This is a genomic window from Amycolatopsis panacis (assembly GCF_003600245.1).
Lineage (GTDB): Bacteria > Actinomycetota > Actinomycetes > Mycobacteriales > Pseudonocardiaceae > Amycolatopsis > Amycolatopsis sulphurea.
Genome location: NZ_QZFV01000010.1, coordinates 115,343 through 160,744, shown reverse-complemented (window position 1 = coordinate 160,744; position 45,402 = coordinate 115,343). Strand labels below are relative to the sequence as shown.

At 68.7% G+C, this 45,402-nt stretch carries 39 protein-coding genes and 2 tRNA genes (1 of these 41 running past the window's edge); 11 read left to right on the top strand and 30 right to left on the bottom strand.

Annotated features, from left to right (window positions below; all coding sequences use genetic code 11):
* Nucleotides 1-181 precede the first annotated feature (181 nt).
* The 4 genes from D5S19_RS01175 to D5S19_RS01160 all read right to left on the bottom strand — a co-directional run bounded on the left by D5S19_RS01175 (nucleotide 182) and on the right by D5S19_RS01160 (nucleotide 5,755).
* Complete coding sequence (locus D5S19_RS01175) at nucleotides 182-964, bottom strand: SAM-dependent methyltransferase (protein WP_233573646.1); 783 nt, start codon at nucleotides 962-964, stop codon at nucleotides 182-184.
* 152 nt (nucleotides 965-1,116) lie between these two features.
* Nucleotides 1,117-2,019: a sialidase family protein gene (locus D5S19_RS01170; protein WP_233573645.1), complete on the bottom strand. Its 903-nt coding sequence runs from the start codon at nucleotides 2,017-2,019 to the stop codon at nucleotides 1,117-1,119.
* A gap of 1,442 nt (nucleotides 2,020-3,461) precedes the next feature.
* On the bottom strand, nucleotides 3,462-3,623 hold the full coding sequence (locus tag D5S19_RS31860; RefSeq protein WP_158605454.1) for a hypothetical protein: 162 nt from the start codon (nucleotides 3,621-3,623) through the stop codon (nucleotides 3,462-3,464).
* A gap of 596 nt (nucleotides 3,624-4,219) precedes the next feature.
* A complete protein-coding gene (locus tag D5S19_RS01160) occupies nucleotides 4,220-5,755 on the bottom strand; it encodes a PP2C family protein-serine/threonine phosphatase (protein ID WP_120021458.1) in 1,536 nt (511 codons plus the stop codon).
* 155 nt (nucleotides 5,756-5,910) lie between these two features.
* On the opposite strand from D5S19_RS01160, the gene D5S19_RS01155 reads away from it, so the two are divergent.
* The gene (locus tag D5S19_RS01155; RefSeq protein ID WP_120021468.1) at nucleotides 5,911-10,653 is read left to right on the top strand and encodes a HAMP domain-containing protein; all 4,743 of its coding nucleotides are present in this window, start codon (nucleotides 5,911-5,913) and stop codon (nucleotides 10,651-10,653) included.
* Here the strand turns inward: D5S19_RS01155 and D5S19_RS01150 are convergent.
* Nucleotides 10,605-10,678, bottom strand: a tRNA-Gly gene (locus tag D5S19_RS01150). The genes D5S19_RS01155 and D5S19_RS01150 overlap by 49 nt on opposite strands.
* A gap of 85 nt (nucleotides 10,679-10,763) precedes the next feature.
* Between D5S19_RS01150 and D5S19_RS01145 the strand changes: the two genes are divergently transcribed.
* Nucleotides 10,764-10,837, top strand: a tRNA-Pro gene (locus D5S19_RS01145).
* Nucleotides 10,838-10,958: 121 nt separating this feature from the next.
* Here the strand turns inward: D5S19_RS01145 and D5S19_RS01140 are convergent.
* The 3 genes from D5S19_RS01140 to D5S19_RS01130 form a co-directional block, all read right to left on the bottom strand.
* Nucleotides 10,959-12,413 carry a tyrosine-type recombinase/integrase gene (locus tag D5S19_RS01140; RefSeq protein ID WP_120021457.1) on the bottom strand — a complete coding sequence of 485 codons (1,455 nt, stop codon included), beginning with the start codon at nucleotides 12,411-12,413 and terminating at the stop codon, nucleotides 10,959-10,961.
* Nucleotides 12,414-12,415: 2 nt separating this feature from the next.
* Complete coding sequence (locus tag D5S19_RS01135) at nucleotides 12,416-12,652, bottom strand: excisionase family DNA-binding protein (protein ID WP_233573644.1); 237 nt, start codon at nucleotides 12,650-12,652, stop codon at nucleotides 12,416-12,418.
* Between the two features lie 418 nt (nucleotides 12,653-13,070).
* Complete coding sequence (locus D5S19_RS01130) at nucleotides 13,071-13,433, bottom strand: hypothetical protein (RefSeq protein ID WP_147397303.1); 363 nt, start codon at nucleotides 13,431-13,433, stop codon at nucleotides 13,071-13,073.
* 527 nt (nucleotides 13,434-13,960) lie between these two features.
* On the opposite strand from D5S19_RS01130, the gene D5S19_RS01125 reads away from it, so the two are divergent.
* From D5S19_RS01125 to D5S19_RS01115, 3 genes are read left to right on the top strand one after another with little or no spacing between them, the layout of a single operon-like run.
* Complete coding sequence (locus D5S19_RS01125; protein ID WP_120021454.1) at nucleotides 13,961-14,377, top strand: hypothetical protein; 417 nt, start codon at nucleotides 13,961-13,963, stop codon at nucleotides 14,375-14,377.
* Nucleotides 14,370-15,257 (top strand): exonuclease/endonuclease/phosphatase family protein, encoded by an 888-nt coding sequence (locus D5S19_RS01120; RefSeq protein WP_120021453.1) that lies wholly within the window; start codon nucleotides 14,370-14,372, stop codon nucleotides 15,255-15,257. Before D5S19_RS01125 ends, D5S19_RS01120 begins: the two co-directional genes overlap by 8 nt.
* Nucleotides 15,258-15,262: 5 nt before the next feature.
* Nucleotides 15,263-15,910 (top strand): hypothetical protein, encoded by a 648-nt coding sequence (locus D5S19_RS01115; protein ID WP_147397302.1) that lies wholly within the window; start codon nucleotides 15,263-15,265, stop codon nucleotides 15,908-15,910.
* Nucleotides 15,911-15,917: 7 nt separating this feature from the next.
* Here the strand turns inward: D5S19_RS01115 and D5S19_RS01110 are convergent, their stop codons facing one another.
* Nucleotides 15,918-16,277, bottom strand: coding sequence for a hypothetical protein (locus tag D5S19_RS01110; RefSeq protein ID WP_120021451.1), 360 nt, complete (start codon nucleotides 16,275-16,277; stop codon nucleotides 15,918-15,920).
* Nucleotides 16,278-16,554: 277 nt separating this feature from the next.
* Between D5S19_RS01110 and D5S19_RS01105 the strand changes: the two genes are divergently transcribed.
* Nucleotides 16,555-17,325, top strand: a complete 771-nt coding sequence (locus D5S19_RS01105) for a DUF5710 domain-containing protein (protein ID WP_199730246.1) — start codon at nucleotides 16,555-16,557, stop codon at nucleotides 17,323-17,325.
* Nucleotides 17,326-17,416: 91 nt separating this feature from the next.
* On the opposite strand, the gene D5S19_RS01100 is transcribed toward D5S19_RS01105, so the two are convergent.
* From D5S19_RS01100 to D5S19_RS01080, 5 genes are all read right to left on the bottom strand, one after another.
* Nucleotides 17,417-18,370, bottom strand: coding sequence for a SpoIIE family protein phosphatase (locus D5S19_RS01100; protein WP_120021450.1), 954 nt, complete (start codon nucleotides 18,368-18,370; stop codon nucleotides 17,417-17,419).
* Nucleotides 18,371-18,388: 18 nt separating this feature from the next.
* Complete coding sequence (locus D5S19_RS01095) at nucleotides 18,389-18,943, bottom strand: hypothetical protein (protein WP_120021449.1); 555 nt, start codon at nucleotides 18,941-18,943, stop codon at nucleotides 18,389-18,391.
* A 29-nt stretch (nucleotides 18,944-18,972) separates the two neighbouring features.
* Nucleotides 18,973-19,443 carry a protein kilB gene (locus tag D5S19_RS01090; RefSeq protein WP_120021448.1) on the bottom strand — a complete coding sequence of 157 codons (471 nt, stop codon included), beginning with the start codon at nucleotides 19,441-19,443 and terminating at the stop codon, nucleotides 18,973-18,975.
* Nucleotides 19,440-19,670: a hypothetical protein gene (locus D5S19_RS01085; protein WP_120021447.1), complete on the bottom strand. Its 231-nt coding sequence runs from the start codon at nucleotides 19,668-19,670 to the stop codon at nucleotides 19,440-19,442. The genes D5S19_RS01090 and D5S19_RS01085 overlap by 4 nt, the downstream gene beginning before the upstream one ends.
* 372 nt (nucleotides 19,671-20,042) lie before the next feature.
* Complete coding sequence (locus tag D5S19_RS01080) at nucleotides 20,043-20,264, bottom strand: hypothetical protein (protein ID WP_120021446.1); 222 nt, start codon at nucleotides 20,262-20,264, stop codon at nucleotides 20,043-20,045.
* A gap of 376 nt (nucleotides 20,265-20,640) precedes the next feature.
* Between D5S19_RS01080 and D5S19_RS01075 the strand changes: the two genes are divergently transcribed.
* The gene (locus D5S19_RS01075; RefSeq protein WP_120021445.1) at nucleotides 20,641-21,060 is read left to right on the top strand and encodes a hypothetical protein; all 420 of its coding nucleotides are present in this window, start codon (nucleotides 20,641-20,643) and stop codon (nucleotides 21,058-21,060) included.
* A 6-nt stretch (nucleotides 21,061-21,066) separates the two neighbouring features.
* On the opposite strand, the gene mobF is transcribed toward D5S19_RS01075, so the two are convergent.
* The 11 genes from mobF to D5S19_RS01020 all read right to left on the bottom strand — a co-directional run bounded on the left by mobF (nucleotide 21,067) and on the right by D5S19_RS01020 (nucleotide 35,125).
* Nucleotides 21,067-25,620 (bottom strand): MobF family relaxase, encoded by a 4,554-nt coding sequence (mobF, locus tag D5S19_RS01070; RefSeq protein ID WP_120021444.1) that lies wholly within the window; start codon nucleotides 25,618-25,620, stop codon nucleotides 21,067-21,069.
* Nucleotides 25,621-25,861: 241 nt separating this feature from the next.
* Nucleotides 25,862-26,902, bottom strand: a complete 1,041-nt coding sequence (locus D5S19_RS01065) for a hypothetical protein (protein ID WP_120021443.1) — start codon at nucleotides 26,900-26,902, stop codon at nucleotides 25,862-25,864.
* Nucleotides 26,899-28,323, bottom strand: coding sequence for a hypothetical protein (locus tag D5S19_RS01060; protein ID WP_147397301.1), 1,425 nt, complete (start codon nucleotides 28,321-28,323; stop codon nucleotides 26,899-26,901). The genes D5S19_RS01065 and D5S19_RS01060 overlap by 4 nt, the downstream gene beginning before the upstream one ends.
* Nucleotides 28,320-30,527 (bottom strand): hypothetical protein, encoded by a 2,208-nt coding sequence (locus D5S19_RS01055; RefSeq protein WP_120021441.1) that lies wholly within the window; start codon nucleotides 30,525-30,527, stop codon nucleotides 28,320-28,322. Before D5S19_RS01055 ends, D5S19_RS01060 begins: the two co-directional genes overlap by 4 nt.
* Entirely contained in the window at nucleotides 30,527-31,279 is a 753-nt protein-coding gene (locus tag D5S19_RS01050) for a hypothetical protein (RefSeq protein WP_120021440.1), read from the bottom strand. The genes D5S19_RS01055 and D5S19_RS01050 overlap by 1 nt, the downstream gene beginning before the upstream one ends.
* Nucleotides 31,276-31,539, bottom strand: coding sequence for a hypothetical protein (locus tag D5S19_RS01045; protein WP_120021439.1), 264 nt, complete (start codon nucleotides 31,537-31,539; stop codon nucleotides 31,276-31,278). The genes D5S19_RS01050 and D5S19_RS01045 overlap by 4 nt, the downstream gene beginning before the upstream one ends.
* Nucleotides 31,536-31,994, bottom strand: a complete 459-nt coding sequence (locus D5S19_RS01040; protein ID WP_120021438.1) for a hypothetical protein — start codon at nucleotides 31,992-31,994, stop codon at nucleotides 31,536-31,538. Before D5S19_RS01040 ends, D5S19_RS01045 begins: the two co-directional genes overlap by 4 nt.
* A 92-nt stretch (nucleotides 31,995-32,086) precedes the next feature.
* Nucleotides 32,087-32,458 carry a hypothetical protein gene (locus D5S19_RS01035; protein ID WP_147397300.1) on the bottom strand — a complete coding sequence of 124 codons (372 nt, stop codon included), beginning with the start codon at nucleotides 32,456-32,458 and terminating at the stop codon, nucleotides 32,087-32,089.
* A 41-nt stretch (nucleotides 32,459-32,499) separates the two neighbouring features.
* Entirely contained in the window at nucleotides 32,500-32,883 is a 384-nt protein-coding gene (locus D5S19_RS01030) for an SsgA family sporulation/cell division regulator (protein ID WP_120021436.1), read from the bottom strand.
* Complete coding sequence (locus D5S19_RS01025; RefSeq protein ID WP_147397299.1) at nucleotides 32,883-34,469, bottom strand: type IV secretory system conjugative DNA transfer family protein; 1,587 nt, start codon at nucleotides 34,467-34,469, stop codon at nucleotides 32,883-32,885. Before D5S19_RS01025 ends, D5S19_RS01030 begins: the two co-directional genes overlap by 1 nt.
* 401 nt (nucleotides 34,470-34,870) lie before the next feature.
* Complete coding sequence (locus D5S19_RS01020) at nucleotides 34,871-35,125, bottom strand: helix-turn-helix transcriptional regulator (protein ID WP_233573643.1); 255 nt, start codon at nucleotides 35,123-35,125, stop codon at nucleotides 34,871-34,873.
* A 345-nt stretch (nucleotides 35,126-35,470) separates the two neighbouring features.
* On the opposite strand from D5S19_RS01020, the gene D5S19_RS01015 reads away from it, so the two are divergent.
* Complete coding sequence (locus D5S19_RS01015; protein ID WP_120021434.1) at nucleotides 35,471-36,139, top strand: GntR family transcriptional regulator; 669 nt, start codon at nucleotides 35,471-35,473, stop codon at nucleotides 36,137-36,139.
* Between the two features lie 69 nt (nucleotides 36,140-36,208).
* Here D5S19_RS01015 and D5S19_RS01010 read toward each other — a convergent pair whose 3' ends face one another.
* From D5S19_RS01010 to D5S19_RS01000, 3 genes are all read right to left on the bottom strand, one after another.
* Entirely contained in the window at nucleotides 36,209-37,048 is an 840-nt protein-coding gene (locus tag D5S19_RS01010) for a hypothetical protein (RefSeq protein ID WP_120021433.1), read from the bottom strand.
* A 326-nt stretch (nucleotides 37,049-37,374) separates the two neighbouring features.
* Nucleotides 37,375-37,872, bottom strand: a complete 498-nt coding sequence (locus D5S19_RS01005; RefSeq protein WP_120021432.1) for a DUF1059 domain-containing protein — start codon at nucleotides 37,870-37,872, stop codon at nucleotides 37,375-37,377.
* Nucleotides 37,869-39,281, bottom strand: a complete 1,413-nt coding sequence (locus D5S19_RS01000) for an FAD-binding oxidoreductase (protein WP_120021431.1) — start codon at nucleotides 39,279-39,281, stop codon at nucleotides 37,869-37,871. The genes D5S19_RS01005 and D5S19_RS01000 overlap by 4 nt, the downstream gene beginning before the upstream one ends.
* A 357-nt stretch (nucleotides 39,282-39,638) precedes the next feature.
* Here D5S19_RS01000 and D5S19_RS00995 point away from each other — a divergent pair, with 357 nt between their 5' ends.
* On the top strand, nucleotides 39,639-40,094 hold the full coding sequence (locus D5S19_RS00995) for a MarR family winged helix-turn-helix transcriptional regulator (RefSeq protein WP_158605453.1): 456 nt from the start codon (nucleotides 39,639-39,641) through the stop codon (nucleotides 40,092-40,094).
* Between the two features lie 133 nt (nucleotides 40,095-40,227).
* On the opposite strand, the gene D5S19_RS00990 is transcribed toward D5S19_RS00995, so the two are convergent.
* Nucleotides 40,228-41,217: a Dyp-type peroxidase gene (locus tag D5S19_RS00990; RefSeq protein ID WP_158605452.1), complete on the bottom strand. Its 990-nt coding sequence runs from the start codon at nucleotides 41,215-41,217 to the stop codon at nucleotides 40,228-40,230.
* A 629-nt stretch (nucleotides 41,218-41,846) separates the two neighbouring features.
* On the opposite strand from D5S19_RS00990, the gene D5S19_RS32725 reads away from it, so the two are divergent.
* Together D5S19_RS32725 and D5S19_RS00980 are read left to right on the top strand one after the other, a co-directional pair.
* Nucleotides 41,847-42,305: an IS30 family transposase gene (locus tag D5S19_RS32725; RefSeq protein WP_233573642.1), complete on the top strand. Its 459-nt coding sequence runs from the start codon at nucleotides 41,847-41,849 to the stop codon at nucleotides 42,303-42,305.
* A 66-nt stretch (nucleotides 42,306-42,371) separates the two neighbouring features.
* Nucleotides 42,372-43,202 carry a transposase family protein gene (locus tag D5S19_RS00980; RefSeq protein ID WP_120021428.1) on the top strand — a complete coding sequence of 277 codons (831 nt, stop codon included), beginning with the start codon at nucleotides 42,372-42,374 and terminating at the stop codon, nucleotides 43,200-43,202.
* Nucleotides 43,203-43,568: 366 nt separating this feature from the next.
* Here the strand turns inward: D5S19_RS00980 and D5S19_RS33470 are convergent, their stop codons facing one another.
* Nucleotides 43,569-45,402: the final stretch of a TreTu family toxin gene (locus D5S19_RS33470; RefSeq protein WP_158605451.1), read on the bottom strand. Its footprint extends 5,321 nt past the window's final position; 1,834 of the gene's 7,155 nt are visible here — the last part of the coding sequence; its start codon lies beyond the right edge, outside the window — the gene reads right to left on this strand; it ends in the stop codon at nucleotides 43,569-43,571.

Here is a 45,402-nt window from a genome sequence, read left to right as displayed (position 1 = left end):
CAGTACTCGGCGTGCCGAACGTCCGCGGCGCCACGCTGTTCCGCGCGACCTGTACCGCCTGAGCCTGCCTGTCCAGCTGTGAAGGGTCCCTTCACGGACCTCCACACCGACTTTGCCGACACCCTGGACTCTCGGGCTGTGAAGGGTCCCTTCACAGCCTTTGGTTCAGTCCGGGCGGCGGTCAGCGTTTGGCGGCTACTCCGCCGAGGCTCAGGAGATGCTGGTGGCTCACCGGAAGCAGCCGCGGACCGCACGGCCACCACTCGTGCAGCGGGACGACGCCGGGTTCGATCAGTTCAAGCCCGGTGAACAGGGAGACGATCCCGGCCCGGTCCCGGCGGGTACTGCCCAGCCCGGCCTCGCCTAGCACCCGGTCCAGATCGCGGGCCAGCGCCACGCAAGCTTTGTCCGGAGGCAGGCGATCATGCGTGATCAGCACGAACGACCCGGGCGCCAGCTGGTCGACGTAGCTGCGCACGACGTACTGCGCGTGCTCCAGGCACGGCACGTGGTGCAGTACGTCGCACAGCAGCAGCGCCACCGGCCGTTCGAAGTCGAGGTGCCGGTAGACGATCGGATCCCCCAGCGTGGCACCGGGATCGGTGAGATCCGGCCCGGTCACATGCACGCATTCGTTCTCCTCCAGCACGGCTCGCCCGTGCACCTGCACGACCGGGTCGTGGTCCACGTAGACCACCTGCGCGCCGGGGAGCAGTCGTTGCGCGACCTGGTGCGTGTTGTCCGTGGTCGGCATCCCGCACCCGAGATCCAGGAACTGGTCCACGCCCTCGCTGCGGATCAGGTGCCGCAGCACGCGCAGCTGCCACCGACGCCGTTCCTGGGCCACTTCGCGGGCGTACGGGGCGACGGTCAGCAGCCGTTGCAGCAGCGCGCGGTCACAGCCGTAGTGGTCGTGGCCGCCGAGCAGCGCATCGGCGAACCGGGCGAGACTGGGCCGGTCCATGTCCCACAACGTCGCGGGACCGGACCTCAGGTTCGCCCGGATCATCCTGAAACTGCCCCCTACCCAAGGCCGCTCCGTGCCACCGTCAGCAACGGACAGTGTTCAGGTTACGACAGTGCGTTCCTGGGTGAGACCCCAGTCCCCCATGCGGCTCAACCGAGGGCCAACGGGTGCCAGGTACGCCCACCGTCAGTGGTGCGGTACAGCCGGGCACCCGATTCGGCGTCCGGCAGGCCTTCCACGAGTACGCCGATCCGGTTGTCCGGGAAGGCCAGGTCAGCCACCCCGTACCCGTGCTCGCTCAGCACTGTGGTGCTCCAGGTGCGGCCGCCGTCGGTGGTGTGGTGAAGGAATTCCGCGGCACCGCCTTCGGCCGCGACCGTCGCCGATTCCGCGGTGGCCGCGCCGAAGGACAGGGTGATCCCGGTGTTCGGCGCCGCCGCGGTCCCGCTGAAGATCCCGCCGAACCGCCGTGCACGCCACAGCTCACGCATCATGTGCCCCGGCTGCGGTACCGCCGGTCCGCTGTTGCACAAGGCGGTCACCTGCCCGTCCTGCACCCCGCCCAGACTCGCGTTCTCTCCCGCGGGGCATGGCGAAGGCGCAGTGGCGAACGCGACGCCGTCGTGGGAAGTCCAGTACCGCTCGGCGCGGTGATCCGCGTCGAGGACGATCTGCAGCCCGCCGCGCACCGACAGATCGCCCCCAGTGTTCTCGCCTTCGATGCGGAGCCCCGGCGCCGGGGTCAGCACCGGCGCACCAGCCGCCCCCGCGTACACGTTCGCCGCCCCACCGTCGCCGGTGACGAGCGCGAAACTCCGTCCCGCGAACTCGACGACCTTCGCCACGTACCGCTTCGCCGCCGCCCCCGCGAGCCCCACCGCGTACCAATGCTTGCCCTGGTCTCGAGTCGCCCGGATCTCCGTTCCGTCGGTGACGTACAGATGCTGATCATCCGCCGCGACAATGCGTACGCGATTGTGGTTGTCCGGATACGGCACCGGCGGCGCCTGCAGAAACCGCCAGTGCGTACCGCCGTCGTCGGTCGCCTTCAACTGCGGGCACCATCCTCCACCGCACCGCGCGTATCCGAGCACGAAGCCACGCTCCGGACCAACCCACCCCGTCGACGACGGCGCGAACCCCTCCGCAGCCGAAACACCCGGCGGAGCAACGGAAATCGCCGCAACCACGGCCAGGACCGCAGCAGCACACCGAAAGGCTCTCTTCATGCCGCGGGGACGTTCCGGCCGCCCCCAGGTTGCCCCGGCACGGACAGGAGAAGACAACCGGCGGACCGAAGATCACCCGACCGGCCCAGCCTTATCACGCACGACGCACTCGGTGAGTTCCGCGTGTTCGGCGAGTTCGGGTGGCGAGTCGACCTTCGCCCGCTTCGGCCCCGCGCCTTTGCCCGCGACACGTGGCTGCAATGCCCGCGTAGCTGCGAATTCCCTTGACTGCCAGGCCTCACACGGCGAAACGGACCCTCGACAAACAGCCCCTTACGAGGAACCAACTCCCGACCCACGCACGGCGAGGTGGCCGTCACCTCGGAACCACTGCGTGGTGAGCGAACCCCACCCACCGCGCCCATCGTGACGATCGGACCTCGCCTCCGACGCACACAGCCAGGCCAAGACACGTCCCCGGCCTCATCGTCGTGCCCTGTGCCGTCATCTCCGTCGACGTTGTCGACCTATATCGGGTAGAAAATTGCCGTACATGTACGGCAATTTTGCGGAGAGAATGGCGATGGCGCGGATCCGCATCGGGGATCGCTGCCCGTGGTGCCGCCGGGGTGAGGTGTACCGAGCAAGCGGCCGCTTCGGCGTGTTCCTCGGATGCTCGGCCTGGCTGCCGGACGGCTCCGGGTGCAATGCCGCCTGGCGGTCCAACGGCTCCCGCCTGCCACCTCACGCGCGACGGCGATCACGCTCGTCCCAAGGCTTCCCGTCCCGCGGCATCCGGTCCCGCGGCATCCGGTCCCGCGGCTTCCCGTCCCGCGGCTTCCCGTCCCGCAGCTTCCCGGGTCGCGACTTCCGGCCACCCACAGTGCCGGGGCGCAACGTCGCATCCCCAGGCGTCCCGGCTCGCACCTTCCGGGTTCGTCGTCGACCGCCCGGGTGCTCCTGGCGCGGACTCCTGATCTTGACCAGCCTGGGCTGCGGAGGTTTCCTGCTCCTGATGCTCATCGCGCTGCTCAGCAGGCTGTGGTGAAGCTCCACACCGCAGGCAGCGTCAGAACTTCGCCGGGCACCGTCACCGGCTCAGCGAGACACCATCGTGCGACGACGGCCGGCTTCCCGACCGGCACCGGACATCACGCCCTCCGACGACCACCCGGCACCCCTGAAACCCCGGCTGCCGCGCCTGAAACCCCGGGCACCACCGCGCGTGCAACGGTCCGTGACGCACCGTCCGGCGAGCACCGGGCCGCACCACCCCCGGCGAGCACCGAACCGTCCTCGGCACCCGCCCGCAACCACGCCGCCCCTCACCGCTCCCCGCGCGGCTCCGCCACCGGGACCGGCCCCGGCTCCTCGCCTGGCTTGTCCCGCGGCTGCTCCGGCTCGACGGATTCCGGCGGCGTCTTTCCATCCCCGCGCTCGAACTGTTCCCGGCATTGGCGGCCATACCGCCGTGCGTTCGCGGTCATCTGGTCCCCTCCCAGCACCCACAAGGGTGCCGCGCCGCGGCGCACGACGCCAGCCCGTTGTCCGTCGTCAGCCGACCGGGTGGTCCACCGTGCCGGAAACGACCCCATCGACCACGCAGGACACCATCGTCCGGCACAACGGCAACATCGCAGCAACAACCCTGCGACAGCAGCGCCGCGACGCCATCGGCACGGCAACAACAACGGTGACAACGACAAAAGGGACAACGACAAAAGCACCGGCAGCCCCCACCACCCAGGGCCCCGGCAAAGTCGGTGTGGAGGGCCCTGCGCAGCTGCGGAGGGCTGTGAAGGGCCCCTTCACGGACTCTGAGTCCGTCAGGGGCACCCTCACGGACCCGAAACCGGTCGGGCAGCCACGGCTCTCTCTGCTGATCACGGGTCCGCGACCAACTTTGCCGGGACCCTGCCCCCACCACCATCCGCCCGGCCGAACCACCTTCCGGACGCCCCGGAGGTACCCGCTCACCCACCGGATCAATCACCGCGTCTTCACCGCATCAAAAAGCGCGTCAATCACTGCGTCATTCGGGGCCATCAATCACCGCATCAAGCAGTGCGCCAAGCACAACGCGTCATTCAGCGCGCGGAGCCGCCTCGATCGCCAGTACGGCGATGTCGTCGTGGCCGGAATTGCCGAGCCATTCCCGCACCGCCTCGCGCAGCCGGGCCACCACCTCATGCGCGGGCAGCCCCACGCAGGATTCGAGCACCGTGAACAGCCGTTCGTCACCGAAGAGCTCGGTCGACTCGGTGCGGTTGCGGGCTTCGGTGACGCCGTCGGTGTAGAGCAGGCAGATGTCGCCCTCGTCCAGGTGCGTGGTCGCTTCGGCGAACCTCGCCTGCGCCGAGATGCCGACGAGCGTGCCGGGCACGCTGACCTCCTCGACCCCGCCCCCGCGGCGCAGGACGAGCGGCGCCGGGTGCCCGCCGGAGGCGAGCGTGACGTCGAGCCCGGACTCCACGGCGGCGACCGAGCCGAGCACCAACGTGGCGAACCGGTTGCTGCCGCCGGCGATGAGCAGCTCGTTCAGCAGCCGCAGCAGGGTACGGCCGTCGCGCTCGACGAGATGCAGTGCGGCCAGGGAATGCCGGACCCGGCCGGTGAGCGCGGCCGCTTCGGCGCCCTTGCCGCAAATGTCGCCGACCACCACGAACGCGCTTCCGTCCTCGCGACGCAGCACGTCGTAGAAGTCGCCGCCGACGCCCAGCACCCCAGCCGCGGGCTCGTACCACAGGTCGAAGTTCGCGCCCTCCACCTGAGCCGGCGGGGACGGGCGTAGCGTGGATTCGAGCCCACGGGTCGCTTCCTCCTGCAACGCGAACCGGTGCGCATTGGCGAGCGCGGTGCCCGCCGCCTCCGCGAAGCCCTCGATCGCCCGCGGCTGCGCCGAGCCGAACACCGGCTCACTCCGGCGGCCGATCAGTATCGCGCCGGGCACGTCGTGGCCGCCGAACGAGGTGACCGACACCTCGCTGTGCGCCTGGAACTGCTCCGCGACCACCGACGGCAGCGCGTCGATCTCGCTGCCGGGTACCGCTCGGACCTCGGGACGCGACGTCGCCGCGAAGGCACCGGCCAGTACCGGCGCGGCCTGCGCGGGCACCCGCCGGATCCGGCCGTGCCCGGGTGGGCCGGCTCCGCTGCTCCACCACTCCCAGCGGCCCCGGGTCGTGGGCAGCAGCACGAACACCCAGTCCCCGAGCGCGGGCGCGGCCAGCTCGGCGATCAGCCGCGCGGTGCCGTGCCTGCCCCGAGCCGCGGCGAGTTTCGGTCCGGCCTCGGCGAGGAAATCCTCCGGACGGCGGCGGCCACCGCCCTCGTGCAGCGTCCATGCCTGCCAGCCACCGGGCAGCGCGCCGATCCGGGCCGGGCGCAGCACGCCCCCGGTACCAACCTTTCCCGTGGTCTCGGTCACGTTCACGAACTCCGGGGCGGCCCCCGCGGCCAGTCGTTCGCCGGCCGTGTTCGCCCAGCGCAAGGCCCCCGCCGGGTCCCGCACGAACACCGGGTCACGGACGGCGTCCAGCGCCGCACGCCAGAATCCGGCGTGCTCGGGCAGTTCGGCGCCGGGTGGCAGGGCCGACGCCGGAGCGGGCCGTGACACCATGCACGAACCTCCTGCCTCCGGGTCGACCTCGCGGTCCTCGTCCTTCAAGGTTGGCACAGCGTGCGCGGGCGGACTGGGTCGAAGTGTAGGGCGAACCGTGGCACGCTGGGTCGACGACCATGGCTGGCACACGCGTGGTGGGAAGGTCGGCAGACATGACAAGCAGTTCGCGGCGGACGCCAGAGCAGGCCGGCGGCGCCGGGGCGGACGGGGTCCCGCCGGGCGAGGAAGCCGCACTGGAACGGCTGCTGGCCGCGGTGCACGACCTCGCGGACGGCAATTTCCGGCGCCGCTTCGTCGCGCACGGCGACGGCCTCACCGCCCGGCTCGCGTCCGCGTTCAACGACATCGCCGAGCGCAACCAGCGGCTGGTCACCGAGCTGATGCGGGTGCGCGGCGCGGTGGGCCGGGAGGGCCGGCTCACCGAACGGGTGCGCGCCGAGATCGGCCCCGGCGGCTGGGCCACCGCGGTGGAGACGATCAACGGCCTGGTGGAGGACGTCAGCCGGCCGGTGGTGGAGCTGGACCGGGTGCTCGGCGCGGTGGCCGAGGGCGATCTGTCCCAGCCGATGGCGCTGCAGCTGGACGGCCGTCCGCTGCGCGGGCAGTACGCGGAGCTGGCGAAGACGGTGAACGGCCTGCTCGCGCAGCTGTCCCGGTTCGCCGCGGAGGTCATCCGGCTCTCCCGCGAGATCGCCGGCGAGGGCAGGCTGGGTGGGAAGGCCGAGGTGCCCGGCGTCACCGGCACCTGGCGCGACCTGACCGATTCGGTCAACTTCCTCGCCGACAACCTCACCGAGCAGGTCCGCAACATCGCCCAGGTGACCACGGCGGTGGCCCGCGGTGACCTCACACAGAAGATCAACGTGGACGCCCGGGGCGAGATCCTGGAGCTGAAGAACACCATCAACACGATGGTCGACCAGCTGTCCTCGTTCGCCGACGAGGTCACCCGGGTCTCCCGCGAGGTCGGCAGCGAAGGACGCCTGGGCGGCCAGGCCCGCGTCCCCGGCGTCGCCGGGACCTGGCGCGACCTCACCGATTCGGTGAACCTGATGGCGGACAACCTCACCGACCAGGTGCGCAACATCGCCCAGGTGGCCACCGCGGTGGCCGCGGGTGATCTGACGAAGAAGATCGACGTGGACGCGCGCGGGGAGATCCTGCAACTGAAGACCACGTTGAACACGATGGTCGACCAGCTGTCGGCCTTCGCCGACGAAGTCACCCGCGTCGCCCGCGAAGTCGGCAACGAAGGACGGCTCGGCGGCCAGGCCGAAGTGTCCGGCGCGGCCGGAACCTGGCGCGGGCTCACCGATTCCGTGAACCAGATGGCGGACAACCTCACCGGCCAGGTGCGCAACATCGCCCAGGTGACCACCGCGGTCGCGAAGGGCGATCTGACCCAGAAGATCACCGTCGACGCCCGCGGCGAAATCCTCGAACTCAAGACCACCATGAACACGATGGTCGACCAGCTGTCGGCCTTCGCCGACGAAGTCACCCGCGTCGCCCGCGAAGTCGGCACAGAGGGTCAGCTGGGCGGGCAGGCGACCGTCCCGGGCGTCGCCGGGACCTGGCGCGACCTCACCGGCTCCGTGAACTTCATGGCGAACAACCTCACCGCGCAGGTCCGCAACATCGCGCAGGTGGCTACCGCGGTCGCGCGCGGCGACCTGACGAAGAAGATCGCCGTCGACGCCCGCGGCGAAATCCTCGAACTCAAGACGACGCTGAACACGATGGTCGACCAGCTCTCCGCCTTCGCCGACGAAGTCACCCGCGTCGCCCGCGAAGTCGGCACGGAGGGGAAGCTGGGCGGCCAGGCCACCGTGCCCGGCGTGGCGGGGACCTGGAAGGACCTCACCGACAACGTCAACCTGATGGGCAGCAACCTCACTGGTCAGGTGCGCAACATCGCCCAGGTCACCTCTGCGGTCGCGAAGGGCGATCTGACCCAGAAGATCACCGTCGACGCCCGCGGCGAAATCCTCGAACTCAAGAACACCCTCAACATCATGGTCGACCAGCTGTCGGCCTTCGCCGACGAAGTCACCCGGGTCTCCCGCGAGGTCGGCACCGAAGGCCGTCTCGGCGGCCAGGCCCGCGTCCCCGGCGTCGCCGGGACCTGGAAAGACCTCACGGACAACGTCAATGTCATGGCCGACAACCTCACGGTGCAGGTGCGCAGCATCGCCACGATGGCGAGCGCGGTGGCCAACGGCGACCTGTCGAAGAAGATCTCCATCGACGCGCAGGGCGAGGTCGCCGCGCTCGCGGAGACGCTGAACGGGATGGTCGAAACGCTGCGCGCGTTCGCCGACGAGGTCACCCGGGTGTCCCGCGAGGTCGGCACCGAGGGCATCCTCGGCGGCCAGGCCCGCGTCCCCGGCGTCGCCGGGACCTGGAAGGACCTGACCGAGAACGTCAACTTCATGGCGCACAACCTGACCAGCCAGGTGCGCAACATCTCGCAGGTCACCACGGCGGTCGCGCGCGGCGACCTGTCCCGCAAGATCGACGTGGACGCCCGCGGCGAGGTCCTGGAGCTCAAGACCACCATGAACACGATGGTCGACCAGCTCTCCGCGTTCGCCGCGGAGGTCACCCGGGTGGCCCGCGAGGTGGGCACCGAGGGGAAGCTGGGCGGACAGGCCGAGGTCGAGGGCGTGTCCGGCACCTGGAAGCGGCTCACCGAGAGCGTGAACCAGCTGGCCGGCAACCTGACCACCCAGGTGCGGGCGATCGGCGTGGTCGCCACCGCGGTCACCGCGGGCGATCTGACCCGGCACATCACCGTGGACGCGTCCGGCGAGCTGGCCGAGCTCAAGGACAACATCAACCAGATGATCGCGAATCTCAAGGAGACCACCTCGGCCAACCGCGAACAGGACTGGCTCAAGACCAACCTGGCCCGGTTGTCCGGCCGGATGCAGGGGCACCGCGATCTGTCCTCGGTGGCCACGCTGATCCTGTCCGAGCTGGCCCCGCTGGTGAGCGCGCAGCAGGGCGCGTTCTTCATCGCGCACGAGGACGAGGGGGGCGAGGGCGGCCCGTCGCTGGACTGCATCGGCACCTACGGGCTCGCGCAGGCCCGGACCGGTCTGCGCTTCCGGCTCGGCGAATCGCTGATCGGGCAGGCCGCGGTGGACCGTCGCACGATCCTGGTCACCGAGGCCCCGCCGGACTACACGCTGGTCTCCTCCGGGATCGGCTCGGCGCCGCCGGTGCACGTGATCGTGCTGCCCGTGCTGTTCCAGGGCGAGGTGCTCGGCGTGCTGGAACTGGCTTCGGTGAACGGGTTCTCCCCCGTGCACCTGGATCTGCTGGAGCAGCTGCGGCACACGATCGGCGTGAACGTGAACACGATCCTGTCGAACTCGCGCACCGAGGCGCTGCTGACCGAATCGCAGCGCCTGGCCCAGGAGCTACGGGCGCGTTCGGAGCAGCTGCAGGCCCAGCAGGGCGAGCTGCGCCGGTCGAACACCGAGCTGGCGGAGAAGGCCGCGCTGCTGGCACAGCAGAACCGCGACATCGAGGTCAAGAACATCGAGATCGAGCAGGCGCGACAGGAGCTGGAGGAGCGCGCCGGGCAGCTCACCGTGGCCTCGCAGTACAAGACCGAGTTCATGGCGAACATGTCGCACGAGCTGCGCACGCCGCTCAACAGCGCGCTGATCCTGGCGAAGCTGCTGTCGGAGAACCCGGAGGGCAATCTCACCGAGAAGCAGATCCAGTTCGCCCGGACGATCTACGCCGCGGGCAGCGATCTGCAGCAGCTGATCAACGACATCCTGGACCTGGCGAAGGTCGAGGCGGGCCGGCTGGATCTGCAGATGTCCGATGTGACCCTGCAGGAGCTGGTCAACTACGTGGAATCGCTGTGCCGCCCGCTGACCGCGGACAAGGGCCTGGAGTTCGCGGTGCGGATCGACCCGCCGGTGCCCGGCAGCGTGCACACCGACGAGCACCGGCTGCAGCAGGTGCTGCGCAATCTGCTGTCCAACGCCGCGAAGTTCACCGACGAGGGCGGCGTGCGGCTGCACATCCGCACCGCCGAACCGGAGGAGGTCGAGCAGGAGACGCTGAAGGCGGCCGCGGGCATCATCGCGTTCGCCGTGGAGGACACCGGGATCGGCATTCCGGAGGAAAAACTGGCGATCATCTTCGACGCGTTCCGCCAGGCCGACGGCACGACCAGCCGCAAGTACGGCGGCACCGGCCTCGGCCTGTCGATCAGCCAGGAGCTGACCGAGCTGCTCGGCGGCGAGCTGCGGGTGCAGAGCACGCCCGGGCGTGGCAGCACGTTCACGCTGTTCCTGCCGGTCGGCGCGGCGAACCTGATCGCACCCACCGTGCCGGTGCGCCCCACCCCGAAGCTGCCGGTCCTGCCGAGCACGATCACCGTCTCCGAACCCGACAGCGCGCCCAAGCGTTTCGACGGCGAGAAGGTCCTGATCGTGGACGACGATCTGCGCAACGTCTTCGCCCTCGCCGCGGTACTGGAACAGGCCGGCCTGGAGGTCATCTACGCCGACACCGGGGTGGCCGGGATCCGTGCGCTGGAGCGGCACGAGGACACCGCGCTGGTGCTGATGGACGTGATGATGCCGGAGCTGGACGGCAACGCGACCATCGCCGCCATCCGCGCCGAAGCCGCGCACGAGGATCTGCCGGTGATCGCCGTGACCGCGAAGGCCACCGAGGAGGACCGGGAACGCACCCTCGCCTCGGGCGCGGACGACTACCTGACCAAACCGGTCGACACCGACCGGCTGCTGGACGTGATCGCGGCCCGCCTGGAGGCGGACGCCGCATCGAGCGCCCGGCCCGGCGACCCGGGCCGGAATGGAGCGGGTGACGGGAATCGAACCCGCGTAGCTAGTTTGGAAGACTAGGGCTCTACCATTGAGCTACACCCGCAGCGCCCTCGGTGACCCGGGAGCGGACCCAGCTTAGCGTGCGCGCTAGGCTGACCGGCACACCCCCCGGGGAACGCCGCGGGGACCGGGATGTGGCGCAGCTTGGTAGCGCATCCGCTTTGGGAGCGGAGGGTCGCAGGTTCAAATCCTGTCATCCCGACTTTGGTAGAGGTTTTGACCAGCGAAAACGGCGGGCTGCTCAGAAGGGAGCATGCCCGCCGTCTCAGTTTCCGTCTCAGTACAAGCCGTTATACATGCCTCTGGCTCTTCAGCCGTTTCGCTCAGACGACAACTCGAAGGCCGGGCGGCTCCTCCCCGTCCTGACTGTTTGAGTCCTTCGCGGTATCGAGCATGCGCTGTAGCTGCGCAAGGATCGCGGCAGCGTCTGGCTGGGGCGGGTCAGGCTGCTTCTCGTCGGCGTCGCTCCAAAGGAAGTCCCCCACCTGGCCGGCGACGCTGGTGACGACCTCGGACGGCACGTGAACGTACCGCTTCGCGACCCCGGCATCGCCCCAGCCCATGACCTCCATGATCGCGGGCAGGGGCACTTTCAACACCAGGAGCATCGTCGCCGCCGTGTGCCGCGCATCGTGGAGCCGGGCATCGCGCACCTTCGCCTCGGCCAGCAGAGCCTTCCACTCGTCATGATCGATACGCGGGTCGATCGGATACCCGGTCGGCTGCGCGAACACCCAGTCGCCCTCGTGCCACAAGGTCCCTGCGAACTCTCGTTCCGCATCCTGGGCGGCCTTCTGCCGCTTCAGCATCGCCAGCAGCGGGCCAGGAATCCCGACCGTGCGACGCCCAGCCTTGGATTTCACGTCGACCTCGCGCAGCCCTCCGCCGTGCCGGCGCGGGCAGGACGCGGCGTGCCCGGCACAGTCGGGTGGGCAGACCGGCGGGCACGCACGCTTGTGCCGCCGGCACCCCGACGGGCAAGGCTTGCGCTTGTGGAGCCGCTCACCGCACGCGTGCGGGTCCTCGCACCCATGCTTCCACGCGTATCGCTGCAGCTGGCGAGGTGTGCGCAGCAGACCGGCGTCGCGGTCTACGCGTGACCATTTCAGGCCGAGAGCTTCGCCGCGCCGCAGACCCAGGGCCAGCGCAACAACGAACCGCGCACCGTTCCGCCGCTTCTCCGCCGCCGCAATGATCCGTTTCCCCTCGTCAGGCGTGAAGGGAATGATCTCGTCCTCGTCGACCCGCGGCGGCTTCGCCAGGCTCGCCGGGTTCTTGGTCATGTGCCCACGGTCGCCTGCGATCTTGAACGCTGTCTTCGCGGTCCGGTGGACCTGATGGGCCGTTCCCGGCTTGAGACCCGCAGCGGTCATCTTCGAGTAGAGCTTTTCCAGATGCTCCGGCTCCAGCCTACGGAGCCGGTGCGCACCAAGTCCGGGAATGAGGTGCCTGTAAACGGCAGTGCGATAACCAGCAGCCGTGTTCTCACGAACAGACGGGGCCGCGATCGTCTCAACCCAATGCGTCAGCCAGGTCTCAACCGTCCAGGCTCGCGAACCGGCTTTAAGCGCGGTTCCGGCATCTCGCTGCCGCTCCAGCTCACGCACAGCGGCGATTACATCGCCCTCGTCTTCACGCTCGACGTGCCTGCGATCCGGCTCCCCATTGTCCTTGAAGCCCATCGAGACGCGTCCGTGCCATTTTCCGTCCGCGCCCAGGTAAATACTGCTAGCACCATTGGGCGCCCGCGTCCCTTCGGGTCGCTTCTTCGCGGGCATCGTCAGAACTTCCCCGCTTGTGCGACGAGCCGCTCGATATAGGCCGTCAGCTCATCGGCCGGAACGCGCCGATAGCGGCCGACCAGGACGCTGGGTACTACCTCGTCCCTGATGAGCGCGAACATCGTGGTTCGGCTGACCGCGAGCCAGTCAGCCGCCTGCTCGACCGTCAACATCTCGCGGAGGACAGGCGCCCCTTCCCCCGCAGCCTGAGTAAATCGGTGTTCTGTGTTCGACATGAGAAACATTGTATGCCGAATGCAGGTCATTAAGCGGGCGAACTATCAGTTAATTTCTCTTCTTTAATTGCATGTTTTGCTCCAGTCGCACATGTCGCACGTGAATTGAGATTCGAGTCTGCAGCAAAGCTGCGACCGGACAGGAAGAGACGGGCCCTACATGATTGCGCCTGCCGCGAAGCGCAATCATGTAGCCCTTACCTTGCAAAAGTAGTGGCCGACGCCATCTGGGACGTCCGACGCTGATCATGCTGGCCTTGCGCCTGCCTGGAGTGGCTTGTGTGGATGCTCTAGACCACGGTTCGCACCCACCGTGGCCCCCAGTGATCAACTACTCGCCTGCTACTGGCGACGCTCACCGAAAGCCGGCCAGCCCGTGACGGGGGCCGGGGGCCGGCCTTCGGTCGAGCGGAGACAGTCAGCGCTGCGGCTCTCCGGTCGTGAGCGTTCCGGTGATGCGCACGGGGCCGACGTCGATGGTAAGGCGCATCAAACCGATGCTTGATATCAGGATTGCTAGCAGGATGCTGATGAGGGCCGATACGCGCGCGGTATAGCCCCAACTACTCAGGATCCGACTAGCGAAGACCAGCGCGCCGTGCCGCTCGTCGTGCCGCTCGTCGGTGGGCGGCCGAGAACCAGCTTCACAGTTGTCCACAGTTTTTTCACCTGAATGGCGGCTTCCTGTGGATAAATCGCCGTGTTTGGGCCGCCTGGCGTGCGGCGAGCGCGATCGAGCGTCCTGCTCTGGAACGCTGGGCTGATCCGGCCTTATGGTCATGGTGTCGTCCTTCCTCTTTTAGGAAGCTCGGTCGAGAGCGACAGGCGTTGAAGTCCTCGGTCGAGCGTGCTGGCTGCGCAAGCGGACAGGGAGAGCGGCGACCCTGACGGCCGGATTCGTGCCGGTCATCAAGGGAACGAGGCTGGAAGCGTTGGAGCGCTCCGAGCTTCGCGGGCGGCCCCTCCTTTGCCTTGAGGGGCCGCCCGACTCGTCACTCTTGGTGCTGCTGCGACTCCCGAAGCCTATGGGGAAATGGATCTTCTCCATAAGGTGAACCGCTGTTCCAGCGGCGGCCGGTCGACGTTCGACAGCCGAACGGTCCGGAGACTTCGGCCCGTGCGATCACATGGCACCAGTCGCCACCCTCACGCAAGCGTCGAGACCGGAATGCGCCGGTGCTGGCGAGCTAGTTCTGCTTCGGTGCGGGCTTGCTGTGTGCGTGGCAGACTCGCGGCATGGGTGAGGGACAGGTTGTCGTTGGATTCGAGCCGCCGGTCTCGGTTTGTCGGCTGCCGGAGGTGCCGGACATGGTTCGGATGCCGTATGAGCTTGCGGGGGACGATGTCGCTGCTGTGCTGACGTTTGTGGCGGCGGAGATGGAACCGGTGCTCGATCCGGATATCGAGGAGCCGGACTGGGAGTTCAGTGGCACCTGGCGGTTGGAAGCACTGCTGTCGCGGGTCGGGTGGCCGGCGTTCGAGCGGATGCTGGTGGACTTGGCCGCGCAGGACGAGCTGCGTTCCCGCGGTTCCGGGCATGTGGTGTTCGTTCCACGGTTGCCGCTGCCCGCTGGCCCGGTGACCTCTCCCGCGTCGTGGAGGTCTCGACCTGATCCGGTGACGGTAGCGACGATTGACCGATTCCTGGATCACTACGAGAGCGGGCGAGCCGGCCTGCGTCCTCGGTACGCCGCCCAGGCCTCGGGTGACGTCGCGGATGCGTGAGCTGCTGCTCGCCTCGGTCAACGCTTTCAACTTGTACGACGGTGATGAAACAGAGCGGTTTGCCCGGATAGAGGCCCTCATCGCTGGATTGGACGCGGACATCGTCGCTGTTCAGGAGATCATCGCCCGGCCGCAGGAACCCGGCACGACCGATCCGGGCAAGCGCGATCTGGCGGCCACGAGAGTCCGGCGATTGGCCACGGCTATTGACCGGTACTGCGAGGTGGACGGCGACGTCGTATTCGCTGTGGGGGGCGGCGTGCACCACGCGGCTCTGTTCTGGCGGGCCGGCATGGCGCCGATCGCCGGGTCGGTACGACGGTTCGAGCGTGATCCGGCAGGGATGTGGCACAGCTTTGTCACCTGCGTATTCGCCCCGCATGGCCGGCGGATGCGCGTTGGCTGTGGGCAGTTGTCCCCGTTCGATCCCGGCCTGGGTTGGGGCTGGCGAGACGCTGGTCAGGTCCTGCGCGCAATGAACGGAGACGACACTCCCGGACTTGCTGTCGCGGACTGGAACGGTTTCGGCACCGACGTCGACTACGACCCCGACCCGTACCCGGCCGCGGAGTGGCACCCCGTCTTCGCATATCAATACGGGCCGGACGGCACACTTGACCGCAGCACCGCCTACCGGCTCGAACGCCTCGGCCGGCTCCGGGACGCCGCCCGGATCACCAACTCCGCGTGGGCACCGACCACCGGCTTCCATCCGGCTGACCCGCACCCGCCCCGCAGGATCGACCGGTGGTACGCAACCCATCGGATGCCGGACCCCGCCATCCGATCAGTCCGGGTCCTCGACCACGAACTCGTCGGCGACGCCACCGACCACGCCCCTGTCCTGCTGACCCTCGACCCAGCCCAGCTCCCAGAATGACCACCATGGACCCCGAGGACTTCGTACGAGTGCACGGCCGGATCACCATCGGCGGCCACACCGTGGCCTGCCCGACATGCGGCCAGACCGAACCGCTGGTCGTGACCGCCGACGGGAGCCTGCACTGCCAGTACACGCACAGCTTCACCGACCCCGAGTTCGGGCCCAGCCGCGCACGAGCCTTGCTCGCCCAACACGCTGGCGGCACCTACACCCGCGGCGGACGCCGAGTCGGCTGGGACGAGTCAGCGCCCGTCGACGCCGGCACCGACTGGGCTTTCCGGGCGGAACTCGACGAGCACCTCGGCTGGCCCGGCGGGGACGTCCCTGTCGAGCTGCCTGCGACCATCACTGAGGACTGGGTGCGGTTGACCTTTTCCGCCGACACGAGCGAGGCCAGGCAGTGGTGCCGTTGGCTGGAGTGGCGAGGGCTGGTCGAGACCGGCGAACCTGGCACGGCCGTGCACACCCTGCTCCCGAGATCGGCCGCGGACAGTCTGTGGGGCCTGGCGGTCGAGCGCTGGGGTATGCGGGTGGCGGCGGTGCCATGGCAGGCCATGGCCACCACGCCGACGGCTGATACGGTGCCGCCGCTGGCCGTGCGGCGGCGCATCCTCGAACGCCTTGACGCCCGGTGGAATTCGGCGAGGTAACCGGGTCTTACCGAGGGCGATAGCGGGCCGGGCGCGGCTCCAGCCCCATCTCCTGCAGTAGTTGCAACAGCAGCTTGTGACCCGATGTGCGAGCCGCGGTGCCGGCGGATGCGTAAATCAGGTCGGCAAGCACCAACCCAGCGGTCTGGCCCAGCAGATCGAGCCAGCGGGCCATGTCCGGACCGTGGATACCGTGAAAGGTGATCAACAGGTCACCGTCCATGTCCCGCATCGTCAACTCCGGCCCAGTCGCGTCCACCTCCCAGAACGGCACACGCCCTGCTCGGGCGTGCACTTCGTCCGCATGCTCCCGAATCCGGCGGGCCACCGCGGCCTCGTCAAGGCTGCGTTCGTGTCGGGTAACCATCCGGGCACTCCTTAGGTGGTGACGTCGGGTCGGATACATCCCCCCGCTCACCCGACCGCCCAACAGTAGAACTCGTGTTCGAATCATTGCAACCGGGGCGACTTCGCCGGCGCGCGCTGAACTCGGGCCCCGAGGCACGAAGGCCTTACGGCGCACGCGATCGGGCTGGCGTGCTGCTCCGATCAGGTTGTCGTGTCGCGGACCGCCCCGGTCCTGTCGGTGTCTGCTTGCACACTGGGTGTAGTTACCTGGTGGACGATGTGGGATTGAGGGGAAGATGGCCCAGGATCGGGTGTGGCTGGATGTGCCGTTCGGGGAGAAGGACGAGGCGAAAGCGGCCGGCGCGCGCTGGGACCCGGGGGCGAAACGCTGGTACGCGCCGCGGCCGGGGATCGCCGGGCTGGCGCGGTGGTCGGCCCGTGAGGATGTTCCGGAGTTGCTGCCCGGGGAAGACCGTCATTTCGGGTCGGGCCTGTTTGTCGATCTGGTGCCGAGTTCGTGCTGGTTCACCAACGTGCGGTACTGCGTCTCGGTGCAGGACTGGGAGCGGTTGCGGCGCATGCTGCTTCGTCGTGCCCGGTACCAGTGCGAGGCGTGCGAGCGGGGCGAGGACCGGGACGCGAAGCGGTGGCTGGAGGCGCACGAGCGGTGGTCGTTCGACGCGTCCACTCTGACGCAGAAGCTTGTCCGGCTGATCTGCCTGTGCACCGACTGCCACCAGACCACCCATTACGGTCTGGCGCAGGTCCGCGGCCGGGACGCGGCCGCGTTCGCGCACCTGCGCGCGGTGACCGGCATGAGCGAGCAGGCCGCGCAGGACCATGTCCGGGACGCGTTCGAGGTGTGGCAGCGCCGTTCACAGGCCTCGTGGTCGCTGGATCTGACCATGTTGACCGATGCGGGTATCACGTTGGCCAAGCCGCCGCATGCGCACGAGCGTGGCGAGATCGCCGAACACGAACTCCGCGTCGCGCACCAGCGTGAGATCGAGGACAGGCAACCGGTCGCGGTGGCACCACGTCGGTCACGGTGGTGGCCGCGGGGTTGACGATCCCCGGGCCAGGATCTCACCAGCCCGTGAAATGTAGGAGGCGGCCCTGCCATTCCGGCAGGGCCGCCTCGCGTGTGGGGAAGGGTGGTCAGGTGGTGGTGGCAGGTGCGAGAACGATGGCCGTGGCGTCGTCGCGGTAGCCCTCGTCGTGGTGAGGGACGGCGGCCACGACGGCGTCGGCCAGCGCTTGCGGGTCGTGCTGGTGCTGCGCGGTAAGGATCTGCAGCTCCGGCAGTGGGATGTCGTCCAGGCCGTCGGACACCAGCAGCACCAGTTCGCCGGCCGGGGCTTCCGACAGCGCCACCGTGGTCGGCGTCGCCGAGTCCAGGCTGAGCCGCACCCAGTTGTCGTGCTGCACCGCCAATTCCTCAGCTTCCGGGTTTTGCCGGAGGAAGGCGCCCATCGTGTGCGGATCGGTCCGCCGGCGGAGCGCCGTGCCATCCCAGCCGTAGGCGTGCGAGTCGCCGACCCAGGCCAGGCTGGTCGGCTCTCCCGGTTCCGCCAGGGCCAGCACCAGCACACCGTCCGGCTGGTAGTCGTCAATGCCTGGGTCGTCGATGTACGCGGCGGCAGCGAGCACACCCGCCAGCGCACCCTTGGCCGCACCGATCCGTACGGCGATACGCGCCAGCTCCCGCATCGTCTCGGCACCGGCCGCGTCGTTACCGATACCGTCGACCACGGCAGCGGTGACTATCCCAGCCGACGAGCGGAACGTCGCCGCCGCGTCCATGTTGTGCGCGCGGCTGCCACGCCGTGTCGCCACCGCCGTCCGAACCGTTGCTGCGACGTCGGCGTCGGTGCGGGGCCACTGCTTCTCAGTCATGTTCTTGGAGCTCCGTTCCTGCTCCGTGTCGAGCAGCGCGGGCAGGCACCCGCAGGCCTCGTCGTCCTCGTGGTGGTAGCCGATGCAGCGGTCATCGGGGCAGCCGCAGGCGTCGCCACCCCACTCTCCGTTGGCGTAGTAGTTGCGGCGTGCCCATTCGGCCGGGCTGATCCCGGCGTCTCCCAGGAGTTCGCGTGCGTGGTCGTTGAGTCGCATCTCAGGTGTCCTTTGTGATCAGTCGGCGACGCGGGAGGCGAGGAAGGCGGCGGGGTCGTTCGCGCGGGCGACGAATGCCCGGTCACTGGGGCTGAGGCCGGCCAGGATTTGCCGGGGTGTTTCGCCGGTGTCCTGGCAGCGCTGCAGGGTTTTGTACTTGAGGGCGCCGTAGGCGTCGGAGCTGGCGATCTCGTGCAGGTCTTTCGGGAACGCCGCGCCGAGCGCGTCGGCGAACTGCTGTTCCAGCGTGCCCGTCGGCTCGGCGGCGTCCTCGGTCGGCTCGGCTGGGGTCTGGGTGGCGTGTGCGGTGGTTTTCAGGGCTGCCACGAGGAACGCGGCGACGTGCTCGGCAAGGTCGTTGCCCTCGGCGTCGTGCGCGTTCTCGATGTGGAGGGTGAGCTGGCTGCCGCCGTCGGCGTAGCTCTCGCCGGCGTGCACGTACCAGCCAGCGGGGACGACGGTGTCCGGGTCGTCGGGGTGGCGGGTGGCGTGCGCGAGGTACTCGGCTCGGCAGGTGCGGGCGAGGTCGCGCAGCACCTCGGCGGACAGCGTGTGAGCGGGGTCGATGGTCATCGGGACTCCTGTTCCGTGGTGGGCGGTGTTCACCGCGTGCGGTGAGCGAGGGTGTCGAGCTGGTGGAAGGTGCGGCTGGCCTGGTCGACGAGGTGGTCGCTGGCGTTCAGGGCCTCCTCGCGGAGGCGGGACAGGGTGTCGGTGTCGGGCGGGTTGCGCATGGCGTAGACGGCGCGTTCGGCCTGTTTGGCGGGTGCCAGCAGGTCCGGGGCGAGGACGCCGACGCGGACGAGCGGGGCGGTGATCGCGGCTCGGCTTTCGTGGGCGGCGGCGCGGGCGTCGGGGTCGTCGGGCTGCTGGCCGAGCGTCCACATGGTTCGCCGGTGCACGGCCAGTGCCGAGACGAGTTCGCTGACCGCGGTCAGCAGTTCGGCGCGCCTGTCCTCCTGGAGGGCTTCGCGGCGTTGTGCCCGGTTGACCCGGGTTTGCAGCAGGTTCGTCGTCGCCGCGCCGGCGAGGGTGCCGCCGACGGCGATCAGGCTCGTGACCCAACTGGTCATCGCTGCGCGTCCTCGTCCGTGTTGGTGGTGGTGATGTAGTCGGCGCCGAACTCGCCGTCGGTCCAGACGTGGAGGGCGTGCAACGCCAGTTCCAGGCCATCGACGTAACCCTTGAAATACGAAGTGTCGTATTTCAAATGCCGCTGGCGGAGTTCGACCATGTGCGCGGTCGCGCGGGCGAGGTCTTTCCGCAGTTGCTGGTCTTTGGTGTTCTTCTGTGCGCTCATCGGGACTCCCGGTGTTGTGTCGGTTTCCGCGGTGGTCGGGTGGTCTTTGTCTTTCTTCGCTGCCCGACAGGGCGGGCGACGGCTTCACCCGTCGCCCTTATCGGCGCCCCGCGCGGCCCCGGAGGCTCGCGATCAAGGGATCAGGCCGGAAAAGTTGGGAAGCCACGCGCTTTTTGTGGGTTCCCAAGTTTTCCGGACCCCTTGATCGTGAGGTGGGGCCGTGCTAAGCCGGGCTGCGAAGCAGAAAAACGCTGTCCGCGCTTGCGCGGACCTTGTTCCGCCCGCAGAGGGCGGTATCGGTGGACGCGACCGGTGAAGGGTTCTCAGGCGGTGGTGCTTCCGCCTGCCCAGCCCGCGTCGGTTCGCCGGCGCTCACGAGTGGTTTCCGTTCGGCTGGCAGGAAAACAGCTGCTGCTGGCCCTCGACGGCACCCCAGGAGGCAAGCTTGGTCTCCGCTTCGGCGGTGCCCGCCGGGCGCTTTCCCCGACTGTTCGCCGCTGCGTGCTGGACTTTGGCGTGCCGCCACTGCTCGCCGGTCATGCCGTGCCGTGCTGCCAGCTGGTCCTCGCTCTGCTTCGCCTTTTTCGCTGCCATTGGTGGACTCCCTTTCGTGTAGCCGCGTTCTGCTGTGTCGGGTGGTGTTCTTCGCTGCCCGACAGGGCGGGCGACGGCTTCACCCGTCGCCCTTATCGGCGCCCCGCGCGGCCCCGGAGGCTCGCGATCAAGGGATCAGGCCGGAAAAGTTGGGAAGCCACGCGCTTTTTGTGGGTTCCCAAGTTTTCCGGACCCCTTGATCGTGAGGTGGGGCCGTGCTAAGCCGGGCTGCGAAGCAGAAAAGCGCTGTCCGCGCTTGCGCGGACCTTGTTCCGCCCGCAGAGGGCGGTATCGGTACAGGCGAACGGTGTGTGCAGGCGACCTGCCCCGTTCGGGTTGGTGTTTTTTGTCGGTGCCGGGTGTCACCATCGGGGGTATGGAATTGACCGGAGCCGATGTCGACAACATCCCGAGGCGGAACGTGCGGGTGCCGGTGCGGGAATTCGCGCGTGTGTGGTACGTGGCCGAGCAGGGGTTGGACGCCGATCCGCGGAGCTGGGCGTTGTTCGGTGTCGCGCAGACCTGCCGGTGGCTGGCCTGCGCGACCGTGCGCCCTACCGGCCAGCGACCGTATCTGGCGGGTGCGCCGGTGACCGGCAGGTTCGGGCTGGCGCATGAGGAAACGATCGAGGCTGAAGCGATCGCGGCCGATGTGCTGCTGTTCCGGCGGCCGGTCCCGCTGTGGCTGCAGGATCGTCCGGGCTGGGCGTTATCGGTGCACCGGACGTTCTCCTGGGCCTGGCACAAGTCCGGGATCCTGCCGGTCGAGATCCCGGCCGGCACCCCGGGCGGCTGAGGAGGGTCACCACGCTGCCACCGCGTCGTCGTCGTTCACCGCGGCGGCGGTTTCGTCGGCGCGGTGGCGGCGGTGCAGTTCGGCGGCGTGGGCTTCTTCGGCGGCGTGCTGGTCCTCGACCGCTTGGCGGGCCTCGATTTCGCGTAGTGCGCGCTGTGCCCGCTCGATCGTGGCGGCGGTTTCGGCGGCGGAGGGCACCCGGACCTCTTCGGAGTCGGGTACCGGGGTTTCCCCGGCCGCGGTGTCGCGCAGGTCCACGACCTCGGTTTCCACCGGGTCCTGCAGGTCCTCGTGGGTGACCTCGGCGGCGTCGGGGTCGATGGTCGGCCACGGGCTGATCTCGGCGCCGGGGTCGGTGTCGATGTCGGCCTCGGGCCAGGGGACCGCGGTCAGGGTCGCGGTCCGCGCGGTGGTGTCGCGTTCGGCGGCCAGGTCGGCGAGGTCGTGTTCGGCCGCGACCGTACGGTGCGCGTCCTCGATGGCAGCGTCCTCGTGGTGGGCGGCGAGCCAGTCGGCGACGGTGACCGCCGGGGCGGGTTCGGCGGTGACGCTGCGGGAGGACAGTTCGACGCGGGCGCGGTCGGCGGCGGCGCGGGTGTCGGCGGTGTGGGCGTACCAGAGGCCGCGGACGTCGTCGGCGTTCTCCAGTTCCGTGACCCGCCGAGACAGGACCTCGATCAGGGCGTGGCAGTCCCGCATCTGCTCTTGCAACCGCAGGGTTTCCGGGACGTCACCGGCCGCGCCGGCTGCTCCGGCCGCGGCGGCGAGGCGGGCGGCTTCCTGGCGTTTCGCGGTGATGGTCTGGTAGATCCCGGCGAGTTCGTTGTTCACGAACTCCGGTGCCCAGTTCTTCTCGCGTTCCCAGGCACGCACCCGCACCAGTAGCTGCCCGTCGCTCATTTCCAGCTCGTCCCGCCCGGATTCCGGGCGGCCCAGCGCCCGCCACGCCGCACGCCACGCGGCGTAGGTTTCGACCTGCCCGGCTTTCGGGGCGGGTCCCAGCGCGGTGTCCGCGTCGTCGTGGCCGGTCAGTTCCCGGTAGGCGGCCACCGCAGCGACCCGCTCCATCCACAGTGCACGCTGGTCGCTGTCCTCCGGTACGGGGCCGAAAGCTTCCAGCGCCCAGGGCTGAGGCTCGGCGGCCTGTTGCCGGGCCAGATCGCGGCGGCGGTCGTCGGCGGTCACGGCGAGGTGGGTGAGATAGGCAGCCCACTGCGGGTCCTCAACGTGGGGCAGCCAGTCGGTGTAGGAGTCGCCGACCGGGTCCAGCGCGCCCTGGTCGGTGATGCGGTGGTGGATCACGTTCGTCAGCTGGCGTGCACCGGTCAGGCTGCGCGTGGTGACCGCGTCTTCCAGGACCTGGCGGGCCTTCCTCCCCGCCAGCTCCACCCGACGCAGCAGCCTGGTCAGGGTCGGTGCGCCGTCTTCGGACGCGATCCGCGCGCGCTGCTCGGTGCTCAGTTTCCCGGACTGCACCAGTTCATCCAGCCATCGCGCGGTCCGCCCGGCGGTGGCAAGCTCGGTCGCATCCGCCAGGAGTTCGGCCGGGGTACGGATGGCGCCGGTGTCGGCGGCGGACTCGGTGGCCTCCTGCAGCGCCGAGCGCTGCGGGCCGGCGCCGTCGAACGCGGCGGCCAGCACCGAGGACGGGTTCCGTTTCACCGCGTCCAGCGCGGCACCCTCCGGTGCGCCCGCGGGGACGGTGAGGGTGGCGACGTGGGCGGTGTTGGTGTCCCGGCCGCGGGTGAGCCCGACGTAGAGGGCTTCCTGCCCGGTGGTGTCGGTCGCGACGGCGTGGCTGGTGTCCACGGTCATGCCTTGCGCGGAGTGGACGGTGCAGGCGTAGCCGAGCGCGACGTGCTCACGCACATACGACCCGGGCAGCACGATCCGCTTCCCCAGGACCTCCCCGATCCCGTCCTCGCGGCCCAGCACACGGGCCACGACCAGGCCGCCGTCCTCGCGGGTCTCGATCACCCGGTACTGCTTGCGGTTCACCGGCGCTTCGGGGTTGTTCTCGAACCCGGCCAGGTGCCACGCGTTCTTGCGGGCCTGGATCAGGTCCCCGACCCCGGCGTAGGTGCCCTGCATCCCCAGCGGCACCCCGTCCTCGGCGACCCTGCCGAGCCGGACCAGTTCGCGGCGCAGTTCCGCGCACAGGTGCGCGGCCTGCTCGTTGGTGTCCACGATCAGCAGCGACCGCTTCCCCACCAGCGTGTCCCCCAGCCACGCCTTCGCCGCGCTGGCCTCGGCCTGCTCGCGGGTGCCGGCGTCGATCAGGCGGCCCTTCTTGTGATAGGTGGCCAGCACGCTCGCGTCGCCGTCGCGCAGCCGCAGCGACGCGGTCCGTTCCCACCGGGCATGGAACCGGCGAACTTCGGTCAGCTCATACGAGGCACCGGCCTCGGCGATCAGTTCCATACCGCCACCGGCGCCGACCGCGGCGAGCTGCCGGTGGTCCCCGGTCAGCAGCAGCTTCGCGCCCGCTTCCCGCGCGTAATAATGGATCCGGGCCAGATCGGCGGTGTCGGCCATGGCCGACTCGTCCACCACCACCAGGTCCCCCGGGCCGAGTTTCCACGCGAGGTGCTCCGGGTGGGTCGAGCCTTCGGCGAGTTTCGCTTGCGCACCCAGCCAGCGGGTGATGTTGCGCGCCGTCAACCCTTCCCCGGCGAGCACGTCGGTGGCGACCTGACTCGACGCCAGCCCGACGACGTTGCGGGCCTGGCCCTCCCACAACCCGGGGTCGGCCCACGCCTTCGCCAGCGCACCGACCACAAAGGACTTCCCCGTCCCCGCCGGACCCACCAGCGACTCCAACGCCGCCCCGGAACACAGCACACCACGCACCGCCGCGGCCTGATCAGCACCGAGGACCACACCCATGTCGGCGAGCGCGGCGACGAACGTCTCCACGGCCGGCGCGTCGAGCGCGGGTGCGCCACCGCGGGCAGCGGCCATGGCCAGCGCCCGTTCGGTGCGCACATGCTCCGGCGTCGCGTACAGCGCGCGCCCCGGCGCCTCGTACGCCGACTGCCCGTTGGCCAGTTTCAACTCATCGGGCAGCACCGCCGTACCCGGCCGGGCCGCGTGCAGCGGCGTCGCCAGCTTCACGCCTTCGGCGGTGAGCGTGTCCAGCAGCCGCGCCACCTCCGCACCGGACAGGTCGCCGAGCTGATCCGGCAACGCGTCGCTGATCGCGCGGGTCAGATCCGGCGCCGTCCACCCGGCTTTCGTCGACTGCACGTCCGCCAACGCGGTCTTCAAGACCTCCTCCGGCGACCAGGTCACCGCGTCCCGCGTCGTGCGCGACAGCGACAGCACCCCGCGGGCCACCCCGGCCAGCCCGTCGGCGACCTCGGCGCGCAGCTCCCGGTCCCACCGTTGCAGCCGGGCCTCGGTGCTCTCCCCGTCGTGCGACTTCGCCTTGCGGGTCGCGAACGTGGCCTGCCGCTGCAACCGATCCAGCTCCAAGCTGTTCGGCGCGCGCCCGAACCGCGCCTCGAACGCCTCCACCAGGGTCGCGGTCTTCGTCGTGATCGCCCGCCGCCGCGAGGAGAACAAGTCCATCACCCGCTGGTCGATCCCCACCACCTCACGCGACTTGCCATCCGGGCGCGACGCGAACCGCACCCCGAGGGCTTTCGCCAGGTGTTCCTCGGTGGTGCGCTCCCCCACCGCGCCCGCTGCGCCGCGATGCGCGTACAGGGCACGCCCGTCGATGGTGCGCCACTTCCCGTCGCTGCCCTGCACACGGTTGAGGATCGCGTTGTGGATGTGCAACTGCGGATCGTGGTTGCGGGAATCGTGCTGGAAGAACGACGCCACCACCAGGTCGTGCGCGTCGATGAACCGGCCCGCCGCGCCGCCGTGATGCCCCACCCGGGAATAGCCGGCGTGCTCGGACAGGTAGTCCAGCGCGGCACGGTTCCCGGCCCAGATCGCGTCCTCGACCGCGTCCCGATGCTCGCGCCACGCCGCCGCGGCCGCGACCGCCTCATCGCGGCGGCGCGCGAGTTCCGCCAGCGCCTCCGCGTCCATGCCGGACCCGGCCCCCGCGGCGAGCGCGTCCGACAGCTCACCCGCCGTCCGTTCAGCCTTCACCTGCTGCGCCTCGAACGCCGTATGCAGAACAGTGACCGACTTCTGAACACTGAACGTCGCGTCCAAAAAGGCCACGTTCTTCCGCGCGCGCTTGCCCGCATCGAGCCGAAGTTCCGTCCGGCGTTCAGCGGTCGCCCCCGGCTCGGCGTCCAACGCCGCGGCGTACAACTCGTCCTCCGTCGGATACTTCCGGCCGGTGTGGCCGAGAGTGGACGCCTCGCCCCACCGCGTCGGATCCTTGAACGCCTCATCCCGCGGGTCCACAAACGACTCGAACACCGCACGCATGTCCTGCTCGTCCACCAGCCCGACAAGACCGAGATTCTCCGCCCCGCCGCCATACCAGCGGCCCGGCGGCTCCCCCGCCGCCACCGCGTCGGTGTAGTAGTTCTCCCGCCCCTTCGCGACCTCATCGGTCAGGTACTTGACCGAGTAACCATTCGCGATCGTCAGCATCCCAACCCCCCGCACACGAGCAACTCCCGGCTTTCAAGATCAACAACGGCGGTCGGGTTTCCGCGCGCCCGCCAGGGCGCAGCGGCCCATCGGATCGTGATGCATAGGTGTGGTCTGTCGGTTGGTCTTGGTGATGTGTTCTGTGGTGAGTGCCGTGGGGTTGTCCTGGTCTGCTGTGGTGGCGTTCTGGTGATGATGAGTGGGCTGGATGTGCTGAGGAAGGTGGTGATGATGTCGGTGGTCATGAGGTGGCTTCGTGGGTGCGGTGTTCGGTGATGAGCTGGAGAGGTGCGGGCTGCTGCCGGAGTTCCTGCAACGCGGTTCCGGCTGTGCCCCGGGAGACCTCGGAAATCTTCATCAGCTCGTCAACGGTGGGCAGCCGACCGGTGTGGAATTCGTGCAGGCGCGCGTCCGCACGAGCCCGGTCCTTCTTCGGCGAGGCAGGCACGGCCGCTGAACGCTCCGGCTTCTCCTTCGCCTCGGCAGGCGCCTCGCCCGCGCCGGGCTGTACAGATTCCGGCTCCGGAGTTGTACGTTCACTCGCTGCCGCCGCGCTGGACGCGTCCAACGCGGGCGGCTGGACAGGATCGGGCTGTACGACCGGCGCGGCGTCCGGGACGGGCTGGACGGCCTCGGGCTGAACGGCCGGATCGGACACGGCAGCGGAGTTCCGGATCCTCGCGCGCGCCGCCGACGGCCGCGCGGTGATCAACTGGTGGACACTGACGCCGCCGATGGACACGACAGCCATCACCACACCGGTGTCCCAGTGGTTCCCGGTCGAATAGCCGTGCAGGAAGTTCAGCCCGGCCGCGACCGCGGCGAACACCCACACCCCGACCTTCAGCGCGCCCGTCGGCTCGCCGCGCCCAGCGCCGAGGGTGACCGCGAACGCGAACGCCCACATCGCCGCTTCGCTGAACAGCGGCAGCAGCATCCCGACCGGGCCGAACACCTGCCGCCCGTAGGCGGCCATCGCTGACCACGCCAGGATCGCCGGTACCAGGATCACCGGCACGAACAGCAGATCCAGCGCGTGCTCGCGCGCCCTGGCCACCGCCGCCTTCGCCAGCCGCGCCCGGGACTTCTTCCGCTCATCCCGGCGCTTGTCGCGTTTCTGCTGCTTCTCCCGCGCAGCGGCCTGCTCCTGATCGAACGCCAGCCGCCGATCCTCACGCTCCTCCGCGCGCCGCGCCGCGTCGTCGGCGCGGCGCTGCTCGGCCTGCGCGGCCCGATCGGCGCGGGCCTCCTCGCGCCGAGTCGACACCCCGTCGATGCTCATTGCTGTCCCCACCCTTCGGTGTCGTCGTCGGCCTGCTCGCCGGCCAGTTCGTCGGTGTTCCAGAGGGCCAGCCGTTCGGCCCGCGCAGCGTCGTCCTCACCAGCCGTGCCGGTGCCGGTGTGCTGGAGGGCCTCATCGAGGGCGTCCATCGCCTGCTCGCATTCGGTCGCCTGCTCGTGCACGGCCGGATCCTCACGGCGCTCCAGCGCGGCATCGAGCACGTGTTCGGCCTCGATGAGCGCGTCGCGGTGTGCCCAGCGACGCTGCTGCGCGTGCTCCTCGGCGGCATCGACCGCGGCCAGCCGTGCCGCGGTGGCCGGGTCCATGCCGTGCCCGGTCAGCCACCGGTGCCGACGCACCGCTTCCACCCCGGCCTCGTCACCCTCTGCGGGTGCAGTGCCGTCGGCCTCGGCCGCGAGCGCGGCGGCAGCGCGGGCGCGGGCATGGGCGAACCCGGGCAAACCCTCGCTGTGGTCGAGCAATCCCTCGTACCTCTCGGCATCGGCGCCCGCGACGGCGGCGGACACAGCGTCGGCCTGGCTGAGGGTTTCGTTCGCGCCGGCGCGGGAGCCAGCGACGAACCAGCCGATCGCGTGCACCGCGACGCGGTCGCCACCCGCTGCGGTCATGGCGGCCTGATCGATGTCCATCCCGGCCCCGCGTAACGACAGGAACTGCCCGATCGCGGCGTCGGCGACGACCATCGCCCTCGCCCGCTCCCGCGCCTGCCCAGGATCGATGTCGTCGGCGGGGTGGTCCACGATGTCGGCGAGGTCGGCCACCGCGTAGGCGGTGCCGTGGGTGTCCGGCACCGTCTCCAGTGCATCCGCCAGGTCCATGCCCGCGCGGCGGGCATCGAGGTAGGCCTCGATCCCCGCGTGCACGTGCGGAGTGAGCAGCTCGTGGCGTGGCCCGGTCTCCCGGATTCCGGCGATCTCGCGGCCGTCCGGGACGATGTCGCCGCCGCCGAAGTCCACCAGGATCGCCTGACCGAACACGGTGTCGCCGGTGACACCCTCACCGCGCCAGCCCACCACCGCACCGCGGAACTCGGCGATCGCCTCGCGCGGGCCGGTGCCGCGGCGCAGCGCCCGGGTCAGGGAATCGAACTCCAGCGCCACGACCTCGGCTTGCTCCGGCGCGCCCAGCATCGCTCGCTTCGCCCGCATCGCCGCGACCTCGGTCGCCACGTCCTCGGCATCCCACTCCGGCACTCCTTCCGCCGACAGCCGCTGGAACGCGGTCACCGCGTCCTGTGCGTGCCTCGGCATCACCGACACGCGATCGCCAATCTCCCGCTGTGACAGGCCTTCGGCCTGCCACAGCGACACCTTCTGCAGGTGATCCCCCGCTGATTCCCGCAATTCGGCGAACGAGTACTCCCGGTCGCTCTGGACTCCGTCCAGCATTTCCTCACTCATGCCTGCCCCTGCTCATCCGTGACCCCAACGGCGGTGCCGGCCTCGTCATCGGTGTTCCAGCGGGCACACCGCTCCGCCCGCGCCGCGTCCTCGGTCTCGACCGCGACACGATGTGCCGCGTCCTCGGCCTCAGCTACCGCCTGGCGGCACTGCCGCAGCTCCTCGTCCAACTGCGGTGGCTCCGGCTCGGCGAGAACCGCATCAATCCGGGCAAGCACCTCGTCCGTCCCGGTTCCGGCCGGGTCCGCTACTGCTGGCCGGTGCGCGACGAACCGGCCGCGGTGGTGCACCGCGTCGGCCATCCCGGTGTAGGGCGCGACCCCGGCGTCACCGGCGTCGTAGGCGAGTTGCTCGGCCTCGTCCTCCTCGGCCGTGAGGAACTCCGGCTCGTAGTCCCGATCCAGCACCACCGGAACACCGGCGGGCAGGTTCCGCGCGATCCAGCTCCCTGGTTCCGGTGCCCGCTCGGGTGCGCCCGGTGTGCTGCCCGCCGCGGCTATCTCAGCCGCGGACACACCGTCGAGGCGGGTGTAGGCCGCGGCGAGGGCGGACCAGGACGGCCCAGCGGTGCGGTGTTGCTGCGCGCTGCAGGTTGGGCAGTCTTCCAGCGGCACTGAGCAGGAACCGGCGTGCTCGTCGAGTTCGGCGGCGCGCGAGAGAATCGCGCAGGCCTCCTCGATACTCAGCGCTGCAGCAAACTCGTCCTGCCGCAGATAGCTTTCCTCGATCGGCTCGGCCAGGCGAGCACGGTCGTCCGGATCGGCGAACTCCCGGCCCTGGCGAGCCAAGTTCCAGGCCTGCCCCAGGAACTCGGCTTCCTCTTCACGAACCTCGACGCGGGCCGGCAGTTCGAAATCGGTGTCGCGTTCCGGGCCTTCCGCCGCGCGTGCGCCGGGCAGGTTCAGGTAGGTCCAGCGCTCTGGTTCCGGCTCGGTGTGAAGACCGGCGAGGCGCTCTTGCGCGGCGCGAACCTCCAGCTTCCAGAACGAGCCGTCGTCACGCTCTTCCGCGCTACAGGCCGCGCACTGGCTGACATCAAGGTTGCAGCCCGCGAGGTGCCCAGCGATGTCCTCGTCCTGCCGCACGATCTCGCGGGCCTGCTCGACACCCAGCTGTCCGGCCCGCGCGGTGATATAGGCGCGGTCCTCACGCAATTCCGCCTGATGCTGCGCCCAGCCCCCGTCATCGTCGAACAGCTCATCGATCTCCCCGGAGTCCCGGGCAGGGTTCGGCGACGCCGGCAGGTTCCGGGCGATCCAGCTGCCCGGTTCCGGTGCCCGCTCCGGCACACCCGACACCGCCGGTGTGTTCCACCGCCAGGGCGCGTCGTTGACGTCCACCTCGCCGATCGGCTCGGCGGTCAGCCCGGCAAGCCGGTCGTGGGCAGCGGTGACGCTGTCCCAGAAATACGCCGCGCTGTCGTGTTCCTCCGCGCTGCAGGTTGCGCAGTTTTCCACCGACTGCTGGCATCCGCTCGTGTGCTGGTCCAGTTCTGCCGCCTGGGCGAGGATGTCCCGGGCCTGCTCGTCGGTCAGCTCGTCCGCGGCCCGGCGACGTTCCGCCCAGTACTCCCGCTCCGCTTCCTCGTGGTAAGCGGCGCGGTCGGCGGCCTCGCGGTCGGCCGATTCATCGGCCACCCGGTCGAGCCGCGGTCCGGCGTCGTGACTCTCGCCGATCCCGGCAGCACCGGAGTTCTCCACGATGGCAGTGCGGCCAAGGAATTCCTGGTACTCCCGCTCCTGCTCGCGTTCGCGTTCGCCTTCGTGGGCGGGGTCGAACACGGGCGGCTGGTCGCCGTCGCGGGCGACCGTGTCCGGCCACGCCATGTGCAGCAGGTCCGGGTTCGCGCGGTAGAAGTCGGCCTCGGCGACACCGGCACGGGCGCATTCCTCCTGCACGGCCTGCCGGAATCCCGCGTTGCCCGACACGTAGTCCCTGGCCCGCCAGGCCTGATTCATCGCCGTCCAGCCCGCGTCGGTGATCCGCTGCGCCACCGCGGGCTCGATCACCGCGTGCCGGGTCGCGAACGCCTCGGCCGCGGCGCGGGCGTCGGCAGGCAGAAACCCGGAGTCCCGCAAGAGCTGCTCATGACGGGCGGCGACCTCGGTCCACACCTGCTGCCGGGCCTCACCACTCAAATACGGCGAGTCCCCTGCGGGTGTGGCGGCGCGGCGGCTGCGGCGGAAGCGGTCGAAGATGCTCATCACCGGCCACCCCCGTTCCGGCGGTGCGCGGCCTCGGTGGCGCGGGCATCGGCCACAACCTCGCCGTCCGGTACCGGAGCGGGGCTGGTGCGGTCGCTGCCCCACCACAACGCGATCGGCGCGAGCGCCAAACCGGCCGGCACCACCGGGCCGGGCCGGTGCAGCCCGCCGCCGTCCTGGTGCATCTCCAGCGAGCAGTTCGCCGTCACGGTCTTGATCCGCTTGATCGCACCGGGCCGGTAGCGGTCGTGCCAGTCCGCGGCGCGGCCGACGGTGGCGTCCTTGTCCACATAGGCCGCAAGCCAGGTCCGCATCAGGCACACCAGTTCCTCGACCACATCCGGGTGCCACCACCAGCACTCCGGCACCGCCGCCGCGGCGTCCGGGTAACGCAGCAGGACCCGCACCAGCCACGCCGACAACTCGCACAGCACGACCTGCGCCGCCTCAGCGCCATCACTGTCGTCACCATCGGCCAGGTCCAGCCACGACAACGGCCGCGTCCGCTTTCCCTCCTCCTCCGGGTTCGCCTGCTCCACCAGGGTTTTCACCACCCGCGCCAGCTTCGTCACCTGCTCCGGCAACGGCGCGACCTGCGCGGTCAGGGTCTTGACCTGGCCCGGCAGGGGCGTGACCGCCTCCAGCGCCATCCGCAGGCCCTCGACCTCCCGCGCCAGACCCGCGACCGCGCGCATCGTGTCCCCCGCCCCACTGCCGGAGGAGGTGCTCGCCGCGTTGTTATCCGTGCTCATCGGGTGTGTCCTCCCTCGCTGTCTCGGTGGTCCTGCATCTCGCGCCACAACCGCCGCAGAACGTCCTCCCGGCCGGCCATGACCCGCTCGACGAACACGCCCTGATCAACCGGTTCACGCGTCCGGCGAGCCACCGCGTCGCAGTGCTCGTCAAGCCGCCCCCACGCATAGCCATAGGCACGCGCCTCCCGGCACAGCTCCAGCACTGCGCTGCGCGACAACGTGATCCGCGCCCCCGGGTCGGTGTCCTCGGCGCTCATCGGGCACCGCCTTCGACCCCGGCGTGCAGGCAGGCCTGCGCCATCCAGGAGCGCGCCATGTCCAGGTGGCGCGAGTGGTCCGGCAGGTAGGTCGGGCTGTGGACCGCGGCCAGCACATGGGCCACGCAGCGCAACACCACCTCGGCGGGCACTTCCCGGCGGGCCACCGCGCCGTGCTGGATCGCGCGGATCAGGCCGAACAGGACCGCCGCGGGGACGGTCATGTTCTTGGGCACGTTCACCACGCGCGTGGTGGCCAGGCGCAGCATCGTCGCGTGCAGCTCGATCACTGCGGATTCGTTGCTGGAGAAGCCGTTCAGCCAGGGCTGAAGCTCGCGCACGTCGGCATCAACCCGCATCCAACGACAGTCGAAGGTGAAACCGTCCTCGAAATCCCCGTGCCGGCGGAACTCCTGGACCAGAGTCTCGGTGTCGGCGTAGATCGTCTCGGTCATCGGTTGGCCTCCTTGCGTTCGCGGGCGATGCGGGCGTTTTCGCGGGTGACGTGCTCGTGCAGCTCCCACGGGTCTTCCGGGACGTGCATGGCTCAGCACCCCTCGCCGGCTGGGTCGGGCCTGCCGGGATCGGCCGGCGCCTGGCCGGTCGGTGAGGCGGTCAGTGCGAGAGCGACCGTGTGGCCGTCCCGGCTGCGCACCGTGCCCAGCGCCCGCAGCGTCCGCGTGCCTCCCGGCACCGGGAACCAGCCCTCGTCCAGGCCGAGAAACGCGACCCACGCGGAGAACCGGTCACGCACCAGGTGATCCGGCAGGCCGTGACCGTCGATCTGCGCGGACAGCACCCCGTGGTCGGTCACCGACCAGGTCAGCACCGGCAGCCCGGCCACGTGGGCAGAGGTCAGCACGGTCGCCAGCACCGCGTGCGCCTGCAGCTGCCAGACACGCCGCTCGGCCTCAGTCACGGGACCGAACAAGTCATCCGGATTCGGGTTCCACGCCGGGTTCACAGCGTCACCCCGGGGAAGTCGGTGATGTCCGACCAGTCCAGGCACGCGGGTTCGGTGCCGGGACGGACCAGCTCGAAGGTGCGGTGCAGGAGGTCGGCGACCTCGTCGCGGCGCAGCACGACCGCGGCCGAACCGTCCGGGGTCGACAGGCCGAGGATCACCAGGTCACCGCGCGCGGTGACGTTCAGGTCCCCCACCCCCGCCTGCCCGTACACGAGGGCATCGGCGACCAGCTCGCGAGACAGGGTCCACTTCAGGCCCGGCTGGACAGCGTCGAACCCGATCGTGATCGCCCACGGGTCATCGGCGCGGTAGCTGGCCGCCAGCGTGGTGTGCCCGGTCTCCAGCAGCGCGGGCAGCGGCATCGTGAACGCGTCCATCACCGCTCCCCCTCACGCTCGGCCGGGGTGGTGTCCAGGCGTTCGACCTCGGCGTGCACCAGTTCCCGGCGCTCCGGCCCCCCGACCTCTCCGCGGGCGGCGCGGCGGGCCTCGGCCCGGCGGGCGAACCAGGTCTGCACGCGGTCCATCCACGGCTCGATCTGCTCGGCCAGGCCGTCGACGAACGCGGCGACCCGGATCGCGAACTCGTCACGCCGGCGGATCCACCGCTCTGCCACCTCGCCGTGGCGCTCGGTCCGGGCCGCGGCCTTGACGTCGCGGCGCTTCCACGCCATCTGCAGCTTCCCCACCGACGCGGGCATCCCGCGGCGCACGATCACCGCGGTCATCGGCGGCAGCTGGGAAATCTGGCCCGGCGAGAGCACCGGCACCTTCCGCGGCGAACGCCCGGTCACCTTCCCGCCCGCGTCCTTCTGGTCCACGTCCTCGTCACGGTCGGACGTGAGCATCGAGTAGGCGTTGAGGTCGTCCGGGTCACGCGACCCGCCGAGGATCAGCACCGTCGCCGAGTTCGTCATGATCGACGCGGCACCCGTGGCGCCCCACCGGGCGATCAGCTGCGCCCGCGACTGGGCACCAATGTGGATCGGAATGTTGCGCCCACCCATGTCCGCGGTCCACAAATGCAGCGGAATCAAGCAGATCAGCGCCGCCTCATCCAGCGCCAGCGTCAACGCCGGGTCCAGCCGGCCACCCGGGCAGCCCGACGCGATCCGCCGGGCCTCCCGCGCAATATGCGCGGTCAACGCCGTCACCAGCGGAGCGGTGTGGCCTTCCTCCGCGCCGATCATGTAGACGGTGCCGGTCTCGGCCAGCAGCTGCTCGACATCGAAACTGCCACCCGTCGCGGCGGCCTTCGCGGTCGGATCGGTCAGCCACCCCAACGCGGGCATGATCGTCGTCGTGATCGAGGACCGGGTCCGCTCGTTCGTGGTCAGGAACTGCTGCGCCGCCGTCGCGAACGTCGGCTCACTCGACCGGCGCAGCAACCGCAGCACCGCATCCGCCGCGGACTCCGGGTCCGCGACCCACGCCTGCACCTGAGCCATGTCCATCTCACCCAGCGCCGCGGCGTGCATCAACGCGGCCAGCGCCTGGCGCGCCAGCGACACCCAGTGCTCCCGCTCGGCGTTGTCCTCGGCCGACGGCAGCAGATCCCCAGCCCGGTGCGTCGCCATCACCGGGTCCTCGCACCCGGACAACGGGTCGAACGTGATCGTGGAGTCCAGCCCGCCCAGCCCGGACGGGTTGAACACATACACCGGCCCCTTGCCGCGACGAACCTTCGCGGTCAGGTCAATCAGATCCGTCCGCGTCGACGTCGCGATCACCGCGCCCGGCGCATCCAGAATCCGCGACGCCAGCTCCCCCGTCTTCCCCGTACGCGGACCACCCATCCGCAACGTCACGTCCTCCACCGGCGACCAGATCCCCTGCCCACCAACCCGCGCGATCCGCGACGCGTACTCCGTCACCGGGGTCCGCCACCGCAGCCACCGCGGCACCTCACGCAGGCTGGGCTTAAGCACCGTCGCCTTCCGGCGCATCGCGAACCGCGACGCCACCCGGAAAATCTGCCACCGCGACGCCACACCCTCATTCCGCCGCGACCGCCGCGACCACCGGCCAATCGCGCCACGCGACCCACCCCGACGACGCGCCGCAACCCCCGCAGCGACCGCCAGAACCGGCACACCCACCAAACCCCACGCCCACAACCCATAACCCGGGGTCTCATCCGGCGCAGTCACCGCGAACCACAACGCCACGGCCACCAAACCAGACGTCCCCATCACCAGCCGAGCGCCGTTACCCCGGGTCAGCTCCACCAGCCGAAACACCCCGACCAACAGACCCGACGCCACCAGCCACGGCCACACCACCGCGGACCTCGAATCCCAGCCAGCCACAGCCGACCCCAAGAAAATCAACCCACCCGCCATCACGGCAGCCCAGAACGTACGCATCAGGCCGCACCCCCAGCCGCGAACTGCGATGCAGCAGTCGCTCCGCCGTCACGCCTGACCGGTGCGGCCGACTCGCACGCGGCGAGGTAGTCCTCGATCGCTGCACCCGGGATCCGGACCGCGCCTTTGCCGGTGCCAATTCGGATCGCTCGCAGCGCGCCCGACTCGACAGCCCGGTAGATCGTCGCAACGGAGACGTCAAAGCCCTCTGCCACCGTCCTCACGCGGTACAGCCGGGTTCGTTCTACCTGCATGTTTGCCCCAAGTTTCTGGCTTGGCCGACTCTCCTGGAGTCGCTGACGTCTCCAACGTATACGCAACTTCGTAGACGTACAAGCGTTGCGTATACGTAGCAGGTGTCTGGCCAGCAATGGGAGATCACAAGAGGCGTCCCGACCTGCATAAACAGAGATCAGGTAACGATTTAGACACGCAGTGAGTGACGGCAGCGGGCCGGGCCGCGTTCATGGAGTCACGCCGTACGGCCGACGCCACCCCGTGTCGCCGAGACGCAATCCATGGCACGGCCGCTATGTATACGTAGCCGTGTATGCTCTGACTGACCTTTTCGAGACAGCGACACAAGAAAGGATCACTAGGTGACAGAACCCGCATATGTATCGATTGCCGGCGAATACGCCAAGAAGATCCGGGTCGGAGAATTGCCTGCGGGGATTCAGCTCCCGAGCTACTCCGAAATCGCGACCCGGTACGGGGTTTCGGACATCGTGGTGCGCAAGGCGATCGAGCTTCTCCAGAACCAGGGCCTCGTCAACACAATCCGCCGACGCGGTGTATTCGTCACCGCTCAGCCCAACCTGGTTCGAGTCTCGCCGGAAAGGCAGCTTGAATCGGCCGAGTCCACGTTTGACGGTGAGTCTAAGAGCGCCGTTGAGGTTGAACGGTTCACAGAAACGATTGTCGCAACTTCCGACCTCGCCGACACCTTCTCGGTCGAACCCGGAGCAGCGTTAAGTCACGTAGTCACCAGGGCCTCGGAGGACGCTCGGCCAGTCTCCATCTCCGATACTTTCCAGCCTGATGGGTTTTCCGGGATCGCCGAGGCAAAGTTCCTGGAAGAGACTATCGCCGATCGACTGCCGACACCCAGCCACGCCGAGTGGCTTCGCGCGACCCCAGGCGACCTGGTCAAGACGGTCCACCAGAAATTCACGGCGGCCGACGGTCGAGTGGTCATGGTCTCGGACATCTCGTACCCGCGAGATCGCTACGAATCGTTCGTGTTCAGAATGGTGCTCGATTCCTGAGATTCAAAAAGAAAATCCCGACGAGCGGGGCGGAGCCGGTCACGAACCGGGCTCCGCCCCGCTTCGCGTTTACCGACGGACCCACCCCTGTGCGACATCGCCGAGGTTCCACCACGACACGAAATTCGGGTCGACCTCGGAGAGGCGCCAACGATCGGCAAGGATGTCGAAAAACCTGTCATCACCAGTTTTCCCGCCCTTCGGCTCGCCAACGTAGACCAGCCGATCACCGCCCAGCTGCTCGAACCTGGCCACAGCACCCGACGCCATCTCGTTTCCCCAGCCGGGCGGCCAGCACAAGAACAAGACGGCGCCCGTCTGCTCACCACTGAGCCCTCGGTCGCTGTCTGTGGCTTCGACCTGATAGAAGACGTCGTGCTGGTGAGCAGATTGCTCGAATGAGACGTTCTTCGCCGTGTCCGGCGGTTCGACGTCGGACGCATCAACCATGAGACCCAGTCGGCTTAGCTGAGCTGCCCAGTACCCGCGCCCCGCACCCACCTCGACCAACGAGCGGTCGCCGCAAAACCCGGCGATCCATTCCAACGTCGCAGGGGACGGAATCGCGTAGGCGTAGGTCGACTGGAGCAGCGTTTGGGCGTACGCAAGACGCGCACTACCGCGCCCTCCCGGTGCGCTTGCGACTCGGCGCCCTCCCCGCTCGGATACCAGGGGCTGCACGATCTCCCAGTATGGGTTCAGAGGGGAGGCACCTTCGTCGTCCACCATGAAGTGGATGAGTCGAAGATCGAAGGCCGCGTCGAAGGCATCGTCACCGCTGCCCTTCAGCCGCGGCGCCGTCTCCAGGTACTCGCTAAGTCCGGGGTACTCGCTCGCCATGCGTTCCTGGTCGTCGAGCAGCTCGACAAGCGCTCGCCGACGTCCGTCCGTCAGAGCCAATTCAGTCACGTCGGCTAGTCTGTCGCATCTTCGCGCCCCCAGCGACAGGCGGACTGCACCGTCTCAGTTTCCGTCTCAGTTCGGCCCCTATCGGGGAGCCTCAGCCTTCGCTCATGTTGCGCTGACCAGCATGTATGCGACTGAGGACACCCACGAAACCTCCGGCCCGGGTCTTTGGGAGCGGAGGGTCGCAGGTTCAAATCCTGTCATCCCGACCGAATGGGGCTGAACCTGCGGGTTCAGCCCCATTTTCGTACAACCGGTGGTCGGCCGCCGCGTGCGTGCGGCGGCAGCGCCCGACGTTTTCGCTTGCGACAAATCCCTTACCCGGTGGTTCAGGGTGTTTCCGCGCGAACCACGTCGAGATTGCGGTAGCTGGGCTCCCCGTCGACCAGTTCGCTCATCCCGGCGGCTATCCGGCCGGTGGCCGGATGTTTGGAATTGGACATGGCGTCCTCGTAGCTGGGGAATTCCACGATCTGCACGTAGCGGCCAGGTTCGTCGCGGTCGGCCCCGACGAGGAACCAGCCTGCGGTGCGGTCGGTTCCGATGTCGTGTTTCCACTGCTGGGCGAGTTCGTCGAAGCGCTCCATCCGCTGGGCGTCCGCGCGGAACTCGATGAGCTGCACGAACCCGCCGGGCGCGGCCTCGGAGGGCGCGTCCCGGAGTTCATTGCGGATCGCAGCGCGTAGTTCCTCGTTGTCGGTGTGACCATGGACCGTAGCGGCGTGCGCGGCGGCAGCGGCTACCACTTCCTCTTCCTCGCCGGTGATGGCGAGGGTGCAGCCGCTCTCACTGGGCATGTCGCGGCAGTCGGCAATCTTTCGGGTCATGATGCGCCTCCTTGGCGTGCCGGTCGGATGTTGGCGTTGCGGTGGAACAGGTTCTCCGGGTCGTAGCGGGCTTTGATCGCCGCGAGCCGGTCGTAGGTCGCCGGGCCGTAGGAAGCGCGCACCCGGTCCGCGTCGGGTTCGGAGAGGAAGTTGACGTAGCTGCCGGCGTTGCTGGCGTACGGCTTCAGCGCGGTCCAGGTGCGGCGGACCCATTCCCGGTCGGCCGCGAGCAGATCCGGGCTGGGCGCGACCGCGTTGAGATTGCAGACGTAGTGCGGTGTTCGGGACCCGCCGAAGGCCGTCTCGTCCTGGCCGACGTCACAGAACGCACCGGACAGCCGGAAAATCGGCATGAACGACATCGGAGATGTCTTGGTCGCCGCCGCCTCGACCAGCACCGCGATCGCTTCGTCGGACAGTTCGTCGAGGTCGGCGGCTTTCTCGTAGCCGAGGATGCCCCACGGGGAAGAGTCGTCGAGCAGCTGCTGCAACGCGGTGTAGGGCATCGGGGAAACCACTTCGAACCCCGGCGGGACTGCCCGGCGGACCGGATCGATCAGCGCTGCGTGCGCCTCGGCGGTGTCCAGCCCGACGACCACGAGGGCGTGCCCGGCGACGCCGTGGAACGGCTCGGGCACAAACGGCAGCGGCGGCGCGGTCAGCCCCGCGGCGATCAGCACACCCGCCCGCCGTGGCAGGGACGGAATGTAGTCGCGGCAGAATCGCAGCGCGGCGGGGCCTTGGGCGAGGTCCCAGAAGAACAGTCCCACTTGGACCTCGGGGCCGATCGGGTGCAGCGTGAACACGAACTCGGTGACCACGCCGAAGTTCCCGCCGCCGCCCCGCAACGCCCAGAACAAGTCGGGCTCCGACTCCGGTCCGGCGTGCACGATCCGTCCGTCGGCGAGCACAACCTCGGCGCCGACGACGTTGTCCAGCGACAACCCCAGCGCGCTGGACAGCCATCCCATCCCGCCGCCGAGGGTCAGTCCGCCCACACCGGTGTGGCTGATCACCCCGCCGGTGACGGCCAGGCCGTGTGCCTGGGTGGCCGCGTCCAGATCCGCCAGCGTCGCACCGCCGCCGACCCGCGCGGTCCGCGCCTCCGGGTCGACCGCGACGGCGTTCAACCGGCTCAGGTCGATCATCAAGCCGTCGTCGCAGACCGCGGTGCCGCTGTAGGCGTGCCCGCCACCGCGCACGGCGACTTCCAGCCCACGCTCGCGGCCGAACTTGACCGCCGCAGCCACGTCGGCCGCCGACGCGCACCGGGCGATCAACGCCGGACGGCGGTCGATGTCGCCGTTCCACAGCGACCGGGCCTCGTCATAGCCGGGATCGACGGGGCCCAGCACCGGCCCCTCCAGCGCGGACCGCAGCTCGGCGGCGGAGCGGACAGTCTGGGTCATGGCGGCGTTCCTTCCGCTCAGGATGCGCCGGACCGCCCGGAATCGCCGAAGCCCGGGATGGCCCTTCCACCCTGGGCGGCCGTACTTCCCGTCCCGCACCCGATGAATCGAACCGGTCTTGACCCGGGCGGATGCCCGGCGCCCTGTCCGTGGGTCGTGCGTCCCGCACTCGGCGGCGACCAGTCCCGCCGCCGACCATGATCTGCCGTCTCCTCGCCGAATCAGCATGACCGCAGTCATGCCGGCGGACGACCTCGTGTACGTCGGCTGCCGCCATGAATGGCGACCCAAGCCCATGCGACTATAGCATGGTTTCCAGATCATCTGGTATCCATGCAATATGGTAACCTCATGATCATGGACGAGCACCCGGAGTTCACCCTGGCGGTGCGGAACCTCGTGCTGGCTGGCGAACGGTTCCGGGCCCGCGCCGGTCGCCGGCATGGACTGAGCCCCAGCGCGCTGACCACTCTCGCCTCGCTGCAGCTGGCAGGCCCGCAAAGCCCGACCGAACTGGCCGCACTGCTCGAAATCACCACCGCCTCGATGACCGAACTGCTCGACAAGCTCAGTCACCTCGGCCTGGTCACGCGCTTGCCGCACCCCCGAGACCGCCGGAGACTGCGCATCGAACTCACCAACGCCGGCACCGCGCGGATAACCGGCATCCTCGATGAGTTCGCCACCCGGCTCGAACCCCTCGCCGAACAGCTCAACCTGCGCCAGCGCACCGCGATCATGCGGTTCGTTCAGGCTGCCAGCACCCGCCTGCTCGACCCCGAACCCGAGCCGGACGACGACATCGCCTCGTGACCAGGCACTCGCCGCAGGTTTACTGTCAACGATTTTCCGCCCGACCCCGCGCGCGCCTGTGTATCACTCCACCGAGGCGGGCGTCTGCTTCGAACTGACGGCCCGGCCCATTGATCGGCCGATGCCGTCCGCCTCAGGCATCGGCGGCGGCAAGGAGCGCCTTGCCCAGGTGGTCACCGTCCCGCCCGGACGCGCCGGGCAGCACGAAGAAGTAGCCACCGCCGAACGGCAGCACGTACTTGTCAAGCGCCTGCCCGCTCAAGCGCCGCTGCACAGTGGCGAACCCTCGTTCCAGATCTTGCTGAAAGCAGATGAAGACCAGTCCCTCGTCACGCTCCACGCCGTCCCGCCGGTAGGAGTACCCGCGGCGCAGTATCCGGTGTTCTTCGGTGCCCGGCGTCCGTGGGTTCGCCAGCCGGATGTGCGCGTCCAGCGCGATGGTCTGTCCACTCTGGTCATTCGCGTAGTCGAACGCCGCGGTCTCCCCCGCTTGCCCCAGCGGCGCCCCGTCACTCCTCCGACGGCCGATCACCGCTTCCTGCCGCGCCACCGACTCCGAATCCCACAACGCCGGCGCGAACCGGATCAGCCGCACGACCTGATACGTGCCACCGACCGCCCACTCCGGCTCCTCACCGCCCGGCTGCACCCAAACGAGCCGGTCCATCAGCTCGCTGTCCCGGGGATCCGGATTCCCCGCCCCTTCACGAAACCCGAAGAGGTCACGCGTGGACGGCCGCCCGTCGACGGTGTTCGAGTTCTCGTCGCGAAATCCGTTGATACTCCACTTCGGACTCACGCCTGCCACTATCTTGATTTGCTCGGCAGCTTCGCGCGCCGTCTGCGCGTCCGTGGCGCACACTTGGACGAGCAAGTCGCCGCCACACTGCGCAGGGTCAAGGACATCGTTGGGGAACGCCGGCATTTCCCTCAGCCGGCGCGGCTTTTGTTTGCCGAGCCCGAACCGGCCGTCGAACAGCGATGCGCCGACCGCCAGAGTCACTTCCGCCTTCGTCGCCGGTACTCGGCTCACACGCTCGAACAGCTCGGCCAAACCCGCCTTGTCCGCCACATGCAGATCAAAGGCGGAGAGCACTGTCGCCTTCGGAGGAGGAGTGACCACGCCGCTCTGCCCGCTGACCCGTCGTTGGCGCGACTCGACCGCGGCCTGTGAACAGGCCGTGCCTGCAGCGGCGGTCGCCGTGAGAGCGGATCCCAGGAGGATTCTTCGCGAGATTCTGGTCTTCCACCACACTGTGCGCTCCCCGGCAGCCGATCCAAGCCATGGCATCGAAGTTGCTCAAGACTTTACCCCGGTAAGCCCCTCGATGTGGTGATAACTTGATCACCACATTTCTCGAGCGCCCCCCGGCAGATGACCGGGTCAGGCCCGCTGCCGGACACCGAGCTCAACCACAGTTACGCCGCTTACCCTCGATCGGCCCGGTCTACACTTTTAACCTCCGCAGCCCAGAACGTCCGCCCGGCAAAGATCGTTCGGCTCGATTCATCGCGAAGGTGGGGCGGCATCATTCGACGATTGCTCGGGAAATCGATCGCAACGGTGGCCCTGTGGAATACCGTGCCGTTGAGGCGGAGCGTCGAGCTGAGGATAATCTGCGTCGACCGAAGGAACGGAAGCTGGAATCGTCGCCGCGACTGCATGACGCCGTGAACGATGGCTTGCGGGAGCAGTAGTCGCCGAAGCAGATTGGTCAACGGCTATGCGAGGACTATCCCGACGATCCGGAGATGCGTGTGTCGCATGAAACGATCTACGAGTGTCTCTATTTGCAAGCGCGTGGCGAGCTTCGCACCCAGCTGACGATTGCCTTGCGTCAGGGCCGGACCCGTCGGGTCAACCGGTCCCGCGCGACCTCAACCAGGGGGAAGAGCCTCGACATGGTGAACATCAGCGAGCGCCCCAAGGAGGCCGACGACCGTGCGGTGCCCGGATTTTGGGAGGGTGACCTCATTATCGGCAAGGGGAATAAATCCCAGATCGCCACACTGGTCGAGCGCACCACAAGGTTCGTCATGCTCGTACGAATCCCGTATGACCGCAATGCTGAACGGGTCGCGGCGCTACTGGCCAGAAAGATGCAGACCCTTCCAGAATTCATGCGGAACAGTGAGGTGATCTCACCAAGATCGAACCAGTTCGGGTCGGGTGGTGCCGGATCTATGTGGTGGCATGGGGATCCGGTGTGAAGACGGGCGTGGAGTCCCTGGTAGAAGAACGCTCACCACAAGTGATCTTCGCCCGAAGGACTCCACGTGATCCCCTATCGTGCCATGCTCGACGTGCCACGTGCACATGCCCGGTACCTCAGCCGCCTGCTGAACGCCGAGCGTCGCGCGCGGGGCACCCGGCGCCGCAGCCGCGCGCTGACCTGCTTCCGGCAAGCGGTGTTCGGGTTGCGCTGGTTTCGGGAGGACCGAGACGTGGCGTCGCTGGCGCGGGACTGCGGCATCTCCCGCGCGACCGGCTACCGCTATCTGGACGAGGTCATCGAGGTGCTCGCCGCGCAAGCCCCGGACCTGCACGAAGCGTTGCAGCGCGCCAAAGACAACGGTCTGACTCACCTGATCCTGGACGGCAAGCTGTTCCCCTGCGACCGGCTCGGCGAGAAGACCACCAGCGTCAAAGGCGAGCAGATCGACGCCTGGTACTCCGGCAAGCACCGCGAACAGGGCGGAAACGTCCAGGCATTGATGGAACCCGACGGGTTCCCGCTCTGGTGCTCGCAGGTCGAACCCGGCTCCACCCACGACATCACCGCAGCCCGAGAGCATGTACTCGGTGCGCTCTACTGGGCCTACTCCCAGCTCGACCTGCCCACGTTGGCCGACGGCGGCTACGCCGGCGCCGGGATCGGTGTACACACCCCGGTCACACAACCCGTCGGCAACCAGATCCTGGATGTGGACAACCGCACCTACAACGCCTTGCTCCGCGGCCTGCGCTGCCTGGGCGAACGCGCCTTCGCGCTCCTGCTCGGCCGCTGGCGCGCCCTCCGCCACATCACCACCAGCCCACGCAAAATCGGCACCACCGTCAACGCCGCACTCGTACTCACCCATTTCGAACACGGCCGACTGAACTGAAAGTTGGTGAGATCACCTCAATACACGCGCCAAGGCTTTCAACTCGAGAGATCCCTACCCTTACCCCTGCCCCGTGCGGCCCAAGAAACTAGTTCATCGAATGCCTGTTCAAAATCCCGCAAAGTCCTAATTCGAAGTGTTTGATCTTCATCAAAGTCCGACTCGGCATCCCCTCGCATCAATTGAGCGTCGCCAGATTCCCAAAAGATTAGCTGACCAATCATGTTCGCGCAGTCAACGGAGACGGATATTGATCTATTGAGACGGTCACGGCGAGGCCAGTCAACACGAACATAGAAGCCCTTTCCAGAAAGGATTCCATGGTTCTCCCTAACCCACTTTACCACCTCGTTGAATACAATTTCTTCACTCACCTTTTGGCCCCATCCAGTCGCTAATATTTTTCACAAAAGGCAAATCAGGAACGGGGAGTCCTTTCTTCTTTGCCATTCTCCCGGGAAAACCATTTGGCGTCGACATCTTTACCCAACCTGGCTTACCCGCCGGAAAGATCGATTCCCGAGGAACGTCGAACTCGACATAGCCGGTACCAGGCGCAGCCTGTCGCCCAAAGGCCCCTGGCGTCGCGGGCTCAGCCGCATAAGTCACTCCAGCCGCTCCCTCTTGAACCCTGCCGGTACTAATCATTTTGTCATATTCTTGAAGTCCCATCCAGCGCCCGACTCGCACCAGATCCTGCGGCTTCGTGCCCAGCGGATCGACCAGGTCCGTCGGCCCGTTGCCGACATAGGCATAAAGATTGCTATCCCCGCCACCATAACCCAGCGGATCCCGGCTGAGGAACCGCTGGTCGCCGGTCGAGTAGTACCGGGCGCGGTTGTAGTAAAGCCCGCCCCCGTCGTCCTCGCGTCCGGCGAAGCGGGTCGGGTTGGCGTTATCGGTACCAGCCAGAGTCGTTGCCCCGAACGGCTGGTAGGTGTACTCGCCAGTGGCACCACCGTTGCCATCGGCCACAGCAACAGTGCTGCCAAGCCGATCGGTAAGCAGCGACTGAGTGCTACTCCCGAAAGTCCGGACGAAGACCTGGTCAAGACCACCAGTGAGGGTGGTAGCACTAACCGCCGAACCAGACAGCTCCGCAGCAATATCGAGGCCGTCATAGAGATAGCTCTTGGTAGAGCCAGCGACGGTCTTGCCGATGCGCCGACCCAGGCCGTCATAGGCATAGCTGGTGGTCTGGCCGGCCTTCGCGGAGGCGACGAGCTGGCCGCGGGCATTCCAGGTGTACCCGGTAGTCCCGTCGGAGGTGAGGTTGCCGGCCTTGTCGTAGGTGTGACCGCCGCTCGTGAGCTGGTTGGCATCGTCGTAGGTGGCGGGGCCGTAGGGGGCCGGAATGGTGGCGCGGGCATAGCTACCACCTACGTGCAGGGGGCGGCCGGAATTGTCGTACGCATACGTGAGGTCGCCCAGAACAGCTGTGCCTCGGGTGTAGCCGATCGACGTGAGCTGGTCGCCGTTGTCGTAGCCGTAGGTCTGCACGACTCCGCCGGGCAAAGTCACGGTGGCGCGACGGCCGGCACCGTCATAGGCGGTGACAGCAGACGTGCTGCCCCGGGTGACGCTGGTGGAGCGGCCGGCGTTGTCGTACGCGTAGACGGTTTGCGGCTGGCCGCCCACGGTCATGGTTGCGCGGCGGCCGGCCGGGTCGTAGGTGTAGTCGACCTGGCCTTGAGGGGTGGTGGTCTTGGTGAGCTGGTCTAGATCGTCGGGGACGAACGTTGTAGTACCAGCAGAGGAATCGGTGACCGAGGTGAGACGGTTGCCGGCGTCGAAGGCGTAGCCGGTTTGGCTTTCCGCGCCGGAAGGGGTGACGCCGTAGCGGACGGTGGTGGTGCGGTTGAGGGCGTCGTGGTCGGCCGTCGTTGTCTTGCCGCGGGGGTCGGTGGTGGTGGACAGGTTGCCGCCGGCGTCGTAGCCGAAAGTGCTTTGGCGGCCCAGCGGGTCGGTCTGGGACTTGATCCGGTCGAGCGGGTCGTACTCGAAAGTGGTGGTGTGCTGGCGGGGGTCGGTGACGGTGTGGAGGTTGCCGTTGGGGTCGTAGCTGTAGGAGGTCGTGCGGCCCAACGGGTCGGTGACGGAGGCGATGCGGTCTAGTTGGTCGTGGGCGACGGTCGTGGCGGCGCCGGTGGGGTCGCGGCTGCTGGTGACGCGGCCGAGGCCGTCGAGCGCCTGTTTCGAG

Coding starts and splice junctions, on each gene's coding strand:
- D5S19_RS32725 (WP_233573642.1), top strand. CDS start 41,847: ATGCGTGTGTCGCATGAAACGATCTACGAGTGTCTCTATTTGCAAGCG.
- D5S19_RS01000 (WP_120021431.1), bottom strand. CDS start 39,281: ATGACCCAGACTGTCCGCTCCGCCGCCGAGCTGCGGTCCGCGCTGGAG.
- D5S19_RS01155 (WP_120021468.1), top strand. CDS start 5,911: ATGACAAGCAGTTCGCGGCGGACGCCAGAGCAGGCCGGCGGCGCCGGG.
- D5S19_RS01055 (WP_120021441.1), bottom strand. CDS start 30,527: ATGAGCATCTTCGACCGCTTCCGCCGCAGCCGCCGCGCCGCCACACCC.
- D5S19_RS01115 (WP_147397302.1), top strand. CDS start 15,263: ATGGACCCCGAGGACTTCGTACGAGTGCACGGCCGGATCACCATCGGC.
- D5S19_RS01105 (WP_199730246.1), top strand. CDS start 16,555: ATGGCCCAGGATCGGGTGTGGCTGGATGTGCCGTTCGGGGAGAAGGAC.
- D5S19_RS01100 (WP_120021450.1), bottom strand. CDS start 18,370: ATGCGACTCAACGACCACGCACGCGAACTCCTGGGAGACGCCGGGATC.
- D5S19_RS01050 (WP_120021440.1), bottom strand. CDS start 31,279: ATGAGCACGGATAACAACGCGGCGAGCACCTCCTCCGGCAGTGGGGCG.
- D5S19_RS01020 (WP_233573643.1), bottom strand. CDS start 35,125: ATGCAGGTAGAACGAACCCGGCTGTACCGCGTGAGGACGGTGGCAGAG.
- D5S19_RS01040 (WP_120021438.1), bottom strand. CDS start 31,994: ATGACCGAGACGATCTACGCCGACACCGAGACTCTGGTCCAGGAGTTC.
- D5S19_RS01090 (WP_120021448.1), bottom strand. CDS start 19,443: ATGACCAGTTGGGTCACGAGCCTGATCGCCGTCGGCGGCACCCTCGCC.
- mobF (WP_120021444.1), bottom strand. CDS start 25,620: ATGCTGACGATCGCGAATGGTTACTCGGTCAAGTACCTGACCGATGAG.
- D5S19_RS01085 (WP_120021447.1), bottom strand. CDS start 19,670: ATGAGCGCACAGAAGAACACCAAAGACCAGCAACTGCGGAAAGACCTC.
- D5S19_RS01160 (WP_120021458.1), bottom strand. CDS start 5,755: ATGGTGTCACGGCCCGCTCCGGCGTCGGCCCTGCCACCCGGCGCCGAA.
- D5S19_RS01080 (WP_120021446.1), bottom strand. CDS start 20,264: ATGGCAGCGAAAAAGGCGAAGCAGAGCGAGGACCAGCTGGCAGCACGG.
- D5S19_RS01110 (WP_120021451.1), bottom strand. CDS start 16,277: ATGGTTACCCGACACGAACGCAGCCTTGACGAGGCCGCGGTGGCCCGC.
- D5S19_RS01120 (WP_120021453.1), top strand. CDS start 14,370: ATGCGTGAGCTGCTGCTCGCCTCGGTCAACGCTTTCAACTTGTACGAC.
- D5S19_RS01095 (WP_120021449.1), bottom strand. CDS start 18,943: ATGACCATCGACCCCGCTCACACGCTGTCCGCCGAGGTGCTGCGCGAC.
- D5S19_RS01005 (WP_120021432.1), bottom strand. CDS start 37,872: ATGACCCGAAAGATTGCCGACTGCCGCGACATGCCCAGTGAGAGCGGC.
- D5S19_RS01060 (WP_147397301.1), bottom strand. CDS start 28,323: ATGAGTGAGGAAATGCTGGACGGAGTCCAGAGCGACCGGGAGTACTCG.
- D5S19_RS31860 (WP_158605454.1), bottom strand. CDS start 3,623: ATGACCGCGAACGCACGGCGGTATGGCCGCCAATGCCGGGAACAGTTC.
- D5S19_RS01125 (WP_120021454.1), top strand. CDS start 13,961: ATGGTTCGGATGCCGTATGAGCTTGCGGGGGACGATGTCGCTGCTGTG.
- D5S19_RS00995 (WP_158605453.1), top strand. CDS start 39,639: ATGGACGAGCACCCGGAGTTCACCCTGGCGGTGCGGAACCTCGTGCTG.
- D5S19_RS01045 (WP_120021439.1), bottom strand. CDS start 31,539: ATGAGCGCCGAGGACACCGACCCGGGGGCGCGGATCACGTTGTCGCGC.
- D5S19_RS01075 (WP_120021445.1), top strand. CDS start 20,641: ATGGAATTGACCGGAGCCGATGTCGACAACATCCCGAGGCGGAACGTG.
- D5S19_RS01065 (WP_120021443.1), bottom strand. CDS start 26,902: ATGAGCATCGACGGGGTGTCGACTCGGCGCGAGGAGGCCCGCGCCGAT.
- D5S19_RS01140 (WP_120021457.1), bottom strand. CDS start 12,413: ATGCCCGCGAAGAAGCGACCCGAAGGGACGCGGGCGCCCAATGGTGCT.
- D5S19_RS01175 (WP_233573646.1), bottom strand. CDS start 964: ATGGACCGGCCCAGTCTCGCCCGGTTCGCCGATGCGCTGCTCGGCGGC.
- D5S19_RS01030 (WP_120021436.1), bottom strand. CDS start 32,883: ATGGACGCGTTCACGATGCCGCTGCCCGCGCTGCTGGAGACCGGGCAC.
- D5S19_RS01130 (WP_147397303.1), bottom strand. CDS start 13,433: ATGACCATAAGGCCGGATCAGCCCAGCGTTCCAGAGCAGGACGCTCGA.
- D5S19_RS01135 (WP_233573644.1), bottom strand. CDS start 12,652: ATGTCGAACACAGAACACCGATTTACTCAGGCTGCGGGGGAAGGGGCG.